The sequence below is a fragment of the Luteimonas sp. RIT-PG2_3 genome (genome assembly GCF_054902115.1).
In genome coordinates this window covers 1-57,671 of record NZ_JBUBPF010000004.1, presented here as the reverse complement: position 1 = coordinate 57,671, position 57,671 = coordinate 1, and the positions used below count along the sequence as shown (strand labels likewise).

The window sequence follows — 57,671 nt, the reverse complement described above, 5'->3', positions numbered from 1 at the left end:
GAACAACGCGATCCACGAGCGACGCTTGCGTCCGTACATCACGAAGGCGGTACCGGCAGGCGAGAACATCAGGTGCTTGTCGCCGGTCAGTGCCAGGCCGGCATCGGCGTTGTCCTGGGCACGCACGATGTCGCTGGCCCGCGCCAACGCGGCGGCATCCGGAAACGGCAGCTCGGCGGCCGGCGGCCGCAGCAACTGTCGCAGCGCGAGCATCAGCGCCACCAGCGCGATGCCGACCAGCGCACGCAGCGAACGCGGCGCATGGCCATTGAACTCGAACTGCCACCACAGCTGTTGCGCGTAATCGACCTGACGGTACGAGAAGAACAGCAGCCCCGTCACCACGATGACGATCACGCCCATCGCCAGCAGCCAGCCCCCACTGAACGGCACCGCGAACAACGACGCGCGACGGGTGAACTGGCCGTGCGAGACCGCCAGCGCGCCGACCAGGGTGGCCAGCATCACCGCCTCCCAGATCGCGATGCCCTTGGGCAATGCCAGCAGCAGCGATGCCCCGGCCAGCAGCAGGCCGGCCCACCAGGCGGCATCGAGCCGCTGCAGCATGCCGCGCGCGACGAACAGCAACGCGATCCCGGCAATGCTGCTGAGGAAATGCGAGATTTCGACCAGCGGCAGCGGCACGTGCGACGCCAGCAACGTCGTCGCTTCGCGGGTCGCCGGCGTGACCCCCGACACCAGCAGCACCACGGCGACGACCAGCGTGAACGCCGCCAGCAGCCGTGGCGCCAGACTGGCGGTGGCGCGCGACAATGGCGCGCCGATGCCGCGGCCGACCTCGTGCGAGATCAGCAGCAGCAAGGCCAGCAGCAGTGGCAGCAGGTAGTAGATGATCCGGTACAGCACCAGCGCACCGGCCAGCGTCTCGGCAGGCACCTGCCCGCCCAGCGCGACCAGCATCACCGCCTCGAAGACACCCAGCCCGCCGGGCACGTGGCTGATCACGCCGATCACGGTGGCAGCGGCGAAGAAGCCGACGAACGCCGCGAACCCGATCGCGCCATCGGGCAGCAGCAGCCACAGCACCGCCGCCGCCGCGCAGACATCGACCGCCGAGAACAGCAACTGCTGCCAGGCGATTCCCGCCGTTGGCAGGCGCAAGCGCAGCCGCCGCGGTAATGCGATCTCACGCCCCCGGCAGGCCAGCAACAGCAACAAGGCGGCGACCAGGCAACTGCCGCCGATGGCCTGCACGACAGCGGTCGGCAGATGCACCAGCGGCGCGACCGCGTCGGCGTCGACGATCAATCCGAATGCACCGATGACGCTGACACCGATGCCGAACGCCAGCGCATTGAAGGCGATCGCACGCGACACCGCGCCCGCATCGACGCCGGCCGCGCCATACAGGCGCATCCGCACGGCACCGCCGGTGAACACGCCCAGGCCGATGGTGTTGCTGAGCGCATAGGCGATGAACGAGGTCTGGGCGACCACGCGATACGGCACGCGCGCGCCGACATAACGCAGCGAGGACAGGTCGTAACCCGACAGCGCGACGAAACTCACCGCGGTCGCGAGCACCGCCAGCAGCAGGCGTTCGGACGACACGCCACGGATCGCAGCGACCACGGCATCGTAGTGCAGCTCATGCCAGAACCCGCGCAGCGCCTCGAACACCAGCAGCGCCAGGAGCACGACCGCCAGCCCGAGCAGCCAGGGCTTCCAGGCCTGCAAGCGCGCCCACCGGCTCGCGGGAGCGGGGCTCAGGGGGCGCGGCAGCGGGTCGCTCATCGATCTGGATCCGGTGATTGCGAGGAATCAGGAAACAGCGGGTGCCCAGCATAGCGGGCATCGGACCAGGACCGGATGCAAAGATGCCGCGCATGGCTTCATGCGCGGCATCGGTGCTTCAGGTCAGGCCAAGGCGGGCCAAACCGGCAGAACGGGCCAGACAGGCCGGACAGACGCGGGCGCATCGAACGCCGCCCTGCCCGGTCCGAAGCCGGTCGTTACAGCGCCTTGGCCGCGGCGACCACCGCATCGACGGTGATGCCAAAGTGCTTGTACAACTGGCCGGCCGGGGCGCTGGCGCCGAAGCTGTCGATGCCCACGACCGCACCATCCAGGCCGACATACTTGCTCCAGAACGCGGTGACGCCGGCCTCGACGGCCACGCGCTTGCGGACCGCGCGCGGCAGCACGGCTTCGCGGTAGGCCGCGTCCTGGCGATCGAACACGTCGGTCGACGGCATCGACACCACGCGCACGTTGTCGCCGAGCTGGGCTGCAGCCTGGGTCGCCAGTTCCACTTCCGAGCCGGTCGCGATCAGGATGATCTCCGGCACGCCGACCGCATCCTTCAGCACGTAGGCACCGCGCGCGATGTCGGCGACCTGCGCGCCATCGCGCGGCTGGTGCTGCAGGTTCTGGCGCGAGAACACCAGGCAGCTCGGACCGTCGCGGCGCTCGATCGCCGCCTTCCACGACACCGCCGACTCGACGGCATCGCAGGGACGCCAGACGTCGTTGTTGGGGATCATGCGCAGCGAGGCCAGGTGCTCGACCGGCTGATGGGTCGGGCCGTCCTCGCCCAGGCCGATCGAGTCGTGCGTGAACACGTGGATCGCATGCGCCGGGATCAGTGCGCTCATGCGCAGCGCATTGCGCGAATAATCGCTGAAGACCAGGAACGTGGCGTCGTACGGGATGAAACCACCGTGCAGAGCCAGGCCATTGGCGATCGCGCTCATGCCGAACTCGCGCACGCCGTAGTAGACGTAGTTGGCATCGGCATCGCTGCTGGCGGCCGACTTGCTGCCCTTCCACAGCGTCAGGTTGGACGCGGCCAGGTCGGCGGAACCGCCGATCAGCTCCGGCAGCAACGGCGCGAAGGCTTCGATCGCCATCTGCGACGCCTTGCGCGACGCCACGACCGGACCTTCGGCCTGCAGCTTGGCGATGTAGGCATCGGCAGCGGCACCGAAACCCTCCGGCAGTTCGGCATGCGAGCGGCGCACCAGTTCGGCGGCCAGCTCGGGGTGACGCTCGGAATAGGCGTCGAACAGGGTGTTCCACTGGTCCTCGCGGACCAGGCCCGCGCCGGTGGCGCGCCAGCCTGCGGCGATCGCCTGCGGGACTTCGAACGGGGCGGCGTTCCAGCCCAGCGCCTGGCGGGTCGCGGCGACCTCGGCGGCGCCCAGCGGCGAACCGTGCGAGGACTCCTTGCCGGCCTTGTTCGGCGAACCGAAGCCGATCGAGGTCCGGCAGCAGATCAGCGTCGGCTTGTCGTCCTGGGCGATCGCGGCGTCGATGGCGCCCTTGATGGCCGCGGGATCATGGCCGTCGACACTGCGGATCACGCGCCAGCCATAAGCCTCGAAGCGGGCCGGGGTGTCGTCGGTGAACCAACCATGCACTTCGCCATCGATCGAGATGCCGTTGTCGTCCCAGAACGCGACCAGCTTGCCCAGGCACAGCGTGCCGGCCAGCGAGGCGGCCTCGTGCGAGATGCCTTCCATCAGGCAGCCGTCGCCCATGAAGACCCAGGTGCGATGGTCGACCACCGCCAGTTCCGGGCGGTTGAAGCGCTGCGCGAGCAGCTTTTCGGCCAGCGCGAAGCCGACCGCATTGGCCAGGCCCTGTCCGAGCGGGCCGGTCGTGGTCTCGACGCCGGGGGTCTCGTGACGCTCCGGATGGCCGGCGGTCTTGCTGTGCAACTGGCGGAAGTTCTTCAGCTCTTCGATCGGCAGGTCGTAGCCCGACAGGTGCAGCAGCGCGTAATGCAGCATCGAGCCGTGGCCGTTGGACAGCACGAAGCGGTCGCGGTTGAACCATTGCGGATTGCCCGGATTGTGGTTCAGGTAATCGTTCCACAGCACTTCGGCGATGTCGGCCATGCCCATGGGCATGCCCGGGTGGCCCGACTTGGCGGCCTCGACCGCATCGATGGCGAGGAATCGGATGGCGTTGGCGAGGTCGCGGCGGCTGGGCGTCGTCATGTCGGGCATAGGAAGGGGCAACGGAGGGAAGCGGAGGGATGTCGGGCAGCCGCGCAGGCGCGGCAGCGAGGCCGCTATTGTCCCATCCCTGTCCCGCGCTGTCGCGCTCGACGGGTCCGGTCGAGGGATCGGTGCAACGGACCGGTCGCCGGTTCAGCCCGCCAGAGCACCAGCCCGGCCGCGCCATCCCCATGTCATTGCCCGCGCACCGGGACACGACCCGGTGCGCCAACGCCCTGCTCGCGCAAGGCCCGGTCAGCGGCTGGCGGCAGGGGCCTCCGGCAGATCGGGCGCGTCGACCTCGCCCCTGGCGACCAGGGCCGCGATGCCGAGGTCCCCGGTCACGTTGACCGTGGTCCGGCACATGTCCAGGAAGTGGTTGACGCCCAGCACCAGGCCGATGCCTTCGGGCGGCACACCGACCATGGCACAGATCAGCGCGACCACCGGCAGCGAGCCCGAGGGCACGCCGGCCGTGCCGATACCGCCGAGGATGCAGACCAGCATCACCATCAACTGCTGACCCCAGCTCAGGTCGACGCCGAAGAACTGCGCCAGGAAGATCACCGTGACGCCCTCGAACAACGCGGTGCCGTTCTGGTTGGCCGTGGCGCCGACGGTCAGCACGAAGCGCGAAACCTTGCGCGGCAGCTTCAACTCCTCATCGGCGACCCGCAACGCGGTCGGCAGCGTGGCATTGCTGGACGCGGTGGAGAACGCCATCAGCATCGCCTCCTGCACGCCCTTGTAGAACGCCACCGGCGACCAGCCGGCGATCAGCTTCAGGGCCAGCGAGTACACCACCAGCATGTGGATCGCCAGCGCGCCGACGACGACCAGCACATAGGCGCCCAGCTTGATCAGCAGGTCCCAGCCGAACAGCACGGCCAGGTTGAACATGAAGCAGAACACCGCATACGGCGCCAGGCGGATCACCAGGCCGATCAGCGTCATCGAGATCTCGAACAGGCCTTCGATGCCGCGCTTCAACGTCGCCGTGGCCTCGGACCTGGTCAGCACCATGCCGACGCCGAACATCATCGCGAAGAACATCAGCGCAAGGATGTTGGCGTTGTCGGAGGCCGCGCCGACGACGTTCTGCGGCACGATCGACAGCAGCATCTCCATGCCCTTCATGCCGGTCTGGCTGTCGCGCACGATGGACTTGGCGCTCTCTGCGCCTTCGGCCAGCAACTGCTGCGCCAGCAAGGGATCCACGCCGACGCCCGGCTTGAACAGGTTGACCATCACCAGCCCCAGCAGCACCGCGATGCCCGACAGCACGATGGTGTAGCCCAGCGTGCGCCAGCCGATGCGACCCAGCGATGCGATGTCGCCCATCTCCGATACGCCGACCACCAGCGCCGAGAACAGCAGCGGCACGATCAGCATGAAGATCAGGCTCAGGAACAGCTTGGAGAACGGCTGGGTCACGTATTGGGTCAGGCCTGCGACCCAACCCGCATCCGCGCCGGCGCTGTAATGGACGACCAGGCCGAACAACAGTCCGACGATGAATCCGATCGCGATTTTCCAGTGCAACGGGAAGGATGAACCGGGCTTGGCGGGGGCCTTCGTCATGGTCTAGCCTCTGGCGGCAAAGAAACCGAGGGTAGCAAACCCGCCGCGCATGCGACCAATCGCGCGCAGTCGAAGCCCGTGACACCCCGGGATCCGCAGCCCGGCGTTGCTGCCGCGCTCAGGCGATGGGACTGGCCGAACCGCTGACGATGATGCCGCCCGCCACCGGGATCTCGACCGCGAGCAGGCTGGGCCTGCCGACGTGCGCGCCCTGATGGACCTCGATATGCGTCGGCGCATCGAGCACGGCGGTGACACGCAGGTAGCCGCCCAGCGCGGCTGCCGCCGATCCGGTGGCCGGATCCTCGATGATGTCGCCCACCGGAAACAGGTTGCGGACTTCGAAGCCGCGGGACGACAGGGCGAACGCGACCATCACCGTGCCCGCCCATCCGTTGGCATCCATCAACGCCCGCACCGCCTGGGGATCGAAGCGGAAACCGTCGAAGGTCGCGCGCGACCGCAGCACCAGCAGCGGATGCCAGTTGCCGGCAAACGCCAGCATGGGCGGATAGCTCGCGTCGAGATCCGCATCGCACAGGCCAAGCAGGCTCATCAGCGCATCGAACACCGCGGACGGAAACGGCGCGACGCGCGGCTCAACGCTGGTGAAGGCCGCGATGATGTCGCCGGCGGGCGACCGGGTGGTCTCGATGGCGACGGCACCGACGAGGGTCTCGAACAGGAAAGGTCCGGTCCCGCCGCGTTCCGCCATCGCCACGGCCGTCGCGATGGTCGCATGGCCGCAGAACGGCACCTCGGCATCCGGCGAGAAATAGCGCAGCCGATGATGGCGCGGATCGCCAGCGATGTCGCGATCGATGACGAATGCTGTTTCGGCGTAACCGATATCGGCCGCCAATGCCTGCATCGCCGCCACGTCCAGGCCTTGGGCACGCAGGACGATGCCCGCGGGGTTTCCACCGCCGGGCGCTGCGGCAAACGCCGCGTAGCGGAGCGCATCGGGGGCGTGTTGATTGCGCAGGTCAGGGTGTTCCATGCGCAAGATCATCCACGTCGTGCGATCGGCCCGTCAACCGGGACTGCAAAGGCATCGAGGGCACCTTCGCACAATCCGCTGCCGATGATGACGCTGCTGCCGATACCATGACGTCAATGGACGCGGCAACCCACGCGCCTGCCTGCCAGGCCAGGCGAGGGAGACACTCGCTACGGATACAGCGGTGGCAACGCGGTCGCCTCGGTGCGGGCCGCTGCCGCCGTCCGGATGCCGGACGGGAACGCGGCCCGCAATGCTTCGCGTGCGACCGCCATGTCGCCGCCGCCCCATCGCGCCTGCTGCAGTTGCCGCACCGCCTCGCGCTGCGCCGGATCCTGCAGGCGTGCCAGCAAGGCATCGAGATCCTCGGCTTCGGGAGAGACCGACACGCACAGGAAATGCGCGATCTCGCCGGCATCGCCGGTTTGCAGCAAGGCCAGCCAGGGTCGCGACTGCCACGCGCGCGCGCGCGGCGCGATCACTGCAGACCCGGCAGTCATCCCGGGAACGGACCGCGCGGGAGGCAACGCCTGCGCGCGGCGACGCTGGCCCAGCCCCCACCACAGGGTCAGCAGCCACAGCAGGGCAAACACCATCGCCGCGACCATCCACACAGACAGCCCCTGCAACGACGGACCCGCAACCGGCGAGGTCGTCTGGATCCCTCCCGGAAGCGACGATGGTGCGCTGTCGCCGTTGGCCGTCCCGCTGCCCGTCTCCGTGCCCGCTTCGACCTCCAGCGCGATCGCCGGCAACGACGCCGTGCGGGCCGCACCGGCGCGCACGTCCCACCAGCCGATGCGCGGACCCGGCAGCCGCAGCACACCCGGTTGCGACGGCACGATCGAGAACTTCCGCGTCACCCGCGTCTGCGGACGACCATGGTCGAAGCTCTCGTCGATCTGCGCGGGTTCGGCAAAGACCTGGACACCTGCGATCGGCGGCAGTTGCAGTTCCGGCAACTGCGTGCCGACCGCACCATCGGCACGCGCTTCGACGACGACCGTTGCCGCGCTGCCGGTGCGCGCGGAGGTAGGCGACTCGACATAGCGCAGATCCAGTGCATGCAGCGGCAGCCAGGGCTGCGGCGCGCCATCGGGCACGGCCTGCACCTGCAGGATGCGCGGCGCGCCATTGGCCGTGAGTGCCCGCCGGCCATCGCTGAAGACATCGTCGAAGAAACCACCCGCGCCGCGGCCTTCGAAGCGTGCGCCGGGAATGGTCAGCGTTCCGCTGCGTTCCGGGACCACCTGGTAGCGACGTTCGACCACCGTGTAGCGGCGGCCATCGATCTCGCGAGTGAACTGCAGGTCGCTGCCGATGCGCTGCATCGACGCGCCTTCCGGAACCGACTGGTCGAGTGTTCCCGACACCAGCGGCGGCAGGTAGTACAGGCGCAACACATAGCCCACTGACTGCTGCACGTAAGGTGTCTGCAGGTCGGCCTCGGATTCGATGAAGGCCGGCGCGCCATCGCGCGCCGGCGTCACCGATGCCGGCACGACGCTGAGCTGCAACGGCGCGGTACTGGCATTACCGACCCGCAAAGAAGGAATCGACAGCACGCCCTCGCGCAGCGGCTTCAATGCGACCGCATACAGCACGCGCGTCTGCTGCTGGCCATTGACGAGGCTGAAGCTGCGGCTGCTGCTGTGGCCACTGAGCTCGAACGCACCTTGCAACGCGGCGTAGTCGGGGGCCTGCGCCGTCGCCTGGTCGGTCTCGACATTGAGCGTGGCGGTCTCGCCGAGCTCGATGCGGTCGCGATCCAGCCAGGCACGCGCGGCAGCCTGCGCCTGCATGGGCAGCAAGGCGAAACTCATCGACAGGATCAGCTGCAATGGGAGCAGCCACCACCACAGCGGCAGGCGTTTCATCGGTCGGGCCTCGCGCCCTGGCGGCGCTGTTGTTCGAGCAGAAAGCGCGCACGCAGCAGGCCTCCCGGATCGTCCGGAATGCGGCGCAACCAGGCTTCGTTGGCTTGGCGCTGCTCGCGTTCGGCGGCACTCTCGGCGCGCTCGGGCGGTGCATCGACCGGCGTGCCGTCCTCGGCCTGCTGTTGCGACTCCTGCAACGCACGCTGCATCTGCTCGCGCTGCGCGCGATCGGCGTCCGACTGCGCCGCCTGCTGCTGCGGTGCCTGCGATGGAAGCGGCGGCTTGTTCGCGGACCGGTCCTGCGCGCGCGAACGGTCAGCAGGCGACGGGAGCGGTTGCGACGGGCCGGGCGGCGGCGACTGCGCATCAGGCTGGGGCGTGCCGTCTGCAGGCTTGCTGTCGCCGGGCTTGCCCTCCGCAGGCTCGCCGGCCCCAGGCTCGCCCGATTGCGGCGTCTGGCCCGGTGCCTGCGGCGGCGCATTCGACGAGGGCGAGGGTTTTTGCGCACCCTTGCCCTGATGGGGTCGGTCCTGCAAGGCGGCCTCGACCGCCTTACGGTTGGCCAGCGCGTCCTCCATGCCGGGCTGCAGCCGCAGCGCCTCGTCATAGGCAGCGATGGCCTCGGCCAGTTGTCCGGCCTTGGCGAGCGCATTGCCGCGGTTGTAGGCAGCGTCGGCACCCTGCAGGCCGGACCAGCGTTGTCCGGCCTGCGCGAAGTCGCCTTCGCGGTAGGCCTGCACGCCATCGCGCAGGCGCGCATGCTCGACCTGGTCGGCGCGCCGCCACCAGGTCCCCTTGACCGCAGCCGGCGCGGACGATGCCGGCGTCGCCGGGGTCGCTTGAACTCTTGCCTGCGCCTGGCCCGGCAACGGCCACAGCCCGACACTACCGACACACAGCAACAACACCGCGAACACCGCGCCGCGACGGAACGCCAGCAAGACCAGCCCCAACAAGGGCAACAACAGCCAATAGCCTTCGTCGCGCCAGGCACGCCCCAGACCGCCGTCTCCGGCCGCTGCGGATGCCGGCGGCCGCAAGGCCGACACTGCTTCCAGATCGCGCTGGTCGTTGCTCAGTCCGGCAAGCACGCCCTGCCCTGCCCGCGTCATGGCCTGCAACGACGTGCGATCCAGCTGTGCATGCGCGATGCTGCCGTCGCCACGCCGATAGGCCGCGCCCGTCGGCGTACCGACGCCGATCGCCGACACCCGGTAGCCCTGCGCCGCCGCGGAGGCCGCCGCCGCAATCGCCGCGCCATCGGCATGGTCGGTCATCAGCAGGATGTCTCCACGCCCATGTCCCGCCTGCTGCAGCAACTGGCGCGAGATCGCGATCGCACGTTCGGCACGGCTGCCATCCTCGGGCATCAGCTCCGGCGACAGCGCATCGACGAACAGGTCGATATTGGCGGCATCGTCGCTGACGGGCGCCACGACGAAGGCATCGCCGGCAAACGCCACCAGCCCGACCGCGCCCTCGCGACGCGACGCCAGCAACGTGCGCAGCTTCGCGCGCACCTGCAGCAGGCGCGATGGCGGAAGGTCGTTGGCCGTCGCCGACGACGACAGATCTACAGCGACCACCAGCGGCGAGCCGCCGCGTACCAGCGGTTGTTCGCCCATGCGCCAGGCCGGACCCGCCAGTGCCAGCACCACCAGCAGAAAGCCGCAGAGCGACCAGGCCAGGCCGGCATAGCCGCGCCGGCCCGGTGCATGCTCGATCAGCGCCGGCAGCAGATGCGCATCGACGACATCGCGCCAGACATTGCGTCGACGCCGCTGCCACCACCAGGCGGCGACCAGCAACGGCAACGCCAGCAGCAGCCACAGCCATTGCGGCCGCAACAGGTGCAGGGAAGACACGACATCCATCAGGAACCCTGCCTGTTCAACGAAATGGACGCAGCCGCACGACCGCGCTGGCGGCGCCTGCGTCCCATCGGCCACGGCGCAAGCACGAGCAGCGCGCATGCGAGCGCTGCCAGCAATGGCCAGTCATAGCGCTCTTCGCGCGGGCGCACACGCTGGCCCGGCTGCTCGATCGGCTCCAGCCGCTCGATCTCGGCATAGATGCCGGCCAACTGCGCGGTGTCGCGCGCACGATACGCCTGTCCGCCGGTGATCTCCGCGACCCGCTGCAGGGTTGCTTCGTCGATCTGTGGCTCGCCACCGCCGGGCAGGCGGAAGCCGAACAGCGACGCGCCTTCTTCGCCACCGAATGCGATCGTGTGGATGCGCACGCGCTGCGCCTGAGCGATCTCCGCGGCCTTCAACGGATCCAGCACGCCGGCCGTGTTGACGCCATCGGTCAGCAGGATCAGCACGCGCTGCGCATCGACGCCTGCGGTCGCGCCCTGCATCGCCTGCAGGCGCTTGACCGCGAGTCCGATCGCATCGCCGATCGCGGTCTCGCGCCCCGCCAGTCCGACCACGCTGTCGAGCAGTTGGCTGCGCACACTGTCGAGATCGCGCGTCAACGGCGTCAACGTGTACGCCCGTTGCCCGAACACCAGCAGGCCGACGCGATCGCCATCGCGGCGATCCAGGAAGTCCGCCAGCACCGCCTTGGCCGCGGTCAGGCGGTCGACGCGCTGGCCACCCAGTTGCATGTCTTCCTCGGCCATGCTGCCCGACAGGTCGACCGCCAGCATCAGGTCGCGCCCCGCCTGCGGCGGCTGCACCGATTCGGCCAGCCATTGCGGGCGCGCGGCGGCCACGCACAGCAGCCCCCAGGCCAGCCAGGCCAGCCACGGCACGCCGCCCGCGCGGCCATGGCGCGTGCCCTCGCCGGCGATCGCCTCCAGCCGATCGCCAAACGGGACCCGCAACGCCGGCCCATCGGTCTGCAGCTCAGGCAGCCAGCGGCGCAGCAGCCACGGTACCGGCAGCAGCAGGAGCAACCAGGGCCATGCAAAGCCTGCAAATCCCTGCCACCAGGACCATGCCGGCCACATCATTGTGGCGCCGTCCATGACACGAAACGCGCACGGGCCAATGCGTGAAGCGCTCCGATGTCGACATCGCCCGCGTCCCGGCGGAACGCCGCATCCAGCAGCGCGCGCCCCGGGCCCTGCGAGAACGCGGTGTCCCTCCCAGTGCCAGTGCGCTGGCGCTTGCCGTCCACGTGCTGGTCGAGGAAGGCCAGCCAGTCCTCACCCTGCAGCCGGTCGGCTGCGGGATCGCGCAGGCGCGACGCACGGCGCAGCAACTCGGACATCGCGGCAATCCGCGCGACCGGTGTCGCGGCCGCGCCAACGCTGCGGTCGAACAGGTCCGCCATATCGCGTTGCCGACGACGACGCCACCAGCGCCGTAGCAACCATGCCAGCAACGCCAGACATGCGAGCCCCACCAGCAGCCACCAACCCGGCGCAGGCGGCCACCAGCCGGGCGCCAGCGGTTCATGGATATCGCGCAGGGCAATGGCCGCCGGCGCAGCGGCAGCGGAAGCGGCGGTCGCGATCATGGCGCGCCCCGCACACTGCCGAGCAGTGACAGCCACGCCGGATGCTCGCCATCGCTGGGCACGCTGGCAACGCGCACGCCACAGGCCGCTGCCCGCTTGCTGACATCGGCCACGACGTCGGCGAAGGCATGCTGCCAATGCTGGCGCTGCGAGGCCATGCCCAGGTCGACCGCCACCCGCCGGTCGCCGGCAAGAAACGGTAGCGACAGCGCGGGCGGCGCGGTTTCCAGCGGATCGGTGAACAGAAGCAGCACGACATCGTTGTGCGCACGCAAGCCAGCCCAGCGATGTCTGGGTACCTGCGCGGCGCTCACGGGATCGGCGAGGATCACCACGCGCGATCCAGGGCGCAGCAGGCGCCGGGCATGCTCCAGCGCGACCAGCAATCCTTCGTCATCGGACGGTGGCCTGGCGTACCAGCGGCACAGCGCGTCCAGCACCCGCAACGCGCCGCGCTGGCCGCCTGCAGGCGGCAACGGCGCCTCCAGCGAGCTGCCGCGCAAGGCCGCGAGCCGATCGCCATCGCGCAGCGCCGTCCATGTCGCCAGCGCACCCGCGCGTGCGGCCTGCACCGACTTGAAGCGCACGCGCGTACCGAAATACAGAGCCGGCGCGGTATCGGCCACCAGCAGGGTCAAGCGCTCGCGTTCGGCCTGGAAGACCTTGGTATGGGCCTGCCCGGTGCGCGCGGTGACGCGCCAGTCGATGTGCCGGGCGTCATCGCCGCGCGTGTACTGGCGCGACTCCGCATACTCCATGCCGCGGCCACGCATCGGCGACGGCGCCTGCATGCGCATGCCGGCACGGGCACGCCGCGGCGCGCCGCGTCCCTGCGCGATGCCACGCAGGGCGAGGAGTTCGGCAAGCGTGGGCTGTAGACCGTCGGCCATGGGGTCGGCGTGGCTCAGGGCAACGGGATCTTGTCGATCAGGGCGGCCACCAGCCGATCACCATCCCAACCTTCGGCGGTCGCCTCGTAACTGGGCAGCACGCGATGGCGCAGCACGTCCGGCGCGACCGCGCGGACGTCTTCGGGGGTGACAAAGTCGCGCCCCTGCAGCCAGGCGCGCGCACGCGCACAACGCTCCAGCGCGATCGAGCCACGCGGGCTCGCACCCCAGGCGATGCGGCGCGCCAGCGTCGCGTCGTAGCGCGCCGGGTCGCGCGAGGCCAGCACGATCTCGATCAGGTAGCGTTCGACCTGCGGCGCGACATGCAGCGCCAGGATCGCGTCACGGGCAGCGAACACGTCCTGCTGGGTGATGCGCGGCGTGGTATCGACGTCGACCTGCTGGAGCCCGCGCGCGCGTTGCCGCGCCAGGCGCAGGATCTCGCTCTCGACCGCCGCGTCGGGATAGCCGATGCGCACATGCATCAGGAAGCGATCGAGTTGTGCCTCCGGCAACGGGAAGGTGCCTTCCTGTTCGATCGGGTTCTGGGTCGCCATGACCAGGAACAACGGCGGCAACGCGTAGGTGTGCCGCCCGACCGTGACCTGGCGTTCGCCCATCGCCTCCAGCAGCGCCGACTGCACCTTGGCCGGCGCACGGTTGATCTCGTCGGCGAGCAGCAGCGAGTGGAACACCGGCCCCTGCATGAACTCGAAGCGTCCATCCTGTGGGCGCCAGACCTCGGTGCCGGTCAGGTCGGCCGGCAGCAGGTCGGGGGTGAACTGGACGCGCGCGAAATCCGCGTCCAGCCGCGAGGCCAAGGCGCGGATCGCGGTGGTCTTGGCCAGGCCCGGCGCGCCCTCGACCAGCAGATGGCCATCGGCCAGCAAGGCGATCAGCAGCCGCTCGATCAGCGCGCCCTGGCCGACGATCTCGCCGGCCAACTGGTCGCGAAGCCCCGAGAACAGGGCATGCAGTCGCGGAAGGTCTTCGTTTGGGTTGTCCATGGCCTGTCATTCACCGGCGCCGATCACGCCCGGGCCCATTTGACCCTATCCGCGGCGCTTGGTTCAGTGCCGGAAGGCAGGCGCCGCCGGAACAAGCTCGCGGCCCGGAAACGGCAATGGGGCCCGAAGGCCCCATTGCGTCGTTCAATGCGGTCGTCGCTGAGACCTGGGATCAGGTCCTTTGCGCTACGCGGATGACCTTGGGGGTCACGAAGATCAGCAGTTCGGCCTTCTCGGTGGTGCGGCCGCGGTTCTTGAACAGGTTGCCGAGGAACGGCAGATCACCCAGGAACGGCACCTTGGACAGGCTGCTGCGGTCACGGAATTCATAGACGCCGCCGATCGAGACAGTCTGGCCGTCGTCCATCAAGACCGAGGTGGTGATCTCGCGCTTGTTGATCTGCGGTACGGACCCTGCTCCGGTCGGAACGAAGCCTTCGATTTCGTCCTTCTTCAGAGCGATGTTCAGATAGACGCGGCCGTCGGCGGTGATGGTTGGCGTGACCTTGAGTTCCAGCAGCACGTCCTTGAACTGCACGGTCGGGACATTGTTGCTCTGCCCGCCAGTGACGGTCAGGTAGCCGACTTCCTGGCCCTGGCGGATCACCGCCTCCTTCTGGTTGCTGGTGATGATGCGCGGGTTCGACAGCACCTCGCCACGCCCTTCGGTCTGCAATGCGGACAGCTCGACATTCCAGTCGATCGTGTTGCCCAGGATGGTCAGGCCGAGCACGCCTGCCGCGGCATCGCCGACGGGATTGCTGTAGTTCAGGCCAGCCGGACCGGTGCCACCCAGCGCACCGCCCACGGTGACGCGGTCCTTGGCCGCGCTGACGCCGAACTTGGCACCGAGGTCGCGCGCGAACGACTCGCTGGCGATGACCACGCGCGCCTCGATGACGACCTGGTCGACCGGCTTGTCCAGCGTGGTGACCAGCCGCTTCACCTCGGCCACGCGTTGCGGGATGTCGATCACCAGCAGGGTGTTGGTGCGGCGATCGAAGCTCAGGCTGCCGCGCGACGACAGGAAGCCACGACTGCTGGCTTGCGCGCCGCCAGCACCACCGCCACCGGAGTTGGCCTTGCTCTCGTCGGTCAGCAGCTTGGCGATGTCCTCGGCATTGCCATAGCTGATCGGCACGTACTCGGTGACCATCTCGACGCGATCCTCGATCGCCAGGCGCGCGTCTTCCTTGTCCTGCTCGTACTTGGAGATTTCCGCCTGCGGTGCGATCCAGACCACGTTGCCGCTGCGGCGCTTGTCGAGGCCACGCGCCTGCAACACGATGTCCAGCGCCTGGTCCCACGGCACCGAGATCAGGCGCAGGGTCACGTTGCCCTGCACGGTGTCGCTGGCGACGACGTTGAGCCCGGACTCTTCGGCGATCAACTGCAGCACGGTGCGTACCGGGATGTCCTGGAAGTTGAACGTCACCGCCTTGCCGGTGTAGACGCGACCGGCGCTGGACTGGCTGGCCGCCACCACCGTGGTCGAGGCCGCGGCACCAATGGCGCGATCGGGGGTGGCCGCCCGTGCGCGCGGCACGATCTCGACCACATAGTCGCGACCGGACTGGTAGGCCAAAGTCTCGACGTTGCCCTGCGTGCTCAGCACCAGTTGCGTGCCATGGCCGCTCTGACGGGCATCGACACGCTGCACCGGGGTGGCGAAGTCGCTGACGTTCAGTGGCCGCTGCAGGCTCGTGGGCAGGCTGGCGTTGCCAACGTCGATGACGACGCTGCCCGGCTGCGTGCGCAGGTCGGGATTGGCGCCTTCACCGTCGAACTGCAGCACCAGCTTGCCGGCTCCGCCATCGCCGCGCTTGAAGTCGATGTTGGCGACATTGACCGTCGCCGGCAACCGCTTGCCGGGATCGATCAGCGTGGCCTGGCTCAGCGCCAGCATCGTGTTCGGCGCAGGTTGCGCGGCATGCACGGCAGCAAAGGTCGACAGCAGCCCGATCAGCAGGCCGATGCTTCCGGCCTGGATCGACGACATGCGGGCCGATGACAACCGGAGCACGGGCTGCTGGAGCACCGGCTGCTGGCGATGCGCTTTGGTCACAATCATCTGACTTCCCCTGATCATTTGTCTTCGAGCGCAACCGAGGCCGGCCGCTCCAGCCAGCCGCCAGCGCCATCTGGCACGAGTTCGACGAGATCGATTCTATCTTCCTGCACATGGGTGACCCGGCCATCGTTCTGGCCCAGGTAGGCGCCGGGCTGGATCCGATAGGTCACCTTGTCCGGCGCGATCACCAGCCCGACCATCGCGGCACCGGTATGCAAGGTACCGGCCATCTTCAGGCTGTCGAGCGGGAACTGCTCGAGGATCTGCTTGCGCCGGTTCGCATCCGGGCGCGGGCCACTGGCCGCGCCATCGCGGTTGAACGCACGGCTGAAGGGATCACGCAGGTCCTGCGCCGCATATTCGAAGGTCTCGAACTGCTGCATCACCGGCAACGGCTCGAGCGGAGGTGCGGGCCTGGCCTTCACGTTGGCCACCCATTCCTGCAGCGGCGGCGCCTCGCCCGGACTGCTGTTGATGTCGCGACCGCATGCCGCCAGTGCAAGCACCGCCAACGCCAGCGACAGCGCGCGGATACCGCAACGGGGGATCGCTCGAATGAAGCTCGCCTGCATGTCAGCGCTCCCCTCCGGCCGGCGGCGGCGCCGCAGCGGCGGCCGCTGCTTCCTGGGCCACGGCTTCTTCCTCGTCCAGGTAGCGATACGTCTTCACGGTTCCGGCCAGCTCCAGGTTGGAGTTGGGGCCGATGGCGCCCAGCGCATTGTTGTCCGCGTTGCGCGCGCGCAGCGAAATATCGTGCATCGTCATGATGACCACGCGCGGCAGCGACGCCACGCCGCTGACGAAGGCGCCGAACTGATGGTAGGTGCCGACCATGCGCAGTTCGATGGGCTTCTCGGCATAGAACTCTTTCTTCGATTCCGGGCCAGGACGAAACAACTCGTTCTGGATGCCGGTCGCCAGCGCGGTCTGCGAAATATCGCCGATCAGGTCGGGCATCTCGGTCCGGCTCGGCAACTGGCGCAACATCTGCTGCAACTGCTGCCCCATCTGCGCGAGCTGCAACTTCAGCGGCTCGAGGTTCGCCGCGCGCTCCTGGCTTTTCTCGAACTGGGCGCGCAATTCGCCTTCCTTTCTTTCGAGCGATTGAAGCTCCTGTCCCTTGGGTCGGGTCAGCACCTGCCAGAGCAGGCCGAAGATCAACAGCCCGACGACCACGCAGAAGACGTTCTTGTACAACTGCGGCCAGGAGCCGATGTTGTTGAAGTCCAGTTCCTTGAGCGACATCTTCTTGCTCATGACGCGGGCCCTTGCGCGGCAGGTTCAGAAGCCGGCGGGGCAGCCGGCGCGTTCTCGGCAGGTGCAGCCGGCGCGGAAGGCGCGTCCGTCGCAGGCGTGGCATCCGACGGCGTACTGCCGGCAGCGGCGGCCGCCGCGTCCTGGGCCGCGGTGTCTTCGTTGACCGGGGGCACCGCATCGGGCACGCCGTCGCCGTCCTCGTCCTTGGGCTCGTTGGGGTTGGCCAACTGCACCGACAGGGTAAAGGCATACGGCAGGCCGGCGACGCCATCCTGGGCCTCGATGACCGACAGGTCGGGCTTGGTCATCCAGCCAGATCCTTCCAGGTTGCGCATGTAGGTGCTGACCCGCGAGTTGGACTGAGAGCGACCTTCCAATGTCAGCTTCTGGCCTTCCTGCTTGATGCCGGTCAGGATCACGCCGTCGGGAATCGTGCGCACCAGCGAATCGAACAGGTGCACCATCTGCGAGCGGTTGGCCTGCAACTGCTCGATGACTTCCTTGCGCGCGAGCAGGCGCCCCTTCTGGCGATCGAGCTCGTCGATTTCCTGGATCTGTTTTTCGACTTCGGCGATCTGCTGTTCCAGGAAGCTGTTGCGTTCCTGCTGCCCGCTGATCTGGGCGTTGTAATAGGCATTGAACAGGAACCACAGCAGCACGCCGGCCAGCGCCGACGCGCCCAGCATCAGACCGAATTCCTTCTGGCGCTGCTTGCGGCGTTCCGCCCGCCACGGGAGGAGATTGATCCGTGCCATCAGTCGAAACTCCTCAGGGCAAGGCCGCAGGCGATCATCAGCGCCGGCGCGTCCTGAGCGAGCGCATGCGCCTGCACCCGCGGGCCCAGCGTCATCTGCGCCAGCGGGTTGGCGACGACGGTTTGCACGCCCAACTGCTCCTCGATCATCTCGGAGACGCCGGGGATCGACGCGCAACCGCCGGCCAGCACGACCTGGTCGACGCGGTTGAACTCGCTGCCGGCATAGAAGAACTGCAGCAGGCGGCTGATCTGCTGGACCAGCGCTTCCTTGAACGGCTCCAGCACTTCGATTTCGTAGCTCTCCGGCAAACCGCCCTGGCGCTTGGCCAGGCCGGCTTCTTCGTAGCTCAGGCCATAGCGGCGCATCACTTCGTCGGTGAGCTGCTTGCCGCCGAACACCTGCTCACGCGAATACAGACTGCGGCCGTTGCGCAGGATATTGAGCGTGGTCATCGTCGCGCCGACATCGACCAGCGCGACGATGCCGTCGCGCGGGATGTTCAGCGTGCTGGCGATCAGCCCGAACGCGTTCTCGATCGCGAAGGCCTCGACATCGACGACGCGCGCCGTCAGTCCACCCAGCTCCAGTGCCGACGCGCGCATCTCGACGTTTTCAGAACGCGACGCCGCCAGCAGCACCTGGACCATTTCCGGATTGCCCGGCATCGGTCCCAGCACTTCAAAATCCAGGTTCACTTCCTCGATCGGATAGGGGATGTAGTTGACCGCTTCCAGTTCGACCTGCGACTCCAGGTCGTCCTCGTCGAGGTCGGCCGGCATCGGGATGATCTTGGTGATGACCGCCGAACCGGCGACGGCCGCCGACGCATGCTTGACCTTCGAACCCGAGCGGGCGATCGCGCGGCGGATCGCCTCGCCGACCGCCTCGACCTCGACGATGTTCTTCTCGACCACGGCATTAGGGGGAAGGGGTTCGACGGCGTAGTGCTCCACCCGGTAACGATCGCCCGTCCGCGAAAGTTGCAGAAGCTTGACGGCGGTCGAACTGATGTCGACGCCGACAAGCGGTGACTGGCTTTTTGTGATCAGCCCCACGGTTTTCCCCTTTGTCACACGGGCGCTTACGTGCGCAACGTGCCCCGGCACATTAAATAACGGACTTTGGCCACCTTGGCAACAGCCCGCACCGATCCCGAGCCGCGCGCATTATCACCTGAACCGTCTCGATCCGTGGGCGCCCCCCCAAACCGCGGCTCGGGCGTGCCGGGGACGCTCCTCTATACTGCCCTTCCCCTCCTCCGTGCCCCGGAACAGGAAGCTTGTTCGATGTCACGTTTTCGCCGCCTGCTGCGCTGGACCCTGCTCGTCTTCTTCGCCCTCGCCCTGGCCGGCGGCGCGGCGTTCGCGGTGCTGTACACGACCGTGTCGGCGAAGCTCCCCGACGTCCAGACCCTGCGCGAGATCGAGCTGCAGGAGCCGCTTTACGTCTATGCCAACGATGGCCGCCTGATGGCCCTGTTCGGCGAGACCCGGCGTTACCCGATCAGCATCGACCAGGTCCCTGAACGGCTGCGCCAGGCCTTCATCGCCACCGAGGATGCCCGCTTCTACGAGCACCACGGCGTCGACTACAAGGGCGTTGCCCGCGCGGTCTGGCAGGTGCTGACCAACGAGGACGGCCGTCGCGTCGCCGGCGGCTCGACGATCACCCAGCAGGTCGCGCGCCAGTTCTTCCTGAGCTCGGAGTACAGCTACACCCGCAAGTTCGCCGAAATGCTGCTGGCGATGAAGATGGAGCGCGAGCTCAGCAAGGACGAGATCTTCGAGCTCTACCTGAACAAGAGTTTCTTCGGCAACCGCGCCTATGGTGTCGCCGCTGCGGCCGAGTTCTACTACGGCAAGTCGCTGGACCAGCTGGACCTGGACGAGATGGCCTCGCTGGCGGCGATCCCCAAGTTCCCGTCCAGCGGCAACCCGCTGAGCAACCCCGTCCGCGCCAAGGAACGCCGCGACGTCTACGTGCTGGCTCGGATGAAGGAGCTGGGCTTCATCAGCCCCGCCGAGGCCGCGCAGGCGCAGGCGACCCCGATGCACGCCAAGCCGCATGAGCGCCCGGTCGAGGTCTACGCCCCTTATGTCGCCGAGATGGTCCGCCAGGAAATGATCGCCCGCTTCGGCGGCGAAGTCCTGACCAAGGGCTACCACGTCACCACCACGATCGACCCGGTGATGCAGGCCGCGGCCGACCAGTCGGTGCGCACCGGACTGAGCCTGTACGACCACCGCCACGGCTGGACCAAGGTCGAGCAGACCTTCGAGCTGGCCGCCGGCGAGGATGCCGCGACCGCGGGCGCCCGGCTGCGCGCGATCCCGGCACAGTCCGGCCTGCTGCCTGCGATCGTGCTGCGCTCGGGCGACAACACCGCCGATGTCGCACTGGCCGATGGCACCACGATCACGCTCGACGCCGCCGCCAGCCGCTGGACCGGCCGCAACCCCGCCGCCCTGCTCAAGCGCGGAGACGTGACCCGCGTGCGCCGCATCGAGACGGCGGCCAAGGTCGCCGCCAACGCAGACCCTGCGACGCCGGTGCCGGCACCGACCATCAGCTGGCAGCTCGACCAGATCCCGCGCGGCCAGGCCACGCTGGTGTCGCTGGAACCCGACACCGGCGCACTGAAGGCACTGATCGGTGGCTTCAGCTTTGCCGGCAGCAAGTTCAACCGCGCGACCCAGTCGCGTCGCCAGCCCGGCTCGAGCTTCAAGCCGTTCATCTACGCGGCGGCGTTCGAGAAGGGCTTCAACCCGGCCTCGATCGTGCTCGACGCCCCGGTGGTCTTCAAGATGCGGCGTGGCCAGGAATGGCGCCCGCAGAACGACAGCGGCAACTTCGCCGGGCCGATGCGCATCCGCGAAGCACTGGTCCAGTCGCGCAACCTCGTCTCGGTGCGCCTGCTGGACGCGATCGGCGTCGACTACGCGCGCCGCTACATCAGCCACTTCGGCTTCAAGGAAGAAGAACTGCCGCCCAACCTGTCGATCTCGCTGGGCACGCCGTCGCTGGCGCCGCTGGACGTCGCGCGTGGGTATGCGGTGTTCTCCAATGGCGGCTTCCGGATCACCCCGTGGTTCATCGACGAGGTCAAGGACCGCAACGGCACCGTGATCTTCAAGGAAAATCCGGCGATCGCCTGCCGCAGCTGCGGAATGGGCGCCGATGGCCGGCCACAGGCCGCCGCCAACGTCGTCGACGGCTTCGACCTCGGCCCCTCGGCACCGGCGCGCCCGGCAACCACCGAAGCCAAGCCGGAAGCAGCGCCGCCGGCCCTGCCCACGGACGCCGTGCTGGCACCGCGTGCGATCGACGCCCGCGTGGCCTATCAGCTGGTCTCGATGATGCGCGACGTGGTCCAGCGCGGCACCGGTGCGCAGGCCAAGGCGCTGGGACGCGCCGACGTCGGCGGCAAGACCGGCTCCACCAACGACCACCGCGACGCCTGGTTCTCGGGCTTTGGCGGCAACCTGGTGACCTCGGTCTGGGTCGGCCGCGACGACAACCGTTCGCTCGGTTATCGCGAATATGGCGGCAAGGCCGCACTGCCGATCTGGATCGACTACATGCGCGTGGCGCTCAAGGACGTGCCGATCGCAAGCAACGAGCCGCCCGAGGGCATGATCCGCGTCGCGGTGACCGCAGGCGGACGCCTGCTGCCGACATCGTCGGAGGGCGGCATCATCGAATACGTGAAAGCCGAGGATCTCGAGCGCATGGAAACCGAGATCGAGATGCACTTCGAAGACCTGCCCAGCGAAGAGTCGTTCGACATCTTCTGAGAACCTGCTCACGATCCTGCTGCGCTTGCCATCTGGCGCGCGTGCGGTGCTCGAAAGAACCGCCTGGAGCGGTTCTTGACAGCGCATCGCGCTGGCCACAAATGCTCATGTACCCGCACGTACACTGCGCTTTCTGCCTGCTCTTCACTGGCATGCACACCACGCGCCACCTGGCTGCGCTCGCGACAGATCGTGAACAGGTTCTGAGTCGTCAGGCCCTGGGCCATCGACGTGGCGGTTCCCGCGCTCTGGGCGCGCGGGCCATGCCTCCGTCCCACCTGGCGCACTGGGCCATACCGACAACCCAGTCCGCAGACAGCCGTCCGCAGGGCTTGGCCGACACCCGTCCAGCGCCCTCGCGGTCCCTGCCTCGCGACCCTGCCGACAGCCGTCCGCGACTGCAACGTTTCCTTCGCGGGGATGCGCTACAGTCGGCGCGAGTCCACAGGGGGATGGCCATGCACCACGCGCGCCAGCACGCCGAAACACGCACCCGGGAACGCCGTCATCGACTCGCGCACGAAGCCGCCAGGCTGATGGCCGAGGGCGGCATCCGCGACTACCACCAGGCCAAGCTCAAGGCCGCCGACCGGCTCGGCATCCACGACGACGCCTCGCTGCCGCGCAATCGCGAGATCGAGGATGCGCTGCGCGAGTACCAGCGTCTGTTCGTCGGCGACAGCCACGCCGCAGCCCTGCGCCAACGCCGCGAAGCCGCGTTGCGTGCAATGACCTTCTTCGCCCCGTTCGATCCGCGTCTTGTCGGGCCGGTGCTCGACGGCACCGCGGACAGCCGCTCGCCGGTGCTGCTGCACCTGTTCAGCGACGACCCCGAGGCGGTCTCGCATTTCCTCGACGATGCCCGCATCCCCGCGGAAAGCCGCAGCCGGCACGTGCGCCTGGACCGCAGCCGTGGCGGTGAGTTTCCGGTCTGGGTGTTCAGCGCCGAGGACCTGGCGTTCGACCTGACCGTGCTGCCGGCCGACGCCCTGCGCCAGGCGCCGCTGTCAGGCATCGACGAGAAGCCGATGAAGCGCGCGTCGGCGTCGCAACTGCAGCAGATGTTGGTGCAGCAGGAGATCGACGGTTACGAGGCCGGCTGAACCTGCGCGGTCGCACGCCAGACACGAAAACGCCCCGCAAGGCGGGGCGCTTCGATCAGGATCTTCTGGTCATGTCCTTCTCTGATCAGGACCTTCGCTGGCATCCGCGCCAGGAAGCCGCCAGGGCCGCAAGCCGGCGATTCGCCGACGCGGCCCGGCAAGCGCCGCGTCAGCGCTTGTCCTTGGACACGTAGTCGCGGGTGTCGTAGCCGGTATAGATCTGGCGCGGTCGGCCGATCTTGGCCTCCGGATCCACCTGCTGCTCCAGCCAGTGCGCAACCCAGCCCGCGGTGCGGCCGATCGCGAACATCACCGTGAACATGCTGGTCGGGATCTTCAGCGCCTTGTAGATGATGCCGCTGTAGAAATCGACGTTCGGGTAGAGCTTGCGCTGGATGAAATACTCATCCTTCAACGCCGCCTCTTCGAGCTTCATCGCCACTTCCAGCAGCGGATCGTTGACGCCGAGCTCGCCGAGCACCTCGTGGGTCATCTCGCGGATGATCTTGGCGCGCGGATCGAAGTTCTTGTACACGCGGTGGCCGAAGCCCATCAGGCGGAAGCCCGAGTTCTTGTCCTTGGCCTTGGCGATCGCGGACTCGACGTTGTCGGGCGTGCCGATCTCTTCGAGCATCTTCAGCACCGCCTCGTTGGCGCCGCCGTGCGCGGGGCCCCACAGCGCGGTGATGCCGGCGGCGACCGAGGCATACGGATTGGCACCGGTCGAACCGACCAGGCGGACCGTCGAGGTCGACGCGTTCTGCTCGTGGTCGGCATGCAGGATGAACAGCAGATCCAGCGCCTTCTGCACGACCGGGTTCATTTCCAGCGGCTCGCTCGGCACTTCGAACATCATGTGCAGGAAGCGGTCGACGTATTCGAGGTTGTTGCGCGGGTAGCGGATCGGCCAGCCGATCGAATAGCGGTATGCGGCCGCGGCCAGCGTCGGCACCTTGGCGATCAGGCGGATCGCGGCCAGGCGGCGCTGCTCCGGATCCTCAAGATCGAGCGTGTCGTGGTAGAAGGCCGACAGCGAGGCGACGCTCGCGGCCAGCATCGCCATCGGGTGCGCGTCGTAATGGAAGCCGTTGAGGAAGTTCTTCAGCGACTCATGCATCATCGTGTGATGCGCGACCTCATGGTCGAACTTGGCGAATTCGTCCTTGCTCGGCAGCTCGCCATTCATCAGCAGATAGGCGACTTCGAGGAAGTTCGACTGCTTGGCCAACTGCTCGATCGGATAGCCGCGATACAGCAGCACGCCGGCGTCGCCGTCGATATAGGTGATGGCCGACTTGCACGCCGCGGTCGCGGTGAAGCCGGGATCGTAGGTGAACAACCCCGTTTCCTTCGGCAGACGCGCGATATCGACGGTGGCGTTGCCCAAGGTCGGCTTGATAATCGGCAGTTCGACCGACTTGTCGCCTGCGTTCAACACGATCTGATCAGACACTGATGCACTCCTCTGGTCGCCCGGCGCCATGTTGGGTCGCCAGATGATGTCTTTGGGACGCGGGCGATGCCGCGACGCAGCAATTATTGCACAGCAGGACTGGGGCGCCGGGCCTGACTTTGGTAGGGCCCGGCATCTGGAACAATGCGTTTCCCGGATGTCGCCAGCGTGACGTCAGCCCGACGAACGCGCCGGCGCGCAATCGTCGTCGACATCCGCGGCGACGGCACCAGGGCACGCAAACGACAACGGCCGCGCGAGGCGGCCGTGACGACAGAACTAAAGCGAAGCGGGTGACCGCTTACTTCGTGTAGCGACGCTTGAACTTGTCGATACGACCGCTGGTGTCCATGACCTTGTTCTGGCCGGTATAGAACGGATGCGTGGCCGAAGACACTTCGATCTTGATCAGCGGGTATTCGTTACCGTCTTCCCACTTGATCTTCTCCTTGGAGGAGGCGGCCAGCGTGGAACGGGTCAGGAAACGAAAATCGGAAGTCACGTCCTGGAAGACGACGTCACGGTAATCGGGGTGGATGTCGGCCTTCATGGCGGGCACCAAGTTGCGCAAGGGAAGAGCGGCATTTTAGCGATCTTCCCCCCTCGACGCAAGTCATCCCAAGTCATCCCTGCCCCGCCTCCAGCGCGCCCCGGATCAGGGCCTCGAACCGCGCCTGCGGGTAGGCGATCAGGATCCGGGCGTTGTCGGGGCGCCCGGTCTGCCGACGCCAGTCGACGATCGTGGCACCACGCGCCGCGCCGCCCTCGGTGACGACCTCGACCGGCCGTTCCTGAACGTCGATGGCGGCGTCGGGATGCAGCGCCCAGGCCATCGCCAGGGCGTCGGCGGAATGCCAGCGGTCGCCACGCAGGCCGGCCGACCAGGCCCGGGTCTTGCGCGAGATCGCGTCGTAGAACGCGGCCCGCGGCCCGGGCACGCCCAGCCAGGCATCCACGTCGGCATGCGCGAGGCCGTGGGCGACGGTCGCTTCCCAGTCCGACAGCTCGATCTTCGGAAACCCCTCGAAGACGATCCGCGCGGCCTCGGGGTCGAAATAGACGTTGAACTCGGCGGCCGGCGTGATGTTGCCGTGCGCCGTCACCGCGCCGCCCATGACCACGAACCGTCCGATCCGCTCCGGCAGCGTGGGGTCGAGCTTCAAGGCCAGCGCGATATTGGTCAGCGGACCCAACGCGACCAGCAGCAGGCGACCGGCATGCTGGTGCGACAACCGCAGGATCGCCAGCGCCGCATGCTCGGCGTCGGCCTCGCGCTGCGCCGGCGTGTAGCCGACGTCGCCGAACCCATCCTGCCCATGCACGTTGGCGGCGTTCGGCGACGCGAACAGCAACGGCTGCGCACAACCCGCATGCACCGGCACGTCGTCGCGGCCGACGATGTCGCACAGCTTCAAGGCATTGGCGACGGTATGCCGCAGGCCGACATTGCCGGCGGTCACCGTCAGCGCGACGACCTCATGGGCGCTGTCGTTGAACGCCATCAGCAGCGCAAGCGCATCGTCGACACCGGGATCGGTATCGATCAGCAGCGGAATCTTTTCGCTCATCGGGAGGATCGTCGCCTGGAAGGCCGGACAGTCTGGCATCGACCGCGCGCGACGCAAAGCCGGTCAGGCAGCCGCGTAACGGGCCGCTCCGCCGATCCAGCGTTCGACCAGCGCATCGGCGATGGCCGGAGACGTGGCCATCAACTGCTCACCGATGCTGTGCACCAGCGGCAGCAGGTCGGCATCGCGCACCAGGTCGGCGACGCGGAAATCGGCGATGCCGGTCTGCCGGGTCCCCAGCAGTTCGCCCGGTCCGCGCAGCGCCAGATCCTTCTCGGCAATCAGGAAGCCGTCATTGGTCTGGCGCATCGTGTCCAGGCGTTGCCGCGCAAGTTGCGACAGCGGCGCCTGGTACAGCAGCACGCAACTGGAGGCCGCACTGCCGCGACCGACACGGCCGCGCAACTGGTGCAACTGGGCCAGGCCCAGCCGCTCGGCGTTCTCGATGATCATCAGCGAGGCATTGGGCACGTCGACACCGACTTCGATGACGGTGGTCGCCACCAGCAGGTCCAGTTCGCCCTGCTTGAACGCGCGCATGGTGTCCTGCTTGGCCGCACTCTTCATCCGCCCATGCACGAAGCCGACGCGCACGTCCGGCAAGGCCGCAGACAGCTGTTCCCAGGTCGTCTGCGCGGCCTGCGCGACGACCTCGTCGGATTCATCGATGATCGTGCAGACCCAATAGGCCTGCCGCCCCTCCGCGCAGGCCACGCGGATCCGCTCGATCAGTTCGGGCCGGCGTTCGGCGCTCAACACCACGGTCTGCACCGGCGTGCGTCCCGGCGGCAGCTCATCGATGGCAGAAACGTCGAGATCGGCATAGGCGGCCATCGCGAGCGTGCGCGGGATCGGCGTCGCGGTCATTACCAGTTGATGCGGCACCACGCCATCGCCGGCACCCTTGTCACGCAACGCGAGGCGCTGGTGCACGCCGAAGCGATGCTGCTCGTCGACGATCGCGATCGCCAGGTCATGGAAGGCCACGCCCTGCTGCATCAAGGCATGCGTGCCGACCACCAGTTGCGCCTCACCACTGGCGACCGCGGCCAGCACCGCAGCGCGCGCGCGACCGGTGACCTTGCCCGCCAGCCAAGCCACGCGCACGCCCAGCGGTTCCAGCCAAGCGCCCAGGTTGGCCAGGTGCTGCTCGGCCAGCAGTTCGGTCGGTGCCATCAAGGCGGCCTGCTTGCCAGCATCGATCGCCAGCAGCGCCGCCATTGCCGCGACTACGGTCTTGCCGCTGCCGACATCGCCCTGCACCAGCCGCAGCATCGGTTTGCTGGCCGCGAGGTCGCGCGCGATCTCGGCATACACGCGCTGCTGCGCCCCGGTCAACGCGAACGGCAGGCGATTGCGGAACGCAGCCACCAGGCGACGCCCCGACAGCGGCGCCGCGCCATGCGACTGCAAGGCGATCCGCTGCCGCCGCAAGCTCAGGTGATGCGCCAGCAGTTCTTCCAGCGCCAGCCTGCGCTGGGCCGGATGCGTGCCGGCCAGCAGCGCCGGCACGTCGTCGTCGCGTGCCGGGCGATGCATCGTCAGCAGCGCCGAACGCAGTCGCGGCAGTTGTTGTTGTGCCAGCAATGCCGGCGGCAGCAACTCCAGCGCATCGCCTTCGGGCAGTTGCGCCAGTGCCTGCCCGACCAGCTTGCGCAGCATGACCGGTCCCACGCCTTCGATCGCCGGATACACCGGGTCGAGCGCATCGCCAAGCCCGACCTCATCCTCGTCGTCGAGGATGCTGTAACTGGGATGCACGATCTCCAGCGCGTGCTGGCCTGGCCGTGGCGTGCCATAGCAGCGCACGCGCGCGCCGACGCTGAACTGCGCGACCTGCGCGGCACGGAAATGGAAGAACCGCAGCACCAGCGTCGCGCGCGACCCATCGCCGATCGCCACCCGCAACATCGGCCGATAGCGGAAGCCGCGTTCGACGGCCTCGACGCGGCCTTCGACCTGTGCGGCGATCCCCGGCTGCAACAAGCGGATCGGCACCAGCGCGGTGCGGTCCTCGTACTGCCGAGGCAGGTGCAGCCACAGGTCCTGCAGCGTCAGCAGGCCGCGCTCGGCGAGCTTGGCGGCCAGCTTCGGCCCGACACCCGCCAACGACGCAAGCGGCTTGCCACCGGTTGCGGTCAACGCGGGCGGCTGTCGAGCCATGCGCGGGAAGCGATCAGTCGAGCGCGACGATCGCGTCGACCTCGAACAGCACGCCGCGCGGCAATGCCGACACTTCGATCGTCGAGCGCGCCGGATACGGTGCAGTGAAATATTCGCTCATCACCGTGTTGACGGCGGCGAACTGGCCCAGGTCCGTCAGGTACAGCCCCAGGCGGATCACGCCATCGAGATTGCCGCCGGCGGCATCGACGACTGCCTTCAGGTTGTCGAACGCGCGCCGCGCCTGCGCCTCGATACCGCCCTCGACCACATTGCCGGTCGCCGGATCCAGCGGGATCTGGCCCGACAGGAACACCAGGTTGCCGCTGCGCACGGCCTGCGAGTACGGGCCGATCGCTGCGGGGGCTTGCTCGGTGTGGATGATCTGGCGGGGCATGGTCGGACTCCGGGAAAACGGCGATGGGGGATATCGGTCCGGGCGTCGCGGCAGGCATCGCGGCAACGGGGCTCCAGGACAGGTGGCTCGGACAGGCGACGGGCTGGAACCAGCGGCCCGCGACGGTGCAATTCTAAACGTTCGCACGCGGACCGGGTCGGCGGGGACGGGGCTGCGGCGCACGGCCTTTGGATACGAGATGACGGTGGCTGGCGCCCGGGCTACAACCGCTGCACGCCATGCACCACGTGCAGGCGGCGGGTGCGACGGATCACTTCGGCAAGATGCTTGCGGCTCTTGACCTCGATCGAGAAACGGATCGCGGCCACGTTGCTGTCGCGTTCCAGGTATTCGACGGCCTCGATATTGGATTCGGCCTTCGCGATCGCCGCGGCGATCTGCGCCAACACGCCCGGCCGGTTCTCGGCCTCGATGCGCAACGCGGCCGGGAAGTCGCCACTGACTTCGCGGTCCCAGTCGATCGCGACCCAGCGCTCCGGCGAGCGCCGGTATTCGGGTACGTTCGGACAATCCATCCGGTGCACCACGATGCCCTTGCCGGCCGTGTGGTACCCCATGATCTCGTCGCCCGGAATCGGCATGCAGCCCTTGGCGAAACTGACCACGCCACGCTCGTTGCCGGTGATCAGGATCTTGTCGCCATGGCGGCGCGGCATGCCGTCGGCGCCCAACTGCATGCCCGACTCCCGCTGTGCCAGCGCGGTCGCGACCTGCGACGGCATGCGATTGCCCAGCGCGATGTCTTCCAGCAGGGATTCCAGCCGCGGGTAACGCAGCTCGCCGAGGAACTCGCCCAGCCGCTGCTGCGGCAGGCGATCGAGCGACGTGCCCAGATCTTCCAGCGCGCGATCGAGCATCCGGTGCCCGAGCTGCACCGCATCCTCGTGCTCGAGCTGCTTGAGCTGCCCACGGATCGCGGTGCGCGCCTTGCCGGTGACCACGTATTCCAGCCACTGCGGCTTGGGCAATGACGACTTTGCGGTGACGATCTCCACCGTCTGCCCGCTGACCAGCTTGGTCCGCAGCGGCACCAGCTTCTTGTCCACGCGCGCGGCCACGGCCTGGTTGCCGACATCGGTATGCACCGCATACGCGAAGTCGAGCGTGGTCGAATTGCGCGGCAGCGACAGGATGTCGCCCTTGGGCGAGAACAGGTAGACCTCGTCGGGAAACAGGTCGACCTTGACGTTTTCCAGAAACTCCAGCGACGAGCCGGTCGCACGCTGCGACTCCAGCAGGTTGGCGATCCACGAATGCGCGCGCGCCTGCGCACCGCTGGGAACGCTGCCGTGCTTGTAGGCCCAATGCGCGGCGATGCCGCGCTCGGCGATCAGGTCCATCTCCTCGGTGCGGATCTGCACTTCGATCGGCGAGCCATAAGGCCCGAACAGCACCGTGTGCAGCGACTGGTAGCCGTTGGCCTTGGGGATCGCGATGAAATCGCGGAAGCGGCCATCGAGCGGCTTATAGACCGAATGCGCCACGCCGAGCGCGTGGTAACAGTTGGCGGTCGAGTCGACGACGATGCGGAACCCGAACACGTCCATGACCTGGGCGAAGGTTTTGCCTTCCGCACGCATCTTGCTGTAGATGCTCCACGGCGACTTGACCCGGCCGACCAGGCGATAGCGAAGCCCCTCGTTGGCAAGCCTCTGCGCCAGTTGCGCCTCGATCTTCGACAAGGCCTCGCGCCGCAGCAGCGGCTGGTTGCGGATGTGCTTGTCCAGGATCAGGTGGCGCAGCGGATGCAGGGCATGGAAGCCCAGGTCCTGCAGCTCGGCCTTGATCTTGTTCATGCCCAGACGCTGCGCGATCGGCGCATAGACCTCCAGCGTCTCGCGCGCGATGCGCGTGCGCGACGGCCCCGGCTGCGCGCCCAGCGTGCGCATGTTGTGCAGGCGGTCGGCGAGCTTGATCAGGATCACGCGCAGGTCGCGCGCCATCGCCAGCATCATCTTGCGGAAGCTCTCGGCGGCCGCCTCCTGGCGGCTGCCGAAGTTCAGCTTGTCGAGCTTGGTCACGCCGTCGACCAGTTCGGCCACGGTTTCGCCGAACTCCGACGCGAGCTGTTCGCGCGTCAGCGGGGTGTCTTCGATGGTGTCGTGCAGGATCGCGGCGACCAGCGTCTCGATGTCGACCTTCTGCTCGGCCAGCACCCGCGCCACGGCCACCGGGTGGGTGATGTAGGGCTCGCCGGACTTGCGGGTCTGGCCGACATGCGCCGCCGCACCGACCGCCCAGGCGCGGCGAAGCAGGCTGCGCTGGTCCTCGGACAGATAGCCGGTGGCGTCGAGCAGGTCGCCCACGTAGTCGGGCACCGCATCGCGTGCAGGTGTGGCGAGGTCGGACAGGCTGCTGTCGGGCGAAGCGCTGTTGATGGGGGCTGGCGTGCCGGGTGTCATGACCGGGAGCCTAAGCGGAAAAGCGCTGAATTGGGAGTAGCACGGTCGCGGTATGGCCGCCGCTGTACAGGCGGATCCGCGACACCTGCGCGGAGCGGCCAGAAACTTCCGCGGATGGGCCAGCGCAGGGACGATAACGCCGAAGGCCCCGCCAGGGCGGGGCCTTCAGTGGACACAACGGGCAACACGCGTGCGCCGCCAGGATGCGGGCCTGCAGGCGGGCGCGCGGCGATGCCTTACAGGTCGTCGCCCTTGGACAGGTCGTCGTCGGCGACCACTTCCGCGGCGGCCCATTCCAGCGCCTCGCGCTCCTTGCGCTCGCGCTCGGACTTGTCGACGGCGTCGATGTACGGCTGGTCGATGCGACGGGCGGCGATTTCGCGCAGCGCCATGACGGTCGGCTTGTCGTCGTTCTCGCTGTTGTCAAGCTGCGGTTCGACGCCATTGGCCAGCTGGCGCGCGCGCTTGGCGGCCATCATGACCAGCTCGAAACGGTTGTCGACGACTTCCAGGCAATCTTCCACGGTGATGCGAGCCATGACTTCTCCCGGCGGCCTGGCGGCCGTCGAATGTTTACAAAGAGGGTCGCGAAGTGTACGCCAGCCGCAGGCCAACCGCAAGCCTTCCTATATATTTCAGCCAGTTACGCGACTTTCGGGACCGAAAGCCGGCCGGACACGGAAGACGACCAGAAGCCCCTCCCGCCGGCGTCCAGGGCCGCCGGGCAACGGCATGCCAGCAGAACCTGCTCACGATCTGTCGCGAGCGCGGCTAGGTGGCGCGTGGCGTGCATACCAGTGAAGAGCAGGCAGAAAGCGCAGTGTACGTGCAGGTACATGAGCAACCGAGCACCGCACGCGCGTCAGATGGCAAGCACAACAAGATCGTGAACAGGTTCTCAGGACGACAGCAGGGTCTCGATCAGGGCCTCGTGCCGCAGCACCTGCTGGGTGCGGCGCAGCCGGCTGGCGATGAAGATCGCGCACATTTCATCGACCGCGGTCTCGAAAACCTCGTTGACGATCACGTAGTCGAACTCGTCGTGATGCAGCATTTCTTCGCGCGCATTGGCCAGCCGCTGGGCGATCACCGCCTCGCTGTCCTGCCCGCGCTTGCGCATGCGCTCTTCCAGGGCCTGGCGCGACGGCGGCAGGATGAACACGCTGACCGCGTCGGGCACCTGCGCGCGCACCTGGCGGGCGCCCTGCCAGTCGATCTCCAGCAGCACGTCCTTGCCGGCTGCCAGTTGCGGCTCCACCGACTGCTTGGCGGTGCCTTTCCAGTCGCCATGCACCAGCGCGTGCTCGAAGAAGTCGCCGGCATCGATCATGCGCTGGAACTCGTCCTTGCCGACGAAGTGGTAGTGCTCGGCATGGCGCTCGCCGGGCCGTGCCGCGCGCGAGGTGAACGAGATCGACAGCGCGATGCCCTGGTCGCGTGCCAGGCAGGCATTGACGATGCTGGACTTCCCGGCCCCGGACGGCGCGGCGACGATGTAGAGGGTTCCGCGCATCAGGGAGTCGGGCATCGGGACATGAGGAGTGGACAACGCGGGATGCGCCGCAGCGCGGCCACGCCACGGAGGGCGGGAAGTCTATCGCGTCCCGGATGGTCCATTGCCGGCCGCCGCGCCTGCAGCCGCGCTCCGGCGCCCAGCCCGGCACGATCCCCGGCGCTATTCAATGTTCTGCACCTGCTCGCGGATCTGGTCGATCAGCACCTTGAGCTCCACCGCCGCCTGCGAGGTACGGGTGTCGACCGATTTCGAGCCGAGGGTGTTGGCTTCGCGGTTGAACTCCTGCAGCAGGAAATCCAGGCGGCGACCGACCGGCTCCTTCTGCTTGAGGATGCGCCGTATCTCGTCGACATGACTGCCCAGGCGATCGAGCTCCTCGTCGACGTCGAGCTTCTGCAGCCACAGCACCAGTTCCTGCTCCAGGCGGCCGGAATCGGCAGGCTGCGACAGGTCGGCCAGGCGCGACTCCAGTTTGGCGCGCTGGCCGGCACGGATCGCCGGGACCAGGGTCGCGACCTCGGCGGCGATTCGGGCGATGCCATCGACACGCTCGAGGATCGCGGCGACCAGGTTCGCGCCTTCCCGCTCGCGCGCGCCCAGGAAGTCGGACACCACCGCATCCAGCAGCGCCAGCGCATCGGCCTGCAGCGCAGTGGGGTCGCCGGTGGTGGCCTGCAGCACGCCGGGGAACTGCAGCAGTTCGGTGAACTCGATGCGCAGGTTCGGGAACCGCCCGTCGAGCTGGCCGGCCAGGCTGCCCAACTGGTCCAGCAGCGGCTGGTTCAAATGCAGGTTGACGGCGCCCTCGGCGGCCTTCAGCCGCAGGCTCAGGTCCAGCTTGCCGCGCGAGACCCGCGCCGAAATCCGCTCGCGCAGCGCCGATTCGATCGAACGCAGCTCTTCGGGCAGGCGCAGGCCCAGCTCCAGGAAGCGGTGGTTCACCGCGCGCAGTTCGCACGACAGCACGCCGTGCCCGGTGCTGCGCTCGCCTGAGGCGAATGCGGTCATGCTGCGGATCATCTTTGGCGTCCCGGTGCGGCGAAGTTGCCGATGGTAATCTAGCGACCCAGAATTTACCGGACTTTCCTGCATGAGCATTGCCCGTCCCAGCGGCCGCGCGCCCCACGACCTGCGCGAGATCCGCATCGAACGCGGCTTCACGCGACATGCCGAAGGCTCGGTCCTCGTCGCGTTCGGCGAGACCCGCGTGCTGTGCACGGCCAGCGTCGAGAACCGCGTCCCCGGCTTCCTGCGCGGCAAGGGCGAAGGCTGGGTCACCGCGGAGTACGGCATGCTGCCGCGCGCCACCCACACACGCAGCGATCGCGAAGCCTCGCGTGGCAAGCAGGGCGGCCGCACGCTCGAGATCCAGCGCCTGATCGGGCGCACGCTGCGCGCCTGCGTCGATCGCGGCGCGCTCGGCGAACGCACGATCACCCTCGACTGCGACGTGCTGCAGGCCGACGGCGGCACCCGTACCGCCGCGATCACCGGCGCCTATGTCGCCCTGGTCGACGCGGTGAACTGGCTGACCAAGCGCGGTGAGATCAAGCGCAATCCGATCTTCGGCGCGGTCGCCGCAGTCTCGGTCGGCGTCTACAAGGGCGTTCCCGTGCTCGACCTCGACTATGCCGAGGACAGCGATTGCGACACCGACATGAACGTCGTCATGAACGATGGCGGCGGCTTCATCGAACTGCAGGGCACCGCCGAAGGCCACGCCTTCCGCCGCGACGAACTCGATGCGTTGCTGGCCCTGGCCGAACAGGGCATCACCACGTTGTTCGCCGCGCAACAGGCTGCCCTGGCACAGGCATGACACGTCGCCTCGCCCTGACCACGATGGTCGTGGCCGACTACGACGAGGCCATCGCCTGGTTCACCGATGCGCTGGGCTTCCGCCTGATCGATGACATCCAGACGGTGGGCAGCGACCAGGCCGACAAGCGCTGGGTCGTGGTCGGCCCGGGCGATGGCAGCGCGGCGGCGCTGTTGCTGGCACGCGCCAGCAACGACGCGCAGCGCGCGCGGATCGGCGACCAGACCGGAGGGCGGGTCGGTTTCTTCCTCGAGACCGACGACTTCTGGCGCGACCACAAGGCCATGCAGGCGCGCGGCGTCGCGTTCCTGGAAACGCCGCGCGAAGAGCCTTACGCGACGGTCGCGGTATTCCGCGACCTCTATGGCAACACCTGGGACCTGCTGGAGCCGCGCCGATGACCGTGCCGACCACAAGCGCTGCTAACACGCTCGCTGCCAACACGCTGGTACTGGCCAGCGGCAATGCCGGCAAGCTGCTGGAACTGCAGGCGATGCTGGCCGACCTGTCGTTGCGGATCGTGCCGCAACGCGACCTGGGCGTGGACGAGGTGCCGGAAACCGGCCTGACCTTCGTCGAGAACGCGCTGATCAAGGCCCGCCATGCCAGCGCGGTCACCGGCCTGCCGGCGCTCGCCGACGATTCCGGCCTGATCGTCGATGCACTGGCAGGCGCCCCCGGCCTGTACAGCGCGCGCTACGCCGGCAGCCCGACCGACGATGCCGCCAACAACGCCAAGCTACTCGAGGCCCTGCGCGATATCCCGACCGCGCGACGCAGCGCGCGCTTCTATGCGGTGATCGTGCTGCTCAAGCATCCGGAAGACCCGCAGCCGCTGATCGCGGAAGGCCGTTGGGAGGGCATCATCACCGACGCGCCGCTCGGCCATCATGGATTCGGCTACAACCCGCTGTTCCTGGATCCGCGACACGGACTGACCGCAGCCCAGATGGCGCCGGAACTGAAGAACACGCTGAGCCATCGCGCCCAGGCGCTGGCGATATTGAAGCAGCGCCTGCAGGCCGTGTCGCCCTGACCACCGGACGGCCCCGCGCAGCACCGGGGTCACCGGGGAGAACCTGTTCACGATCTTGCTGCGCTTGCCATCTGGCACGCGTGCGGTGCTCGAAAGAACCGCCTGGAGCGGTTCTTGACAGCGCATCGCGCTGGCCCGAAGGGTGGCCGCCATGGACGGCGGCCACAAATGCTCATGTACCTCCACGTACACTGCGCTTTCTGCCTGCTCTTCACTGGTATGCACACCACGCGCCACCTGGCTGCGCTCATGACAGATCGTGAACAGGTCCTCAGCCAATCGAGTCTGTCGTCCAGGCCCGTCGCCATCCTTCCGATCTGCCGCCCATGCCTCCCGCCCTGATCCCGCCGACGCTGTCGCTGTACGTGCACCTGCCCTGGTGCGTACGCAAATGCCCGTACTGCGATTTCAATTCGCACGAAGGCCGTGGCGCGCTGCCGTTCGATGCCTACGTGGATGCGCTGCTGGCGGACCTGGACCACGACCTGCCGCTGGTCTGGGGGCGGACGATCCATTCGGTGTTCTTCGGCGGCGGCACGCCCAGCCTGTTCCCGGCCGACACCATCGACCGCTTCCTGCAAGGGGCCAGCGCCCGGCTGCGCTTCGCGCCCGGCGCCGAAATCACGCTGGAAACCAACCCCGGTACCGCCGAGCATGGCCGCTTCGAGGACTACCGGCGCGCCGGCGTGAACCGGATCAGCTTCGGCATCCAGAGTTTCGACGACGGCTGCCTGCAGCGACTCGGCCGTATCCACGACAGCGGCCAGGCGGTGGCGGCAGTCCGTCTTGCGCAGGACGCGGGCCTGGACAACCTCAACCTCGACCTGATGTACGCCCTGCCCGGCCAGGACCTGGCCATGGCGATCGCCGATGTCGAGCACGCACTCGCGCTGCAACCTGCGCATATCTCGCACTACCAGCTCACGCTCGAGCCCAACACCGTGTTCGCCGCCAGGCCCCCGCAGGACATCCCCGACGAAGACCGCGCCTGGGACATGCAGGAGCACTGCCAGTCGCGACTGGCCGATGCCGGCTATGCCCAGTACGAAGTCTCGGCGTACGCACGCGAGGGCCGGCAGTGCGCGCACAACCTCAACTACTGGCGCTTCGGCGACTACCTCGGCATCGGTGCAGGCGCGCACGGCAAGCTGACCCTGGGCAGCGAACAGGCGGTGCTGCGACGCTGGAAACACAAGCACCCGACCGCCTGGCTGGCCGCTGCCGGCAGCGCTGCCGCGATCGGCGGCGACGAGCGCATCCCCGCCAGCCGCCTGCCATTCGAGTTCATGCTCAACGCGCTGCGCCTGGTCGATGGCTTTGACCCGTCGGACTTCGAACGTCGCTGCGGCCTGCCGCTGCAGGCGATCGCCGGACCACTGGCCATCGCGCAGGCCAAGGGCTGGCTGGAGGTCGGCAGCGACTGGATCCGCCCCACTGCGCTCGGCCGGCGCTTCGGCAACGATGTGATCAGCCTGTTTCTGGACGCGTAGGGCTGGACGATCGGGCCAGCCCCGACGCATCCCCAACCCATTCACAAAAACCGTCGCCCGGGCTGGCCGAAGCCTCCCGCTCGTGTTAAGAATTGAAGAGCACGTTTCCATGGATGTTCGGATGTCGACGCAAGACACCACAGGTCAGAATCCGGCGCCACGTTCGCTTGCCAGCGCCGATCTGCCCGAGCGCGTGCGCAAGACGCTCGAGATCGCCCTGTCGATGGTGTACGAGGAACTCGACACCCCGCTGGGCCTGCTGCTGGCCGAGTTCGAGCAGGAGCTGTTCCGGCTGGCCGGCCAGGCCGGCAGCCAGGTCTTGCAGTCCGGCTACATGCAGACCCTGCGCACCTTCCGGCTCAGTCGCGCCGACCTGGTCCCGCACTTCATGCTCTCGCTCGAAGCCGGCCTGGCCGGCATCCGCAGCGCACCGGCAGCCGCGGTCGTGGTCGAGACCAAATCGCTGAACTTCAGCAACCTCAGCCTCGTCGAGACCTCGGTCGTCGACGAGGGCATGATCCTGCGCGAGATCGGCAGCCGCCAGGAAGGGCGCGCAAAGCTCGCGCTGCACCTGCTCGGCCAGCGCTTCGGGGTGCTCGCCGAATCGCCCGGCCTGGAGTCCGAACGCATTCCGCTGGGCCCGCAGGCGCTGTGCCGCTCGATCCGCATGGCCGCCAACGCGCTTGAACTGGAGTACGAATCGCGCCTGCTGCTGTACGGGATCTTCGACCGGATCGTCATGGCCAACTACGCCAGCACGCTGGAACGGCTGGACCAGCGCCTGGCGGCGACCGGCATCCTGCCGGGGCTGACCTACGTGCCGTTGCGCCTGCGCCCCACGGCGATCGCACCGGACGATGCCGGACGCGACGCCAGCAGCGCCGGCGCACGCGCAGTCGGTTCACGCCCAGCGGCACGCACTGCGGGCGGCCAGGAAAGTGGCGGCGGCGAACTCGACAACGACGCATCCACAGCAGCCAACGGAGCAGATGAAGACGCCTCCGGCGACGCGCCGACAGGCGCCCGCACCGGCCGGCCCGGCGGTCCCCTGGGTCGTGGCCTTGGCATCGCCAAGCGCCTGGGCGAACACGAAGGCCTGCTGCCGCCGGGCGCGTCCTTCCCGGCGTCGGCAGATGCCTGGGGACAGGAGCCGAACCGACCACACACGGCCTGGATGGGCGAACCCATCCAGGGCATCGACCAGAACGAACTCGCGGCAATCGAGACACTGCAGCACCTGCTGTCGGGCCGACGCGACCTGCTCGACAAGCTGCGTGTCGGCAACACTCAGGCCCCGCCACAGCCGCTGCCGACGGTCGAACTGCTGAAGGCGCTGGGCAGCCTGCAGGCGCAGCCGGCCGGCACGCCGGGCACGCCGCAGACGCTGACCGACGTCAAGCAGGTCCTGCTGGCGCAGGCGCGCCAGCAGATGGGCCATGGCGCCAACCTGAGCCAGCAGGACAGCGACACGTTCGAACTGCTGTCGATGCTGTACGCCAATCTCGAAGAAGAGATCCGCGTCGACATGCCCGCGGCCGGACTGGTCAAGCGGCTGCAGGTGCCGCTGCTGCGCGCGGCGCTGAAGGACCAGTCGTTCTTCGTCCGCCAGCGCCATCCGGCGCGCCAGCTGTTGAACACCGTGGCCGAAAACGCCGCGCGCTGGCTCGACGATGCCGATTTCGATCCGCAATTGCTGGTCCCGCTGCAGAAGGCCGTCGAATACGTCATCGAACATTACGAGGGCGATGCCAAGGTCTTTTCCGATGGCAACGCACTGCTGCAGAAGCACCTGGCCGACCAGGTCCGCAAGGCCGAACTGCTCGAGAAGCGCCATACCGAGGCCGCGAAGGGCCGTGAAAAACTCGAGATCGCCAAGCTGCGCGCCAGCGAGGTCGTGGACGCGGTCGTCGGCGAGACCCGCCTTCCCAAGTTCACCCGCGCCCTGCTCAACCAGGCCTGGGCCGACGTCCTGACGCTGACCCTGCTGCGTCACGACGAAAGCTCCGAGGAATGGAACAAGCAGCTCGACGCCACCCGCCGCATCGTCGCAACCTGCGCGCGCGACGAGCCCGGCGATGATCCGGCGCTGCAGGCCCACGTCGAGGCCTCGCTGGCGCTGGTCGGCTACCACGGCGAAGAAGCGACCGTCATCGCCCAGCGACTGACCAGCAACAAGATCGACGACGACAACGACCCGGCCTCGCGCACCGAGCTGGCGATGAAGCTCAAGACGCGCACGCGCCTGGGCGAGGACGCCGCCAAGGCCAGGCCCCGGTTGCCGCCGAGGACACCCGAGGAACAGGCGCGTTACGACCAGTTGCGGGTCTCGCCGTTCGGCATCTGGATCGAGTTCGTGACCACCGAACGCGGCGACGTGGTCCGTCGCCGGTTGTCGTGGTTCAGTCCGATCACGGGCAACGCGCTGTTCCTGAATCAGCGCGGCCAGCGCGCCGGCGAATATTCGCTCGACACCCTGGCGCGGATGATGGCGGCCGGCCAGGCGCGCATCGTCAATGCCGATCGCGGCCGCCTCGTCGATCGCGCCTGGCAGGCCACGATGAACGCCCTGCGCAGCTTCGCCGGCCGCAGCGATACCGGCGGCAGCGGCAGCAGCGGCACGGCACAGGAGAACGCGTGATGATCCAGGAATTCCGGCGCGCACGCCGCCGCAAGGCCCTCGACACGATCCTGGTCACCGACACCATGACCGAGCGCGTGCTCGGTCGCGTGGGCAACCTGTCGGAGACCGGCATGCTGCTGATCGCCAGCCAGCCGCTGGTCGAAGACGCGCTGTACCAGATCAGGTTCACGCTGTCCGATGAGGTCGCCGAGGAGCGCGCCATCGATGTCGGCGCACACCTGCTGTGGCTGGAGCACGCCAACGCCCCGGGGCGGGCCTGGGCCGGCTTCCGCTTCATCGCCAAGACCGACGGCGACGCCGAGCGCCTGCGCGCCTGGATCGACGCGCCCGGCAGCCAGTACGAGTAGGCGCGGCGGCAGGCCTGCCGCGATTGCGGCAGAATGCCGTTTTCAGCACTGGTGCATCGCCGATGTCCCTCGCCGCAGCCAATCTCTACGCCGACCATGTCGCGACCCTGCTCGCACGCACCGCTACCGCGCTCGAGCGCGGCGGACTCGACCACCTGGTCGTGCCCAGCGGCACCCTGCATTACCAGGTCTTTGACGACCGCGACTATCCGTATGCGGTCAACCCGCACTTCAAGGCCTGGTTGCCGCTGACGCGCAATCCCGGCTCATGGCTGGTCGTCACTCCCGGCCGCAAACCCAAACTGATCTACCTGCAGCCGCGCGACTACTGGCATGTCGTTCCCGAGACGCCCAGCGGATGGTGGGTCGACCAGTTCGACATCGTGGTGATCCGCAAACCAGAAGACGCCACCCAGCACCTGCCGGGCAATGCCTCGCGTTGCGCGATTCTGGGCGAAGACCTCAGCGCCCTCGGTAACTACGGCGCGTTCAAGCCCAACAACCCGCGCCCGGTGCTGGACTACCTGGACTATCACCGCGCCTTCAAGACGCCTTACGAAATCGAGATGATTCGCGAAGCATCGCGTCGCGGCATCCGCGCGCACCGGGCTGCGGAACGCGCGTTCCGTGCCGGCGCCAGCGAGTTCGGCATCCACCTGGCCTACTGCCAGGCGGCCGGCCAGGATGCCAATGAACTGCCGTACGGCAATATCGTTGCGCTCAACGAACATGGCGCGGTGCTGCACTACACCGAACTGGGTCGCGTCCCGCCCGTTCCTGCGCACAGCTTCCTGATCGACGCCGGCGCCAGCCACGGCGGTTACGCCTGCGACATCACGCGCACCTATGCCAGCGATACCTCCGGCGAATTCCAGGCGATGATCGATGCCGTCGACGCCGCGCAGCAACGCATGTGCGCACAGGTCCAGGCCGGTACGGACTACAGGCAGCTGCACCTCGACGCGCATCTCGCGCTGTCGGAGATCCTCCGTGATGTCGGCATCCTCAAGGTCTCGCCCGACACCGCGGTCGAGACCGGTGTCAGCAGCACGTTCTTCCCGCATGGCCTGGGCCATGGCATCGGCCTGCAGGTGCACGACGTCGCCGGCTTCGCCGCATCCGACAGCGGCGGCACGATCGCCAAGCCCGATGGCCATCCCTACCTGCGCCTGACCCGCGTGCTGGAACCGGGCATGGTGGTGACGATCGAACCCGGGCTCTATTTCGTCGACATGCTGCTCGAAGACCTGCAGGCCGGCGCGCATGCCGACAGCGTCGACTGGAACCGCGTCGACGCGTTCCGCCGCTACGGCGGCATCCGCATCGAGGACAACGTGGTCTGCACCGGCAGCGACGCGATCAACCTGACGCGCGAGGCGTTCGCGGAGCACTGAGCCGCAAGCCAGCACCTGCGCGCGCCTTGCCGCGCAGGCCACCGCGCAGCAATCAACGCACAGGCTGCGCCATCAACGCTTCGATCTCGTCCGCACTGCGCGCGAGCTTGCCGGTCAGCACGTGGTGGCCATCCCTGGTGATCGCCACATCATCTTCGGTACGGATGCCGATGCCACGCCATTTCGCATCGACGCTGGTGTCGTCCGGCGACACGTAAAGACCGGGCTCGATGGTGAACACCATGCCCGGTTCCAGCAGGCGTGACTCGCCGTCGATGCGGTAGTCGCCGACGTCGTGCACGTCCAGGCCCAGCCAGTGCCCGGTCTTGTGGCGATAGAAGCGCTTGTAGCTGCCATCGTCGATGTTCTTGCGCAGCTTGCCCTTCAGCAGCCCCAACGACAGCAGGCCATCGGTCAGGGTTTCCACGGCCACATGGTGGCCGGCTTCGTAGGCGATGCCCGGACGCGCCAGCGCCAGCGCAGCGGCATGCGCGGCGCCGACCAGGTCATACAGCGCGCGCTGCGCAGGCGTGAAGCGGCCGTTGGCCGGGAACGTGCGGGTAATGTCGGACGCATAGCCGCGATGCTCGGCACCGGCATCGATCAGCACCAGGTCGCCATCGCGCGCGGTCGCGGCATTGGCGCGGTAGTGCAGCACGCAGGCGTTGGCGCCCGCACCGACGATGCTCTCGTAGGCCGGCACCGCGTCGTGGCGGCGGAACACGTACTCCAACTCGGCCTGCAACTGGTATTCGTGGATCCCAGGCCGCGCCGCCCGCATCGCCGCCTCGTGCGCCAGCACGCTGATGTCGGCGGCACGCTGCATCAGCTTCAACTCGTCGCGCGACTTGAACAGCCGCATCTCGTCGAGCAGATGCCCCAGCTCCAGGAACTCGTGCGGCGGCTGCGCCCCCATGCGCACCTGCGAGCGCACACGGTTGAGCCAGCCGATCAGCTTGAGGTCGAAATCGGTGTCGCGCCCGAAGTGGTAATAGACGCGGCTCCGTCCTTCCAGCAGGCCGGGCAGGATCTCGTCGAGATCGTCGATCGGATAGGCATCGTCCATGCCGTAGTCGTCGACCGCGCCCTCCGGGCCGGTGCGCGGGCCATCCCAGGCTTCGCGCTCGGGATCGCGCTCCCGGCAGAACAGCAGCGCCTCGCCATGCTTGCGTCCCGGCACCAGGACCAGCACGGCGTCCGGCTCGAGGAAACCCGACAGGTACCAGAGATCGGAATCCTGGCGATACGGGTAATGGGTGTCGTGGCTACGGATGCGCTCGGGCGCCGACGGCACGACGACGATCGCGTCCTCACCGGCCATCCGCATCAACTGCTGCCGGCGGCGCGCATGGCCCTGCCGCGAGGTGCCGGTCTGCGGGCCCATGTCGGTCCGGACCACGTCAGTTCAGGCGCCGGCGATGGCTGGGCCCCGCGACGCAGTCGCCGTACAGCAGCAGCGCCGCGACGCGGACGAACTCCTCGATCTCCGCGAACGCCGCCTCGTCCTCGTCGTCGCCACCCGGCTGCGCCGTGCCGGCACCGAGCTTGACCAGGTCGGCCAGCGCCTCCAGACCCTCCTCCGACAACGGCGGCTCGCCGCCGGCCGCCAGGCCGAACGCGCCGACAAAGCCGCGGCACCACGCGAACAGCGCTTCGCTACGCTCGTACAGCGACGCATCCTCATCGGGCAGCAGCAGCGAGAAGCCGAAATCCTCGTCCGCCAGTTGCCCGGCCGTGGCCACGCACAACTGGTCCAGCACGCTGTCCTCGGTCACGACCGGCAGGCTGTCGTCGGCCAGCACCGCGGCCAGCCACTGGCGCCGGTCGTCGCCGCCTCCGGCCAGCCAGCCACTGAGGCCACCATGCAGCTCACTGGCCTCCATGCCGAGTTGGAGGCGTTGGCATTCGGCATCGACATCGGACAACAGCGGAAGGGCTTCGGACACGGGCATCTGCGGGAAAAGGGACCGCCCACAAGTCTAGGGCCTGCTCTGCGGCAGGGGTAGCCGGGGTCGGCCGGCAGGTCCCTCCCAACGACGACCGCCGCACCGTGCCTCGCGCCTGAACGGGGGATCGGCCCCCTCAAAACCGAGTCTCACGACCGCTTGTTGCGGCGGCCCGCGCACGCCTACACTGCGTTCAGCGACTTCCGCGATGAGGGTCACACTTTTGCCAGCCGATGCCGACCTGCCGATGTGGGCCGCGATAGCGCTCCTGGCTGCGCTGACGGCGACCTTCATGGTGCTGGCCCTGCGACGCCGGCGGATCGAGCGTGGGCACATCAACCAGCTGCGCGATCGCGAAGAGCGCCTGAAGCTCGCGTTGTGGGCCACCGGCGAGCGTTACTGGGACTGCGACCTGTCGACCGGAAAGCTGCACCGTCTGGTCGTCGAATCGCGTAACCGTGGCGCCGATGGCGACATGGCCGAAGACATCGTCGAACTGACCAACCTGCTGCACCCGGACGACATGCCCCTGGCGCTTGAGCGCCTGGACGCCTACACCAAGGGCAAGAGCGCCAACTTCCTCGCCGAAGTGCGCATCCAGGACGGCAAGGGCGACTGGATCTGGGTGCGTGCACGCGGCCGCGCGGTCGCGCATGACGGCAATGGCCGGATGATCCGCATCGCCGGCACTGCACTGAACATCACCGCCACCCGCGCCGCCGAGCGCGAGCGCCTGATCGCCAGCGAAGTGCTGCACAGCATGAACGAGGCGGTCTCGGTGCTGGACCGCAACTTCAATTTCATCTCGGTCAATCCCGCGTTCCTGCGCATGACCGGTTACGAGGAAGCCGACATCATCGGCCGTAACAACAGCCTGCTCGACAGCCTCCAGCACGACAGCGCCTTCTACCAGCACATCCGCGACATGATCAGCCGCAGCGGGCGCTGGAGCGGCGAGATCTGGCAGCGCCGCAAGGACGGTGAAGAATTCCTGTGCGCGATCGAGACCAGCACCATCGCCGGCGACAAGGGCGAGCCGCAGCTGCATGTCACCGTGCTCAGCGACATCACCCAGCAAAAGCGCGCCGAGCAGGAACTGCGCTACCTGGCCAACTTCGACACCCTGACCAATCTGCCCAACCGCGCCCTGCTGTCGGAGCGGCTGTCGCGCGCGATCGTCCGCGCCCATCGCGAGAACAACCGGGTGGCGGTGCTGTTCCTCGACCTCGACCGCTTCAAGGACGTCAACGATTCGCTGGGGCATGCCGCCGGCGACCGCATCCTGCGCGCCGCCGCCAACCGGCTGCAGCAGACCGTCGGCCTGCACCACACCGTGGCCCGGCTCGGCGGCGACGAGTTCACGGTGATCCTGGAAAACCTGGATGTGCCCGAGGACGCCGACAACATCGCCGAGGAAATCCTGACCGCGTTCGAGGCGCCCCTGCTGCTCGACGACCGCCGCGAGATCGCGATCTCGCCGTCGATCGGCGTCAGCCTGTACCCCGACCATGCGCAGGTGCCGACCGAACTGCTCAAGCACGCCGACACCGCGATGTACCAGGCCAAGGCCGCCGGTCGCCGGACTTTCGTGCGCTACGACGACGCCATGGATGTTGCGGTGCGCCAGCGCGCGACGATTTCCGGCGCGCTGCGCAAGGTACTCGACCGCGGCGAGCTGCGCCTGGTGTACCAGCCGCGGCTGGCCCTGACCGAATCCCGGATCACCGGCGTCGAGGTGCTGTTGCGCTGGACCAACAGCGAGCATGGCGAGATCCACCCGGCCGACTTCATCCCGATGGCCGAGGAAAGCGGCCTGATCATGGAAATCGGCGAGTGGGTGCTGCGCGAGGCCTGCGTGACCCTGCATCGCTGGCGCCAGCACGGCCTGGACGACCTGCGGATCTCGGTCAACGTCTCGCTGCTGCAGCTGCTGCGCGGCGACTTCCCCGACGTGGTCGGCCGCATCCTCGACGAGATCGGCATCCCCGCCAGCGCCTTGGAGCTGGAGCTGACCGAAAGCGTGCTGATGGCCAACGCCGAGCTCACCGCCTCCAAGCTGCATGCGTTCCAGAAACTCGGGGTGTCGGTGGCCATCGACGACTTCGGCACCGGCTACTCGTCGCTGGCCTACCTGAAGCGGCTGCCGATCAACACCATCAAGATCGACAAGGCCTTCATCTCCGACCTGACCCAGGACCCGGAAGACGCCGCGATCACCACGACCGTCATCACGATGGCGCATTCGTTGGGGCTCAGCGTGGTCGCCGAAGGCGTCGAGACCGAGGCCCAGATGCAGTTCCTGGCCAACCACCGCTGCGACGAGATCCAGGGTTTCTGGCTGGCCCAGCCGATGGACGCCCATGCCGCGCTGGCCTTCATCCGCAACTGGTCGCCCGCCACGACCGCCCCGACAGCGATCCCGGCCGCATCCTGATCTTGACCACCCCCCGCCGCGTCCCTATCGTGCCGTCATGGACAGCCCGGACGTGATCTCCCAACTACGCGCCCTGACCGCTCGCGTCGACGGTCTCGTCGAGCGGCTGCAGCGGCTGTCGGACGAGAACCGCAGCCTGCGCCAGCAGTACGAGCACATCACCACCGAACGCTCGCAGCTGCTGGCCAAGAACGAACAGGCGCGCTCGCGGGTCGAGGCGATGATCGCGCGCCTGAAATCGCTTGAACAACACACCTGACCCGGCGGCCATGAGCACATCCACCCAAGCCGTCACCATCCGCATCCTCGACCGCGAGTACACCATCGGTGTCGTGCCCGAGGAGCAGGACAGCCTGCGCGAAGCCGCCCGGTTGCTCGACGGCAAGATGCGCGAAGTGCGCGGCGCCAACCGCATGGCCGCCGTCGACCGCGTCGCCGTGCTGGCGGCGCTCAACCTGGCGCATGAGCTGCAGCAGTTGCGCGACGGCAACGAACAGCGCGAACGCGACATCGCACGCGCGGTCGACGAGATGCAGCGCAAGTTCGACAGCCTGGACCAGCCTCCGCGCTGAGCGGACGCGCACGCATTCGCCAGCAGGACGCATTCATCGCAACCGGACGACGCAGACGCGTGGACGGCACCGCCGCAGGCGGTTTTCCAGGGCGCCCGGATGAATGCGCCACAGCCGAATCCGTGCATGTCCGCGGCCCGATGCCGGCCGCGATTGGACTTGGCACCCGCGCTGATCGGTCTATACTGGCCCTGCGTTCTCTGCCATGTTCGACAGCGCATAAAACATTCGCCTTGTCCCTTAATAACGACACCGGGGATGTTAGGAAACCGGGAGTGCAGATCCGCCCTCGAGCGGGAAGCCCGAAGGAATCCAGACGTTCCCACTTGAACCCCGGGTTCAAGGTCGTTTCGTGTGCATCGCCATGGCGGAGAACGTATTCCCATCCGGGCAACGCCGCGCAGGCATCCGTCATCCCGGGCCTGCCCCCAGGCATCGTGCCCGGACCGCGCGCCGCTGCCATCGCAGCCGCCATATCCACCGCGACGCTCTCCTTTGCTGGAACCTCCGCATGACCGATCCGCGCGCGCCCGCGCTCAAAGCCCTGCGCGCAACACTGCGCGCCGCCCGTCGCGCGATCCCTGCCGCCACGCGCATCGCCGCCGCCGACACGCTGGCCGCGCAATTGCTGGCCTTGCCGTTCGCGCCGCGTCGCGGCCCGGTGGCCGGCTACTGGGCCATGGATGGCGAGATCGCCCTGCATGCCTGGCAACTCAAACTGTCACCGGACACACCGTACTGCCTGCCGGTCCTGCACGACGGCAACCTGTTGCGTTTCGCGCCATGGCGCCCCGGCGCGCCGCTGGTGACCAATCGCTTCGGCATTCCCGAACCCGATGTCGCCGACGACAGCCTGCTGTCGCCGCAGGAGATGGCGATGGTGGTGATGCCGCTGGTCGGCTTCGACGCCTCCGGGCAGCGTCTGGGCATGGGCGGCGGCTGGTACGACCGCAGCTTCGCATTCCGGCAGACCGCGCCCGCGCCGCCGTACCTGGTCGGCGCGGCCTTCTCCACGCAAGGCGTCGAGCGCATCGAAGCGGCCGCCTGGGACGTGCGCGTGGATGCGATCTGTTGTGAAGACCGCACCGTGCTGGTTGAATATCCGGCATGAGTACACGCAAACGCTATTGGCTGATGAAATCCGAGCCCGAGGATTTCTCGATCGACGATCTCGAACGGGTCCAGGTCGAGCCTTGGACAGGTGTCCGCAACTACCAGGCGCGCAACTTCATGCGCGACGGCATGCAGCTGGGCGATGGCGTGCTGTTCTACCACTCCAATACCGCCGTCCCCGGCATCTACGGCCTCGCCGAGGTCGCCAGTGCGGCCTATCCGGACCCGACCCAGTTCGAGCGCAAGTCCAAGTATTTCGACGAGACGTCCAGCCGCGAGGAACCCCGCTGGCAACTGGTCGACGTGCGCTTCGTGCGCAAGCTCAAGCAGCCGGTCGCACTGGACACCATCCGTGCGCATGCCGCGATCCTGGGCGAGGATTTCGCGCTGATCCGCAAGGGCACGCGTCTGTCGGTGCTGCCGGTCACCGCATCGCAGTGGAAGCACCTGCTGTCGCTGGAATAGCGCTTCCGGGTCCCGCTACCCGGTCCGCAGGCACACACAACACCGGCCACGCCGCCGCAAGCCGGGTATCCTTCCCGCTCTCCCCAGACCCACCCAGACCCTGACCATGTCCGAAGCAAAGCGCCTGGCCGGCGAAAAGGCCATCGAGTTCGTCGAGGACGGCAGCATCGTCGGCGTCGGCACCGGTTCCACGGTGGCGTACTTCATCGACGCGCTGGCCAGGATCAAGGACCGCATCGAAGGCGCCGTCTCGAGCTCCGAGCAGAGCAGCGCACGCCTGCGCAGCCATGGCATCGAAGTCATCGAGCTCAACCATGCCGGCACCCTGCAGCTCTATGTCGATGGCGCCGACGAATGCGACGGCCACAAGCGCCTGATCAAGGGAGGTGGCGCGGCACTGACGCGCGAGAAGATCATCGCCGAGGCCAGCAAGCAGTTCGTCTGCATCATCGACCCGAGCAAGCAGGTCGACGTGCTGGGCCGGTTCCCGTTGCCGATCGAAGTCATCCCGATGGCGCGCAGCATGGTCGCGCGCGAACTGCTCGCGCGCACGGGCGGCCAGCCGGTTTGGCGCGAGGGCGTGGTGACCGACAACGGCAACTGGGTGCTCGACGTGCACAACCTGTCGATCACCGATCCTGTCGCCATGGAACGCGATCTCAACCAGATCCCCGGGGTCGTCAGCGTCGGCCTGTTCGCACGCCGTCCGGCCGACATCGTCATCGTCGGTGGCGAGCCGCCGATCGTGCTGCGCTGATCACTGTGTGCTGATCGCGGCCCGCAGCGCAGCGCGAGCCGCCGCCAGACGATTGTCCTACATGCAACAAGCCGGCCCCGCTGACGCGGGACCGGCTTTTTTTTGCCTTACAGCCTCGTGCCCCCCCGGTGCAGCAGGCCCAGTCGGGCCGGCTGCAGAATCAGGCCCTTCTGTCAGTGCTGCCTGCTCAGTGCTGCCTGCTCAGTGCTGCCTGCTCAGTGCTGCTTGATCAGTCCTGCTTGATCAGGTTGTCGATCAGGAAGCTCATCCGCAGCGCCATCAGTTCCGGATTACGGAACGCATCGCTGACGCCATGGCCGCCTTCCTCGTCCTCATAGAAGAACGTGGTCGCGCCGGCCTCCTGCAGACGGCGGGCGAACTTGCGCGCATGCCCCGGACCGACGCGGTTGTCCTCGGTCGAGATCGTCACCAGAAACGGCGGATACGTCGTGCCCTTGCGTACGTTCTGGTAAGGCGAATACGCCAGGATCGCCTTGGCCTGCGCCAGGTCGTCGGGATTGCCGTACTCGTTCATCCAGGCCGCCCCCATGCCCATGTCGCGCATGCGGATCAGATCGGTCAGCGGGACGTCGGTGACGACCGCGCCGAACAGGTCGGGACGCTGCGTGCCGAGCGTCGCGGTCAGCAGGCCGCCATTGGACATGCCGAAGATGCCCAGGCGGTCCGCACGCGTGACGCCGGTCTTGATCAGATGCTCGGTGACGGCAATGAAGTCGTCGTACGAGCGCTGGCGCTTCTCGCGGATCGCGGCCATGTGCCAGGCCGAGCCGCGCTCTCCGCCACCACGGATCGCCGGGATCGCAACCGCGCCGCCGCGATCGAGCCACAGCTTCAGTGCGGGACCGCCGACCATCGCATCGAAATAGCCCGGTCGGAAGGAGATGCCGAACGCGCCATACCCGGTCATCAGCAACGGCTGCGGCTGCGAACCGGCCGCCTTGGACCGCAACAGGAAGTAGTCGATCGACGTGCCATCCTGGGATGTCGCCGAGCCGATTTCAGTGGTGAAGCCACTGCCGTCGATCATCGACGGATCCTGCGCCAGCAGCTGCCGGCTGCCATCGCCGTGCACCAGGTACTGGCTGCGCGGCGTCACGAAGCCCGCGATCGAGGCCACGAACTCATCGCGATCGCGCTCGTCGGCACGCAGCGTGACGGTGTTGCCGGGCTCGATCTGCATCACGTCGCGCTGCGTCCAGCCAGTCGACGAGAACGTCGCGGCCAGCACGCGCTGCCGGAGACTCTTGTTCGCGATCAGCAACAGCTCGTCGCGGTTCGCAGCCAGTCCACCATAGGCCGGATCCACGAACTCGCCGTCGGCAGGCACGTAGGCGGCAGAGACACGCTGCGCATCGGGCACGCCATCGGTGATGTCGTAGGCGAGCAGGGTTTCGGCCGCATACGGCTTGCCGTCGATCACGGCGTCCTGCGCCAGCTGCACGAATACGTGCCGCGCAGACGCACCCTGCACACCGAACGATTTCAGCGCCTGCGGGAACGGCAGCTTGCGGAGCTTGCCGCTGGGATCGAGCAGATGCACCTCGAACGTCGAGTAGTCGATCGCGCGGGTGATGACGCCATGCGTCTGCTTGCCGACGCCCGCCGTCGACAACTGCACGATCGCATCGCTGGACGGGGCCTTGAAGACAGACTTGGCCGCGTTCAACGGCTGTCCGCGCGACCACAGGCTGACGGTCGCCGGCCAGCCCGCAAGGGTCTTGTCCGAGTCTCCCAGCGTATGCGCGACCAGCAGGGTGTCCGCCCCCATCCATTCGGCGAACGCACGCGACTTGTCGACCTTGAAGCCACCCTCGACGAAGGCCCCGCGTGCGAGATCGAACTCACGGATCTCGACTTCATCGCCGCCGCCCGGCGACAGCCGCAGCAGGCAACGCGCGTACTCGGGCGCCAGGCAGCTGCTGGCAAGCGCATAGGCCTGCAGCTCGAATGCCACGCCCTCGCGCTCGCGCAACTGCGCGACGTCGAGGACGGTCTTCCAGCCGGACGCCTGCCCCTGCTTGACCCGCGGCGCCGTCTGTAACAGGCCGTAGGGATGCGCGCCATCGCGCAGGAAGCGGACGACGCGCTCGCCCAGCAGATACTGGTCGGGTTCGGCCGGCGCCTGGTCGAGCAGCGTCGTCAGTTCCTTCGCCAGCGTCGCACGCGACGGCGATGCACCCAGCCGCTCACGCGTCTGCTGGGTCGCGGCACGCGCCCATGCCAATGCCTCCGCACCATGCGGGTCTTCCATCCATTGCAGATCGTCCGCGGCCTGCACCGGGGCGATGCCGCCGGTGGTCAGTGCCAATGCGAGCATTGCACACGCCATGCCCGAAACCTTGTTCCTGATCATGATTCTTGTCCTGTGATGTCGTAAGAAGGCACGAAGCGGCTCAGTAGTCGTAGCGGAACAGCACGCCATAGGTGCGTGGCTGGTAACGGTTGGCGGCGCCAAGGCGCAACAGATCGCCGTCGGCATCGAACTGGCTCGCGCTTCTGGCGTTGATCGCACCGTCTTCGTTGGTCAGGTTCTCGCCATACAGGTACACCGCCCAACCCGCCGGCGACTCCAGCCCAAGGCGGGCGCCGACGCGGGTCAAGGCATCGCCAGGCGTGCCCGACGTCAAGGCCGTCTTGCGTGCGGACTCGTACTGGGCCAGGCCAGAGGCGACGGCGCGCAGGTTCTCGCCGATGTCCCAGCCATAGGACGCGGACGCATTGAACGTCGCCGCCGGCACGTTGTAGACCGGCGTCCCCTTGAACAGCGGCGTCCCCGGCACGTCTGCGGAATACCGGGCGTCGATGTAGCTGCCGCCGGCCTGCAACGTCAGGTTGCTGTTCGGCATGTAGACGACATTGAGCTCGACGCCCTTGTTCCTGGTGCCATCGGAATTAGCCAGGCCGTTGATCTGCGGCGTGATCGGCACGCGGACCGCGACACCTTCCCAGTCGCTGTAGAAGATCGCGCCTTCCAGCAGCAGCTTGCCATCGGCCAGGATCGACTTGGCACCCAGCTCATAGGTCCAGATCGTGTCCGGGTCGATAGTGGAGGGAAGTTCGACACCGAACAGTTCCGCCAGCAGGATCGAGCCGATCGGCTGCAACTGGCCGGAGCGGAAGCCCTTTGCGGCACTGGCATAGAACGTGACGTCTTCGGAAGGTTTGAAGGACAGGCTGACGCGCGGATTCCAGCTGTCGAACGTGGCATCCAGCGTCGACGTGCTGCCATCGCTCGCCAGATCGGACCCGTCCACTTCATCCTTGAAGTAGCGCAGTCCACCGGTCAACGCCCATTGCTGGGTGAGGTTCAGCGTCGCCTCGCCGAAGAAGGCATAGGCGTCGTTCACCTGTTCGGAGGTGCTGGTCAGGATCCCGGGAATGTCCACAACATCGTTGCGCACGGCCTTACGCAGGTAATAGCCAGCGGTCCAGTCCAGCTTGCGTTCACCGGTCGACGCCCAGCGCAACTCGTGCGTGCGCACGCCGATGTCGATGACCGCCGTCAACGGAATCCCCGGGGCCAGGTCGCCGAACTGGCCATAGGTCAGGCCCGCGTCCGAAAACACATAGACCAGTTGCGAATTCTCGAAGTCATAGGTGCTGGTCAGGCTGGTGGAGTCCCATTCGTTCTCGTTAGACAGGAACGAGTCGTTGGTCATGTCGTCGTAGGCAGCATTGGACGCGGCCTTGCTGTCGGACTTGTACTTCCAGTACGCCAGGTCGATGTTCCAGTTGTCCGTCGGTGCGAAGCGCAGCTTGGCACGGTGGGTCCGGATGTCGTTCTCGTTGACGTTGTCCTCGCCGGTCACCGTGTTGCGAATCCAGCCGGGCGTGGTTTCGTCGGTGGCCGCCACGCGCAGGGCAAGCTTGTCGTCGATCAGCGGAATGTTCGCGTAGACCTTCGCCCCCCAGCCGTCGCCACCATCGCTGACGGTCGACGCATCGAGTTCGACGCCGGCCGCGAAACGTTCGAAATCGGGTTTTCGGGTGATGATGCGCACCGTACCGCCCATCGAGCCCTCGCCGAACAGCGTGCCCTGGGGACCCTTCAGGATCTCGACGCGATCGATGTCGAAAGAGCGTGCGTCCGGATACCACGGCACGGTCACGCCGGTGAACGGGGTCTCATCGATGTAGTAGCCGTTGTCGTTGCCACCCAGCGAGCTCGAGACGCCGCGGATCTGCACCTGAGTGAAGCCGCCGCCTGTGTCGATCGAGGATGCACCGGGCGTAATGTTGATGACATCGGTGATGTTGAGCAGGCCCATCGCATCGATCTGCTCGCCGGTGATGGCACTCATCGCGATCGGGACGTCGATCTGGCGCTCGTCGCGCTTGCGTGCGGTCACCACCACCGAGCCCAGGGTGATCGGCTCGTTCTGGCTGCTGGCGGGGGAGACGACGGTGGTTGCGGCGGCCGGCGTCTGCGCTTGCACGGCCGATGTCGCCATCAAGGCGACGAGGATGCCTGCGGACAGGCGACTGAACGACAGTGGGGCGACGCGTGCGGAGACGGGGGCTGGCAGGGAAGACGACACGGGCTGGACTCCTGGTGGATTTAGGAAGAGGTCGCCACCGCGCACCGGCCTGTCTCGCCGTCCGTTGCCGGGCTACCTGATGCCAAGACGAACCAGGGTCGTAAAAGTGAAATGAAATCGTTAAGCCATGGTCGGACAGGGCGCTTGCCTCACGGCCAGGCCTGGGCGCGTCCGAGCCAGGTGGGCGCTGACTGATTGCCGTAAGGCCGGCCCCCCCGCCGCTCAGTAGGCGTAACGGAATTCCAGCCCGTAGGTCCGCGGACGCATCCGGGTCGCATTGAAGAATGCGTTGCGGCCATCGATGGCCCCCTGCGTATTGCCGACGTTGTCGCAATACAGATACCACCCCCAGCCCTGCGCGGACTCCAGCCCGAGGCGAACGTTCGCCGCCAGGATCGGGTCGCCGGACTCACCGACCACCAGGGTGGTTTCGCGCCGCGAGTGATAGCTGACGCTTGTGGTGGCGACGCCCTTCCACTGATCGCGTATCGGCCACGCGTATCGCGCCGAGCCGCCCAGCGTGAACTTGGGAACGTTATAGACCGGTGTGCCTTCCCGCAACTCGGTCTCTGGAACGTCGGCACTGTAGACCGCGTGCACCAGCGTCCCACCGAGCTCCAGTTTCAGTTCGTTGATGGGCGCGTAACTGACGCCGAACTCGACGCCGATCATGTTCGCGCCGGTCGCATTCGCCAGGCCATTGGTCGTGTCGGTGAGCGGAACGCGTACCGGAAGATCGCGCCAGCGGCTGTGGAACAACGCGCCCTGCACCAGCAACTGGCCCTCGAGCAGCATCTGCTTGATGCCCACCTCGTGCGAGATGATGGTGTCGGGTACGACGACGCGCGCCAGCTCGACGCCCGCCTCGCCCGCGGCCAGCATCGACTCCGCCGGCTGCAGTTGCCCCGAGCGGAACCCGGTCGAACTGCTGGCATACAGCATGCGGTCGCCGGACAGGCGACGGGTCACGCCAAGTTTCGGATTGAAGCGCGGGAATGTCGCGCGCGACTGGAACACCTCGTCGCGGGCACGCGCCAGCGCGTCGACATCATCGCGGAAGTAGCGCAACCCGGCCGTCACCGACCAGGCACGGTCGGGCGCCGTCCACGTCGCCTCTCCGAACAGGGCATTCGAGCGATTGGACTGTCGCCCCCCCAGGCTGAGCTCTTCCAGTTGCAGTGCATCGCGACGTCCCGTGCGACGATGCGCATAGCCCGCGACCCACGTCCAGGGTCCATCGCCACTGGACGACCAGCGCAGCTCGGCGGTCCGGACATCGATCAGGATGTCGGCGACCAAGCGCTTGTCCGGCGTGATCATCCCGTCGTTGAGGTACGACAGCTGCGCATCCGACCATACCAGCAGCCAGCGCGATCCCTCCATGTCCAGGCTGCTGGTCACGCTGTCCGACTGCCAACGCGCGAGCGTGCGCAGATAGATGTCCGAACGCAGGTCGTCGTCGGCGCCGTAGCCGCCGCCATCGGCATCGGTGCGCGAACGCATGTGGCTGAAGTCCGTTGTCCATCGATCGCTGGCCGACCAGCGCAGGCGGGCGCGGGTCGTACGCACCACCTGCGTGTTGATGTTGCGCGTACCGTCGACGTCGTCGACCCAGCCCGGCAGCGATTCGTCGGTGTTGACCAGCCGCAGCGCGATGCGATCCTGCACCAGCGGCACGTTCGCCATCACCTTGCTGCTCCAGCCCTGGGCACCGCCTTCGGTCGAGGCAATCCCCAGTTCGGTCGCCGCAGCGAACCTGCCCAGCTCGGGCGCACGCGTCAGGATGCGGACCGTGCCGCCCATCGAGCCTTCGCCGAACAGCGTGCCCTGCGGGCCCTTGAGAATCTCGACGCGGTCGAGATCGAACGAGCGCGTGTCGGGATGCCAGGGCACGGTGACGCCGGTGAAGGGCACATCATCGATGTAGTAACCGTTGTCGTTGCCGCCCAACGAACTCGACACGCCACGGATCTGGACCTGGGTGAAGGCCGCGCCGGAGTCCACGCTGGCAACGCCGGGCGACAGCCGCAGGACGTCGCTGACGTTGTCCAGCCCAAGCGCGTCGATCTGCTCCCCGGTGGTGACCGACAATCCCATCGGCACATCGATCCAGCGCTCGTCGCGCCTGCGGGCGGTGACCACGATCGTCGACAGGGTGCTGGTCTCGATCTGCCGGGACAGGGTCCGCGCCGCGGCAGGGTCGGCGGCGGCTGCGCCAGGCCGTCCTGCAGACACGATCGCCATGTCGCCGACGATCTCGAACCGGAACGGGTTGTTTGCCATCAGCCTGAGCAGTGCATCGCGCGGATGCATGACGCCGGCAACCGCGGCACTGCGACGGTCGCCACCGAAGTCGCCGACGGCGGCCAACTGCAGTCCGGACTGGCGGGAGAACGCCAGCAGGGCCTCCCCCAGCGGCTGCGCCGGGATCCGGAATTCCATCCGGTGCGAGCCTGCGGCCGCTCCGGTACCGGTCGCCTGCGCCTGCACACGGCCGGGAACGACGGCAAGGGCAGGCATGCAGGCCAGCAGCAATGCCAGATGCAGACGTTTTGGCGATCGCGATGACCATGAAGAATGCACGTCCGCATCTTCCGGCCGTGGACGATGCCGATGCAATGGCCATGCAGCGCGTGGCACTCCCTCTGGCGGCGCCACCATCTGCTGCTAACCGGCATCCTGCGCGACGGGCGCACGCAACAGGATCTGGTCCCGCTGACGCTCCAGCCGCAGCCCCAGGGCACGCGCGAGCCCTTCGACCCAACGGTCGACACTGGCACTGTCCCAGCGACCGGTGACCAGCAGCCTGCCCAGCGCCGGATCCTGCAGCCTGATCGGAAGGGACGAATAACGGTTGAGATCCTCGATGACATTGGCCAGGGATTCGGCCTGGTAGGTCATGCTGCCCTGACGCCAGGACACCACAGCCTCGGCATCGATGCGGCGCGGCCCCTGCAACCCGCCGTCGACGCGATAGCTGACCTGCTGGTCGACGCCAGCCTCGACCATCCGGGCCTGGCCCGCAATCGCGCGCCCCCCATCGGAGTCCGACAGGCGCACCTGTACACGCCCCTGCCCGACCGCGACTGCCACTTCCTGCTGGGCACGATGCGACACCGAGAACCGGGTGCCCACGGCACGGCTGACCACGCGATCCGCCAGCACCTCGAACGGTCGCGATGCGTCGTGGGCGACATCGAAGTACGCTCGTCCTTTCGTCAGGGCGATGTCGCGGCGCTGCACACCGAACCGCAGCACGACCTCGCTGGACGCATCCAGGTCCATCGTGGAGCCATCAGGCAGACGCACATGCCGGCGCTCGCCCGCTTCGGTCGCGATCCGGACCGGGGCCGCCTCGGAGGTCGTCGGTCCGGAGGGGAGGAATCCGCCCGCGAAGAATCCGATCGCAAGGATCCCCAACGTGGCCGCGATCCCCGCCGCAAGCCAGCCGCTGCGACGACGCGGTCTCTGCGCCCCACGCCGTGGCGCCTGGAAGGCGTTCGCCTGCGAGGCGGTCGGGTGGGTTGCGGCGGTGGTGTGCGCGACCTCGGGCTGCGACGCAGCGGATTGCGAAGGGGGGGCTGGTGATGCGCTAGCTGGCGCCTGCCTCAGTGGCGCGGGCTGCGCCGACGCGTCCCGTTCGGCCTCGGCTCGGGCGCGCTGCATCATCTCCGAGCTCAGCCCGGCCGATACCTCCCACAAGGCGCTGAGATCATCGAAGGCTCGGGCGTGCGCCGGAGATGCCGCCATCCAGCGGCTCCAGGTCTCGATGTCGGCATCGGCCAGCGATTCTTCCTGCAGGCGCAGCAGCCATTCGCTGGCCTCGCCCAGGGCGCGTTTCCTGTCGTCCATGTGGTTCCTATCCATTGCGGCCACCCGCATTGCCTTCGTCAAGTCGCTCTTGGCAATGTGCCAGAGCGCGTGCCACGTGAATTCTGACCATCCGTTCGGTCAATCCCAAGCGTTCTGCGGCTTCGGGATAGCCGAGTTGCTCCACACGGATCAGTCGGAACGATTCCGCGCACTTGATCGGCAACTCGGCAAGGATCGCAGGCAGCCGATCCATGACCTGCGCCGCCGCGGTGGATCGCTCGGGATCGGCCTCCGGATCCGGCCAGACATCGAGATCGTCCGGCACCCGCACATCGGTATGGGCACGACGTCGCAATAGGTCGGTGGCCAGGTTCTGCGCGATGCGGAACAGATACGCGCGGTGGTAGCTGACAACCTGGGTACCGCCAAGGTTGAGCAGCTTGGCGTAGGCCTCCTGCGCCACCTCACGTGCGTCCTCGTACGAGCCCAGCCGCAACTGCAGCATGCGAACCAGGGACTGATTGAAGTCACGGACCAACGACTCCGCAGACCCGACGGCATCCGACGCTGTCGCGTCGGGGGATGGACTCTCCCGCTTGTCTTCGATGCCTGCCATGACCCATTAAACGAACGACGGCACCAAAATGGAAATCCGTCCGTCGGCGCGTGGCTCGCAAGACGAAACCGGCAAAACCGGCTTCAACCTCGAGCTCCCCGCGGGCCAAACCTGGATCCAGGGCCAGGATGGCCTGGCGTACTCCTGTCTCAGCTTCGGGCGATCGCAGAAGGCGCGATGGATCTGCCAGCCACGCGGGGCCGCACCGGCCATCGCGGCTCAGGTTCCGCGCAGTCGCACCGACATTGAAAGTCGTTTCCCTGGATTGTTGAGCGCGATACTGGCGCAGCCGGCGCGGCCCGTTAACCGGCCCGTTAACCGGCCCGTTCATCGGTCTGTTAATCGGCCCGTTGATTGACCTGTTAACCAGCCTGTTAATCG

General features: G+C 67.6%; 45 protein-coding genes, 1 other RNA gene and 1 pseudogene (1 of these 47 running past the window's edge). 16 read left to right on the top strand and 31 right to left on the bottom strand.

What is annotated here, in order from left to right:
- The 15 genes from mprF to ACYX7E_RS07270 form a co-directional block, all read right to left on the bottom strand.
- Nucleotides 1-1,755: the 5' portion of a bifunctional lysylphosphatidylglycerol flippase/synthetase MprF gene (gene mprF / locus ACYX7E_RS07340; RefSeq protein ID WP_462079921.1), read on the bottom strand. 828 nt of this gene lie to the left of the window's left edge; 1,755 of the gene's 2,583 nt are visible here — the first part of the coding sequence; it begins with the start codon at nucleotides 1,753-1,755; the stop codon falls past the left edge of the window.
- A 218-nt stretch (nucleotides 1,756-1,973) separates the two neighbouring features.
- On the bottom strand, nucleotides 1,974-3,962 hold the full coding sequence (gene tkt, locus ACYX7E_RS07335) for a transketolase (RefSeq protein ID WP_462079920.1): 1,989 nt from the start codon (nucleotides 3,960-3,962) through the stop codon (nucleotides 1,974-1,976).
- Nucleotides 3,963-4,217: 255 nt separating this feature from the next.
- Nucleotides 4,218-5,543 carry a dicarboxylate/amino acid:cation symporter gene (locus ACYX7E_RS07330; protein ID WP_462079919.1) on the bottom strand — a complete coding sequence of 442 codons (1,326 nt, stop codon included), beginning with the start codon at nucleotides 5,541-5,543 and terminating at the stop codon, nucleotides 4,218-4,220.
- A gap of 118 nt (nucleotides 5,544-5,661) precedes the next feature.
- Entirely contained in the window at nucleotides 5,662-6,543 is an 882-nt protein-coding gene (locus tag ACYX7E_RS07325) for a PhzF family phenazine biosynthesis protein (protein ID WP_462079918.1), read from the bottom strand.
- Nucleotides 6,544-6,713: 170 nt separating this feature from the next.
- On the bottom strand, nucleotides 6,714-8,420 hold the full coding sequence (locus tag ACYX7E_RS07320; protein ID WP_462079917.1) for a BatD family protein: 1,707 nt from the start codon (nucleotides 8,418-8,420) through the stop codon (nucleotides 6,714-6,716).
- Nucleotides 8,417-10,294, bottom strand: coding sequence for a VWA domain-containing protein (locus ACYX7E_RS07315; RefSeq protein WP_462079916.1), 1,878 nt, complete (start codon nucleotides 10,292-10,294; stop codon nucleotides 8,417-8,419). Before ACYX7E_RS07315 ends, ACYX7E_RS07320 begins: the two co-directional genes overlap by 4 nt.
- Entirely contained in the window at nucleotides 10,294-11,379 is a 1,086-nt protein-coding gene (locus ACYX7E_RS07310) for a vWA domain-containing protein (protein WP_462080243.1), read from the bottom strand. Before ACYX7E_RS07310 ends, ACYX7E_RS07315 begins: the two co-directional genes overlap by 1 nt.
- On the bottom strand, nucleotides 11,376-11,888 hold the full coding sequence (locus ACYX7E_RS07305) for a DUF4381 domain-containing protein (protein WP_462079915.1): 513 nt from the start codon (nucleotides 11,886-11,888) through the stop codon (nucleotides 11,376-11,378). Before ACYX7E_RS07305 ends, ACYX7E_RS07310 begins: the two co-directional genes overlap by 4 nt.
- Nucleotides 11,885-12,778 (bottom strand): DUF58 domain-containing protein, encoded by an 894-nt coding sequence (locus ACYX7E_RS07300; protein ID WP_462079914.1) that lies wholly within the window; start codon nucleotides 12,776-12,778, stop codon nucleotides 11,885-11,887. The genes ACYX7E_RS07305 and ACYX7E_RS07300 overlap by 4 nt, the downstream gene beginning before the upstream one ends.
- Nucleotides 12,779-12,792: 14 nt before the next feature.
- Nucleotides 12,793-13,785: an AAA family ATPase gene (locus tag ACYX7E_RS07295; RefSeq protein ID WP_462079913.1), complete on the bottom strand. Its 993-nt coding sequence runs from the start codon at nucleotides 13,783-13,785 to the stop codon at nucleotides 12,793-12,795.
- Between the two features lie 172 nt (nucleotides 13,786-13,957).
- Nucleotides 13,958-15,856, bottom strand: coding sequence for a type IV pilus secretin PilQ (locus ACYX7E_RS07290; protein WP_462079912.1), 1,899 nt, complete (start codon nucleotides 15,854-15,856; stop codon nucleotides 13,958-13,960).
- A 14-nt stretch (nucleotides 15,857-15,870) separates the two neighbouring features.
- Nucleotides 15,871-16,428 (bottom strand): pilus assembly protein PilP, encoded by a 558-nt coding sequence (locus ACYX7E_RS07285; RefSeq protein ID WP_462079911.1) that lies wholly within the window; start codon nucleotides 16,426-16,428, stop codon nucleotides 15,871-15,873.
- A 1-nt stretch (nucleotide 16,429) separates the two neighbouring features.
- Nucleotides 16,430-17,113 carry a type IV pilus inner membrane component PilO gene (locus tag ACYX7E_RS07280; protein ID WP_462079910.1) on the bottom strand — a complete coding sequence of 228 codons (684 nt, stop codon included), beginning with the start codon at nucleotides 17,111-17,113 and terminating at the stop codon, nucleotides 16,430-16,432.
- Entirely contained in the window at nucleotides 17,110-17,868 is a 759-nt protein-coding gene (locus ACYX7E_RS07275; protein WP_462079909.1) for a PilN domain-containing protein, read from the bottom strand. Before ACYX7E_RS07275 ends, ACYX7E_RS07280 begins: the two co-directional genes overlap by 4 nt.
- Nucleotides 17,868-18,926 carry a pilus assembly protein PilM gene (locus tag ACYX7E_RS07270; RefSeq protein ID WP_462079908.1) on the bottom strand — a complete coding sequence of 353 codons (1,059 nt, stop codon included), beginning with the start codon at nucleotides 18,924-18,926 and terminating at the stop codon, nucleotides 17,868-17,870. Before ACYX7E_RS07270 ends, ACYX7E_RS07275 begins: the two co-directional genes overlap by 1 nt.
- 231 nt (nucleotides 18,927-19,157) lie before the next feature.
- Between ACYX7E_RS07270 and ACYX7E_RS07265 the strand changes: the two genes are divergently transcribed.
- Nucleotides 19,158-21,665: a penicillin-binding protein 1A gene (locus ACYX7E_RS07265; protein WP_462079907.1), complete on the top strand. Its 2,508-nt coding sequence runs from the start codon at nucleotides 19,158-19,160 to the stop codon at nucleotides 21,663-21,665.
- Between the two features lie 458 nt (nucleotides 21,666-22,123).
- The gene (locus ACYX7E_RS07260) at nucleotides 22,124-22,768 is read left to right on the top strand and encodes a hypothetical protein (RefSeq protein ID WP_462079906.1); all 645 of its coding nucleotides are present in this window, start codon (nucleotides 22,124-22,126) and stop codon (nucleotides 22,766-22,768) included.
- Nucleotides 22,769-22,937: 169 nt separating this feature from the next.
- On the opposite strand, the gene ACYX7E_RS07255 is transcribed toward ACYX7E_RS07260, so the two are convergent.
- The 9 genes and pseudogenes from ACYX7E_RS07255 to ACYX7E_RS07215 form a co-directional block, all read right to left on the bottom strand.
- The gene (locus tag ACYX7E_RS07255) at nucleotides 22,938-24,251 is read right to left on the bottom strand and encodes a citrate synthase (protein ID WP_462079905.1); all 1,314 of its coding nucleotides are present in this window, start codon (nucleotides 24,249-24,251) and stop codon (nucleotides 22,938-22,940) included.
- A gap of 271 nt (nucleotides 24,252-24,522) precedes the next feature.
- Entirely contained in the window at nucleotides 24,523-24,771 is a 249-nt protein-coding gene (locus ACYX7E_RS07250) for a type B 50S ribosomal protein L31 (protein WP_462079904.1), read from the bottom strand.
- Nucleotides 24,772-24,844: 73 nt separating this feature from the next.
- Nucleotides 24,845-25,789, bottom strand: a complete 945-nt coding sequence (locus ACYX7E_RS07245; protein ID WP_462079903.1) for a nucleoside hydrolase — start codon at nucleotides 25,787-25,789, stop codon at nucleotides 24,845-24,847.
- Nucleotides 25,790-25,852: 63 nt separating this feature from the next.
- Nucleotides 25,853-27,958 (bottom strand): annotated as a pseudogene (gene recG / locus ACYX7E_RS07240) (ATP-dependent DNA helicase RecG); the annotation flags it as partial.
- A gap of 7 nt (nucleotides 27,959-27,965) precedes the next feature.
- Nucleotides 27,966-28,349, bottom strand: coding sequence for a RidA family protein (locus tag ACYX7E_RS07235; RefSeq protein ID WP_462079902.1), 384 nt, complete (start codon nucleotides 28,347-28,349; stop codon nucleotides 27,966-27,968).
- A gap of 221 nt (nucleotides 28,350-28,570) precedes the next feature.
- Complete coding sequence (locus tag ACYX7E_RS07230; protein WP_462079901.1) at nucleotides 28,571-30,772, bottom strand: RelA/SpoT family protein; 2,202 nt, start codon at nucleotides 30,770-30,772, stop codon at nucleotides 28,571-28,573.
- Nucleotides 30,773-31,008: 236 nt separating this feature from the next.
- Nucleotides 31,009-31,311 (bottom strand): DNA-directed RNA polymerase subunit omega, encoded by a 303-nt coding sequence (gene rpoZ, locus ACYX7E_RS07225; protein WP_462079900.1) that lies wholly within the window; start codon nucleotides 31,309-31,311, stop codon nucleotides 31,009-31,011.
- A gap of 359 nt (nucleotides 31,312-31,670) precedes the next feature.
- Nucleotides 31,671-32,285: a guanylate kinase gene (gmk, locus tag ACYX7E_RS07220; RefSeq protein WP_462080242.1), complete on the bottom strand. Its 615-nt coding sequence runs from the start codon at nucleotides 32,283-32,285 to the stop codon at nucleotides 31,671-31,673.
- A 162-nt stretch (nucleotides 32,286-32,447) separates the two neighbouring features.
- On the bottom strand, nucleotides 32,448-33,308 hold the full coding sequence (locus ACYX7E_RS07215) for a YicC/YloC family endoribonuclease (RefSeq protein WP_462079899.1): 861 nt from the start codon (nucleotides 33,306-33,308) through the stop codon (nucleotides 32,448-32,450).
- 70 nt (nucleotides 33,309-33,378) lie between these two features.
- Between ACYX7E_RS07215 and rph the strand changes: the two genes are divergently transcribed.
- The 7 genes from rph to pepQ all read left to right on the top strand — a co-directional run bounded on the left by rph (nucleotide 33,379) and on the right by pepQ (nucleotide 41,015).
- On the top strand, nucleotides 33,379-34,107 hold the full coding sequence (rph, locus tag ACYX7E_RS07210) for a ribonuclease PH (RefSeq protein ID WP_462079898.1): 729 nt from the start codon (nucleotides 33,379-33,381) through the stop codon (nucleotides 34,105-34,107).
- On the top strand, nucleotides 34,104-34,508 hold the full coding sequence (locus tag ACYX7E_RS07205) for a VOC family protein (RefSeq protein WP_462079897.1): 405 nt from the start codon (nucleotides 34,104-34,106) through the stop codon (nucleotides 34,506-34,508). The genes rph and ACYX7E_RS07205 overlap by 4 nt, the downstream gene beginning before the upstream one ends.
- On the top strand, nucleotides 34,505-35,143 hold the full coding sequence (rdgB, locus tag ACYX7E_RS07200; RefSeq protein WP_462079896.1) for an RdgB/HAM1 family non-canonical purine NTP pyrophosphatase: 639 nt from the start codon (nucleotides 34,505-34,507) through the stop codon (nucleotides 35,141-35,143). Before ACYX7E_RS07205 ends, rdgB begins: the two co-directional genes overlap by 4 nt.
- A 326-nt stretch (nucleotides 35,144-35,469) precedes the next feature.
- Nucleotides 35,470-36,633 carry a radical SAM family heme chaperone HemW gene (gene hemW, locus ACYX7E_RS07195; RefSeq protein WP_462079895.1) on the top strand — a complete coding sequence of 388 codons (1,164 nt, stop codon included), beginning with the start codon at nucleotides 35,470-35,472 and terminating at the stop codon, nucleotides 36,631-36,633.
- Between the two features lie 121 nt (nucleotides 36,634-36,754).
- The gene (locus ACYX7E_RS07190; RefSeq protein ID WP_462079894.1) at nucleotides 36,755-39,271 is read left to right on the top strand and encodes a DUF1631 family protein; all 2,517 of its coding nucleotides are present in this window, start codon (nucleotides 36,755-36,757) and stop codon (nucleotides 39,269-39,271) included.
- Nucleotides 39,271-39,621 carry a PilZ domain-containing protein gene (locus ACYX7E_RS07185; protein ID WP_462079893.1) on the top strand — a complete coding sequence of 117 codons (351 nt, stop codon included), beginning with the start codon at nucleotides 39,271-39,273 and terminating at the stop codon, nucleotides 39,619-39,621. The genes ACYX7E_RS07190 and ACYX7E_RS07185 overlap by 1 nt, the downstream gene beginning before the upstream one ends.
- Before the next feature lie 62 nt (nucleotides 39,622-39,683).
- Nucleotides 39,684-41,015 carry a Xaa-Pro dipeptidase gene (pepQ, locus tag ACYX7E_RS07180; protein WP_462079892.1) on the top strand — a complete coding sequence of 444 codons (1,332 nt, stop codon included), beginning with the start codon at nucleotides 39,684-39,686 and terminating at the stop codon, nucleotides 41,013-41,015.
- 52 nt (nucleotides 41,016-41,067) lie between these two features.
- Here the strand turns inward: pepQ and ACYX7E_RS07175 are convergent, their stop codons facing one another.
- A complete protein-coding gene (locus tag ACYX7E_RS07175; RefSeq protein ID WP_462079891.1) occupies nucleotides 41,068-42,399 on the bottom strand; it encodes an aminopeptidase P N-terminal domain-containing protein in 1,332 nt (443 codons plus the stop codon).
- A 16-nt stretch (nucleotides 42,400-42,415) separates the two neighbouring features.
- Nucleotides 42,416-42,961, bottom strand: a complete 546-nt coding sequence (locus tag ACYX7E_RS07170) for a UPF0149 family protein (protein WP_462079890.1) — start codon at nucleotides 42,959-42,961, stop codon at nucleotides 42,416-42,418.
- Between the two features lie 208 nt (nucleotides 42,962-43,169).
- On the opposite strand from ACYX7E_RS07170, the gene ACYX7E_RS07165 reads away from it, so the two are divergent.
- The 7 genes from ACYX7E_RS07165 (at nucleotide 43,170) to rpiA (ending at nucleotide 48,302) form a co-directional block, all read left to right on the top strand.
- Entirely contained in the window at nucleotides 43,170-45,395 is a 2,226-nt protein-coding gene (locus ACYX7E_RS07165; RefSeq protein ID WP_462079889.1) for a putative bifunctional diguanylate cyclase/phosphodiesterase, read from the top strand.
- A 37-nt stretch (nucleotides 45,396-45,432) separates the two neighbouring features.
- On the top strand, nucleotides 45,433-45,654 hold the full coding sequence (locus tag ACYX7E_RS07160; RefSeq protein ID WP_462079888.1) for a TIGR02449 family protein: 222 nt from the start codon (nucleotides 45,433-45,435) through the stop codon (nucleotides 45,652-45,654).
- 10 nt (nucleotides 45,655-45,664) lie between these two features.
- Nucleotides 45,665-45,967 carry a cell division protein ZapA gene (locus ACYX7E_RS07155; RefSeq protein ID WP_462079887.1) on the top strand — a complete coding sequence of 101 codons (303 nt, stop codon included), beginning with the start codon at nucleotides 45,665-45,667 and terminating at the stop codon, nucleotides 45,965-45,967.
- Nucleotides 45,968-46,161: 194 nt separating this feature from the next.
- Nucleotides 46,162-46,345, top strand: a non-coding RNA gene (gene ssrS / locus ACYX7E_RS07150) — 6S RNA.
- 133 nt (nucleotides 46,346-46,478) lie between these two features.
- Nucleotides 46,479-47,078: a 5-formyltetrahydrofolate cyclo-ligase gene (locus ACYX7E_RS07145; RefSeq protein ID WP_462079886.1), complete on the top strand. Its 600-nt coding sequence runs from the start codon at nucleotides 46,479-46,481 to the stop codon at nucleotides 47,076-47,078.
- The gene (locus ACYX7E_RS07140) at nucleotides 47,075-47,545 is read left to right on the top strand and encodes an EVE domain-containing protein (protein WP_462079885.1); all 471 of its coding nucleotides are present in this window, start codon (nucleotides 47,075-47,077) and stop codon (nucleotides 47,543-47,545) included. Before ACYX7E_RS07145 ends, ACYX7E_RS07140 begins: the two co-directional genes overlap by 4 nt.
- 106 nt (nucleotides 47,546-47,651) lie before the next feature.
- A complete protein-coding gene (gene rpiA, locus ACYX7E_RS07135) occupies nucleotides 47,652-48,302 on the top strand; it encodes a ribose-5-phosphate isomerase RpiA (protein ID WP_462079884.1) in 651 nt (216 codons plus the stop codon).
- Nucleotides 48,303-48,531: 229 nt separating this feature from the next.
- Here rpiA and ACYX7E_RS07130 read toward each other — a convergent pair whose 3' ends face one another.
- The 5 genes from ACYX7E_RS07130 to ACYX7E_RS07110 form a co-directional block, all read right to left on the bottom strand.
- Complete coding sequence (locus ACYX7E_RS07130; protein WP_462079883.1) at nucleotides 48,532-50,676, bottom strand: prolyl oligopeptidase family serine peptidase; 2,145 nt, start codon at nucleotides 50,674-50,676, stop codon at nucleotides 48,532-48,534.
- 40 nt (nucleotides 50,677-50,716) lie between these two features.
- Nucleotides 50,717-52,861: a TonB-dependent receptor gene (locus tag ACYX7E_RS07125; protein WP_462079882.1), complete on the bottom strand. Its 2,145-nt coding sequence runs from the start codon at nucleotides 52,859-52,861 to the stop codon at nucleotides 50,717-50,719.
- Between the two features lie 222 nt (nucleotides 52,862-53,083).
- Nucleotides 53,084-55,381 (bottom strand): TonB-dependent receptor, encoded by a 2,298-nt coding sequence (locus ACYX7E_RS07120; RefSeq protein ID WP_462079881.1) that lies wholly within the window; start codon nucleotides 55,379-55,381, stop codon nucleotides 53,084-53,086.
- A 147-nt stretch (nucleotides 55,382-55,528) separates the two neighbouring features.
- Nucleotides 55,529-56,713: a FecR family protein gene (locus ACYX7E_RS07115; protein WP_462079880.1), complete on the bottom strand. Its 1,185-nt coding sequence runs from the start codon at nucleotides 56,711-56,713 to the stop codon at nucleotides 55,529-55,531.
- A 7-nt stretch (nucleotides 56,714-56,720) separates the two neighbouring features.
- Nucleotides 56,721-57,290, bottom strand: a complete 570-nt coding sequence (locus tag ACYX7E_RS07110; protein WP_462079879.1) for an RNA polymerase sigma factor — start codon at nucleotides 57,288-57,290, stop codon at nucleotides 56,721-56,723.
- Nucleotides 57,291-57,671 lie beyond the last annotated feature (381 nt).

Bases quoted from the DNA above. Each gene is read 5' to 3' on its own strand.
- tkt (WP_462079920.1), bottom strand. From the start codon at position 3,962: ATGACGACGCCCAGCCGCCGCGACCTCGCCAACGCCATCCGATTCCTC.
- ACYX7E_RS07330 (WP_462079919.1), bottom strand. From the start codon at position 5,543: ATGACGAAGGCCCCCGCCAAGCCCGGTTCATCCTTCCCGTTGCACTGG.
- ACYX7E_RS07325 (WP_462079918.1), bottom strand. From the start codon at position 6,543: ATGGAACACCCTGACCTGCGCAATCAACACGCCCCCGATGCGCTCCGC.
- ACYX7E_RS07320 (WP_462079917.1), bottom strand. From the start codon at position 8,420: ATGAAACGCCTGCCGCTGTGGTGGTGGCTGCTCCCATTGCAGCTGATC.
- ACYX7E_RS07315 (WP_462079916.1), bottom strand. From the start codon at position 10,294: ATGGATGTCGTGTCTTCCCTGCACCTGTTGCGGCCGCAATGGCTGTGG.
- ACYX7E_RS07310 (WP_462080243.1), bottom strand. From the start codon at position 11,379: ATGATGTGGCCGGCATGGTCCTGGTGGCAGGGATTTGCAGGCTTTGCA.
- ACYX7E_RS07305 (WP_462079915.1), bottom strand. From the start codon at position 11,888: ATGATCGCGACCGCCGCTTCCGCTGCCGCTGCGCCGGCGGCCATTGCC.
- ACYX7E_RS07300 (WP_462079914.1), bottom strand. From the start codon at position 12,778: ATGGCCGACGGTCTACAGCCCACGCTTGCCGAACTCCTCGCCCTGCGT.
- ACYX7E_RS07295 (WP_462079913.1), bottom strand. From the start codon at position 13,785: ATGGACAACCCAAACGAAGACCTTCCGCGACTGCATGCCCTGTTCTCG.
- ACYX7E_RS07290 (WP_462079912.1), bottom strand. From the start codon at position 15,856: ATGATTGTGACCAAAGCGCATCGCCAGCAGCCGGTGCTCCAGCAGCCC.
- ACYX7E_RS07285 (WP_462079911.1), bottom strand. From the start codon at position 16,428: ATGCAGGCGAGCTTCATTCGAGCGATCCCCCGTTGCGGTATCCGCGCG.
- ACYX7E_RS07280 (WP_462079910.1), bottom strand. From the start codon at position 17,113: ATGAGCAAGAAGATGTCGCTCAAGGAACTGGACTTCAACAACATCGGC.
- ACYX7E_RS07275 (WP_462079909.1), bottom strand. From the start codon at position 17,868: ATGGCACGGATCAATCTCCTCCCGTGGCGGGCGGAACGCCGCAAGCAG.
- ACYX7E_RS07265 (WP_462079907.1), top strand. From the start codon at position 19,158: ATGTCACGTTTTCGCCGCCTGCTGCGCTGGACCCTGCTCGTCTTCTTC.
- ACYX7E_RS07260 (WP_462079906.1), top strand. From the start codon at position 22,124: ATGCACCACGCGCGCCAGCACGCCGAAACACGCACCCGGGAACGCCGT.
- ACYX7E_RS07255 (WP_462079905.1), bottom strand. From the start codon at position 24,251: ATGGCGCCGGGCGACCAGAGGAGTGCATCAGTGTCTGATCAGATCGTG.
- ACYX7E_RS07250 (WP_462079904.1), bottom strand. From the start codon at position 24,771: ATGAAGGCCGACATCCACCCCGATTACCGTGACGTCGTCTTCCAGGAC.
- ACYX7E_RS07245 (WP_462079903.1), bottom strand. From the start codon at position 25,789: ATGAGCGAAAAGATTCCGCTGCTGATCGATACCGATCCCGGTGTCGAC.
- ACYX7E_RS07235 (WP_462079902.1), bottom strand. From the start codon at position 28,349: ATGCCCCGCCAGATCATCCACACCGAGCAAGCCCCCGCAGCGATCGGC.
- ACYX7E_RS07230 (WP_462079901.1), bottom strand. From the start codon at position 30,772: ATGACACCCGGCACGCCAGCCCCCATCAACAGCGCTTCGCCCGACAGC.
- rpoZ (WP_462079900.1), bottom strand. From the start codon at position 31,311: ATGGCTCGCATCACCGTGGAAGATTGCCTGGAAGTCGTCGACAACCGT.
- gmk (WP_462080242.1), bottom strand. From the start codon at position 32,285: ATGCGCGGAACCCTCTACATCGTCGCCGCGCCGTCCGGGGCCGGGAAG.
- ACYX7E_RS07215 (WP_462079899.1), bottom strand. From the start codon at position 33,308: ATGATCCGCAGCATGACCGCATTCGCCTCAGGCGAGCGCAGCACCGGG.
- rph (WP_462079898.1), top strand. From the start codon at position 33,379: ATGAGCATTGCCCGTCCCAGCGGCCGCGCGCCCCACGACCTGCGCGAG.
- ACYX7E_RS07205 (WP_462079897.1), top strand. From the start codon at position 34,104: ATGACACGTCGCCTCGCCCTGACCACGATGGTCGTGGCCGACTACGAC.
- rdgB (WP_462079896.1), top strand. From the start codon at position 34,505: ATGACCGTGCCGACCACAAGCGCTGCTAACACGCTCGCTGCCAACACG.
- hemW (WP_462079895.1), top strand. From the start codon at position 35,470: ATGCCTCCCGCCCTGATCCCGCCGACGCTGTCGCTGTACGTGCACCTG.
- ACYX7E_RS07190 (WP_462079894.1), top strand. From the start codon at position 36,755: ATGTCGACGCAAGACACCACAGGTCAGAATCCGGCGCCACGTTCGCTT.
- ACYX7E_RS07185 (WP_462079893.1), top strand. From the start codon at position 39,271: ATGATCCAGGAATTCCGGCGCGCACGCCGCCGCAAGGCCCTCGACACG.
- pepQ (WP_462079892.1), top strand. From the start codon at position 39,684: ATGTCCCTCGCCGCAGCCAATCTCTACGCCGACCATGTCGCGACCCTG.
- ACYX7E_RS07175 (WP_462079891.1), bottom strand. From the start codon at position 42,399: ATGGGCCCGCAGACCGGCACCTCGCGGCAGGGCCATGCGCGCCGCCGG.
- ACYX7E_RS07165 (WP_462079889.1), top strand. From the start codon at position 43,170: ATGAGGGTCACACTTTTGCCAGCCGATGCCGACCTGCCGATGTGGGCC.
- ACYX7E_RS07160 (WP_462079888.1), top strand. From the start codon at position 45,433: ATGGACAGCCCGGACGTGATCTCCCAACTACGCGCCCTGACCGCTCGC.
- ACYX7E_RS07155 (WP_462079887.1), top strand. From the start codon at position 45,665: ATGAGCACATCCACCCAAGCCGTCACCATCCGCATCCTCGACCGCGAG.
- ACYX7E_RS07145 (WP_462079886.1), top strand. From the start codon at position 46,479: ATGACCGATCCGCGCGCGCCCGCGCTCAAAGCCCTGCGCGCAACACTG.
- ACYX7E_RS07140 (WP_462079885.1), top strand. From the start codon at position 47,075: ATGAGTACACGCAAACGCTATTGGCTGATGAAATCCGAGCCCGAGGAT.
- rpiA (WP_462079884.1), top strand. From the start codon at position 47,652: ATGTCCGAAGCAAAGCGCCTGGCCGGCGAAAAGGCCATCGAGTTCGTC.
- ACYX7E_RS07130 (WP_462079883.1), bottom strand. From the start codon at position 50,676: ATGATCAGGAACAAGGTTTCGGGCATGGCGTGTGCAATGCTCGCATTG.
- ACYX7E_RS07120 (WP_462079881.1), bottom strand. From the start codon at position 55,381: ATGCCTGCCCTTGCCGTCGTTCCCGGCCGTGTGCAGGCGCAGGCGACC.
- ACYX7E_RS07115 (WP_462079880.1), bottom strand. From the start codon at position 56,713: ATGGACGACAGGAAACGCGCCCTGGGCGAGGCCAGCGAATGGCTGCTG.
- ACYX7E_RS07110 (WP_462079879.1), bottom strand. From the start codon at position 57,290: ATGGCAGGCATCGAAGACAAGCGGGAGAGTCCATCCCCCGACGCGACA.